The 57,671-nt window shown below is 67.6% G+C and carries 49 protein-coding genes and 3 tRNA genes (2 of these 52 cut by a window edge); 22 read left to right on the top strand and 30 right to left on the bottom strand.

What is annotated here, in order from left to right:
* Positions 1-25 (bottom strand) — tRNA-Leu (locus ACIQM0_RS30200) (it extends 58 nt beyond the left edge of the window).
* Between the two features lie 316 nt (positions 26-341).
* Here ACIQM0_RS30200 and ACIQM0_RS30195 point away from each other — a divergent pair.
* The 6 genes from ACIQM0_RS30195 (at position 342) to pknB (ending at position 8,448) form a co-directional block, all read left to right on the top strand.
* Complete coding sequence (locus ACIQM0_RS30195; protein ID WP_401292594.1) at positions 342-1,235, top strand: FhaA domain-containing protein; 894 nt, start codon at positions 342-344, stop codon at positions 1,233-1,235.
* Positions 1,236-1,245: 10 nt separating this feature from the next.
* Positions 1,246-1,761: an FHA domain-containing protein gene (locus tag ACIQM0_RS30190; RefSeq protein ID WP_362953316.1), complete on the top strand. Its 516-nt coding sequence runs from the start codon at positions 1,246-1,248 to the stop codon at positions 1,759-1,761.
* A gap of 129 nt (positions 1,762-1,890) precedes the next feature.
* Positions 1,891-3,387, top strand: a complete 1,497-nt coding sequence (locus ACIQM0_RS30185; RefSeq protein ID WP_401292591.1) for a Stp1/IreP family PP2C-type Ser/Thr phosphatase — start codon at positions 1,891-1,893, stop codon at positions 3,385-3,387.
* Positions 3,388-3,410: 23 nt separating this feature from the next.
* Positions 3,411-4,823 carry an FtsW/RodA/SpoVE family cell cycle protein gene (locus ACIQM0_RS30180; protein WP_401292589.1) on the top strand — a complete coding sequence of 471 codons (1,413 nt, stop codon included), beginning with the start codon at positions 3,411-3,413 and terminating at the stop codon, positions 4,821-4,823.
* Positions 4,820-6,280, top strand: coding sequence for a peptidoglycan D,D-transpeptidase FtsI family protein (locus ACIQM0_RS30175; protein WP_401292586.1), 1,461 nt, complete (start codon positions 4,820-4,822; stop codon positions 6,278-6,280). Before ACIQM0_RS30180 ends, ACIQM0_RS30175 begins: the two co-directional genes overlap by 4 nt.
* Positions 6,281-6,447: 167 nt before the next feature.
* Positions 6,448-8,448 (top strand): Stk1 family PASTA domain-containing Ser/Thr kinase, encoded by a 2,001-nt coding sequence (gene pknB, locus ACIQM0_RS30170; RefSeq protein ID WP_401292584.1) that lies wholly within the window; start codon positions 6,448-6,450, stop codon positions 8,446-8,448.
* Positions 8,449-8,592: 144 nt separating this feature from the next.
* Here pknB and ACIQM0_RS30165 read toward each other — a convergent pair whose 3' ends face one another.
* The 6 genes from ACIQM0_RS30165 to ACIQM0_RS30140 are packed head-to-tail and all read right to left on the bottom strand — an operon-like array spanning position 8,593 to position 13,196.
* The gene (locus ACIQM0_RS30165; RefSeq protein WP_401292581.1) at positions 8,593-9,321 is read right to left on the bottom strand and encodes a class E sortase; all 729 of its coding nucleotides are present in this window, start codon (positions 9,319-9,321) and stop codon (positions 8,593-8,595) included.
* Positions 9,322-9,355: 34 nt separating this feature from the next.
* The gene (locus ACIQM0_RS30160) at positions 9,356-10,783 is read right to left on the bottom strand and encodes a class E sortase (protein ID WP_401292579.1); all 1,428 of its coding nucleotides are present in this window, start codon (positions 10,781-10,783) and stop codon (positions 9,356-9,358) included.
* Positions 10,780-11,418 (bottom strand): aminodeoxychorismate/anthranilate synthase component II, encoded by a 639-nt coding sequence (locus ACIQM0_RS30155; protein WP_363068199.1) that lies wholly within the window; start codon positions 11,416-11,418, stop codon positions 10,780-10,782. The genes ACIQM0_RS30160 and ACIQM0_RS30155 overlap by 4 nt, the downstream gene beginning before the upstream one ends.
* Positions 11,415-11,597 carry a hypothetical protein gene (locus ACIQM0_RS30150; RefSeq protein WP_363021024.1) on the bottom strand — a complete coding sequence of 61 codons (183 nt, stop codon included), beginning with the start codon at positions 11,595-11,597 and terminating at the stop codon, positions 11,415-11,417. The genes ACIQM0_RS30155 and ACIQM0_RS30150 overlap by 4 nt, the downstream gene beginning before the upstream one ends.
* A gap of 56 nt (positions 11,598-11,653) precedes the next feature.
* Complete coding sequence (locus ACIQM0_RS30145) at positions 11,654-12,403, bottom strand: class E sortase (RefSeq protein WP_401292576.1); 750 nt, start codon at positions 12,401-12,403, stop codon at positions 11,654-11,656.
* A 25-nt stretch (positions 12,404-12,428) separates the two neighbouring features.
* Positions 12,429-13,196, bottom strand: coding sequence for a DUF881 domain-containing protein (locus ACIQM0_RS30140; protein ID WP_401292574.1), 768 nt, complete (start codon positions 13,194-13,196; stop codon positions 12,429-12,431).
* 142 nt (positions 13,197-13,338) lie between these two features.
* Here ACIQM0_RS30140 and crgA point away from each other — a divergent pair, with 142 nt between their 5' ends.
* A complete protein-coding gene (gene crgA / locus ACIQM0_RS30135) occupies positions 13,339-13,593 on the top strand; it encodes a cell division protein CrgA (RefSeq protein ID WP_363021021.1) in 255 nt (84 codons plus the stop codon).
* Positions 13,594-13,896: 303 nt separating this feature from the next.
* Here crgA and ACIQM0_RS30130 read toward each other — a convergent pair whose 3' ends face one another.
* Together ACIQM0_RS30130 and ACIQM0_RS30125 are read right to left on the bottom strand one after the other, a co-directional pair.
* Complete coding sequence (locus ACIQM0_RS30130) at positions 13,897-14,796, bottom strand: rhomboid family intramembrane serine protease (protein ID WP_401292703.1); 900 nt, start codon at positions 14,794-14,796, stop codon at positions 13,897-13,899.
* Positions 14,797-14,948: 152 nt separating this feature from the next.
* Positions 14,949-15,476: a peptidylprolyl isomerase gene (locus ACIQM0_RS30125; RefSeq protein ID WP_401292571.1), complete on the bottom strand. Its 528-nt coding sequence runs from the start codon at positions 15,474-15,476 to the stop codon at positions 14,949-14,951.
* Positions 15,477-15,860: 384 nt separating this feature from the next.
* Here ACIQM0_RS30125 and ACIQM0_RS30120 point away from each other — a divergent pair, with 384 nt between their 5' ends.
* Entirely contained in the window at positions 15,861-16,577 is a 717-nt protein-coding gene (locus tag ACIQM0_RS30120; protein WP_401292568.1) for a DUF5324 family protein, read from the top strand.
* Between the two features lie 249 nt (positions 16,578-16,826).
* Positions 16,827-17,882 (top strand): aldo/keto reductase, encoded by a 1,056-nt coding sequence (locus tag ACIQM0_RS30115; protein ID WP_401292565.1) that lies wholly within the window; start codon positions 16,827-16,829, stop codon positions 17,880-17,882.
* 41 nt (positions 17,883-17,923) lie between these two features.
* Here the strand turns inward: ACIQM0_RS30115 and ACIQM0_RS30110 are convergent, their stop codons facing one another.
* From ACIQM0_RS30110 to ACIQM0_RS30090, 5 genes are all read right to left on the bottom strand, one after another.
* Positions 17,924-19,876, bottom strand: a complete 1,953-nt coding sequence (locus ACIQM0_RS30110; protein ID WP_401292562.1) for a BTAD domain-containing putative transcriptional regulator — start codon at positions 19,874-19,876, stop codon at positions 17,924-17,926.
* A gap of 238 nt (positions 19,877-20,114) precedes the next feature.
* Entirely contained in the window at positions 20,115-20,993 is an 879-nt protein-coding gene (locus ACIQM0_RS30105) for an alpha/beta fold hydrolase (RefSeq protein WP_401292559.1), read from the bottom strand.
* Between the two features lie 942 nt (positions 20,994-21,935).
* On the bottom strand, positions 21,936-23,306 hold the full coding sequence (locus ACIQM0_RS30100; RefSeq protein ID WP_401292558.1) for a protein kinase: 1,371 nt from the start codon (positions 23,304-23,306) through the stop codon (positions 21,936-21,938).
* A gap of 23 nt (positions 23,307-23,329) precedes the next feature.
* Entirely contained in the window at positions 23,330-25,468 is a 2,139-nt protein-coding gene (locus tag ACIQM0_RS30095; protein ID WP_401292556.1) for an AIPR family protein, read from the bottom strand.
* Between the two features lie 388 nt (positions 25,469-25,856).
* A complete protein-coding gene (locus ACIQM0_RS30090; protein WP_401292553.1) occupies positions 25,857-26,921 on the bottom strand; it encodes a DNA cytosine methyltransferase in 1,065 nt (354 codons plus the stop codon).
* A gap of 119 nt (positions 26,922-27,040) precedes the next feature.
* Between ACIQM0_RS30090 and ACIQM0_RS30085 the strand changes: the two genes are divergently transcribed.
* Positions 27,041-29,155 (top strand): ATP-binding protein, encoded by a 2,115-nt coding sequence (locus ACIQM0_RS30085; RefSeq protein WP_401292550.1) that lies wholly within the window; start codon positions 27,041-27,043, stop codon positions 29,153-29,155.
* Positions 29,156-29,570: 415 nt separating this feature from the next.
* Here ACIQM0_RS30085 and ACIQM0_RS30080 read toward each other — a convergent pair whose 3' ends face one another.
* Positions 29,571-29,912, bottom strand: a complete 342-nt coding sequence (locus ACIQM0_RS30080) for a hypothetical protein (RefSeq protein WP_362150744.1) — start codon at positions 29,910-29,912, stop codon at positions 29,571-29,573.
* A gap of 483 nt (positions 29,913-30,395) precedes the next feature.
* A tRNA-Ala gene (locus tag ACIQM0_RS30075) sits at positions 30,396-30,468 on the bottom strand.
* 169 nt (positions 30,469-30,637) lie between these two features.
* Here ACIQM0_RS30075 and ACIQM0_RS30070 point away from each other — a divergent pair.
* Together ACIQM0_RS30070 and ACIQM0_RS30065 are read left to right on the top strand one after the other, a co-directional pair.
* Positions 30,638-31,186: a helix-turn-helix transcriptional regulator gene (locus ACIQM0_RS30070; protein ID WP_363022810.1), complete on the top strand. Its 549-nt coding sequence runs from the start codon at positions 30,638-30,640 to the stop codon at positions 31,184-31,186.
* 91 nt (positions 31,187-31,277) lie between these two features.
* On the top strand, positions 31,278-32,696 hold the full coding sequence (locus ACIQM0_RS30065; protein ID WP_401292546.1) for a serine/threonine protein kinase: 1,419 nt from the start codon (positions 31,278-31,280) through the stop codon (positions 32,694-32,696).
* A gap of 46 nt (positions 32,697-32,742) precedes the next feature.
* Here ACIQM0_RS30065 and ACIQM0_RS30060 read toward each other — a convergent pair whose 3' ends face one another.
* A complete protein-coding gene (locus ACIQM0_RS30060) occupies positions 32,743-34,101 on the bottom strand; it encodes a hypothetical protein (protein WP_401292544.1) in 1,359 nt (452 codons plus the stop codon).
* Positions 34,102-34,588: 487 nt separating this feature from the next.
* Complete coding sequence (locus tag ACIQM0_RS30055) at positions 34,589-34,723, bottom strand: DLW-39 family protein (RefSeq protein WP_003958712.1); 135 nt, start codon at positions 34,721-34,723, stop codon at positions 34,589-34,591.
* Positions 34,724-35,066: 343 nt separating this feature from the next.
* On the opposite strand from ACIQM0_RS30055, the gene ACIQM0_RS30050 reads away from it, so the two are divergent.
* Positions 35,067-35,438 carry a DUF6344 domain-containing protein gene (locus ACIQM0_RS30050; RefSeq protein ID WP_401292541.1) on the top strand — a complete coding sequence of 124 codons (372 nt, stop codon included), beginning with the start codon at positions 35,067-35,069 and terminating at the stop codon, positions 35,436-35,438.
* Positions 35,439-35,828: 390 nt separating this feature from the next.
* Here ACIQM0_RS30050 and ACIQM0_RS30045 read toward each other — a convergent pair.
* From ACIQM0_RS30045 to dnaA, 9 genes are all read right to left on the bottom strand, one after another.
* Positions 35,829-35,902: transfer RNA gene (locus ACIQM0_RS30045), tRNA-Ile, on the bottom strand.
* A 70-nt stretch (positions 35,903-35,972) separates the two neighbouring features.
* Entirely contained in the window at positions 35,973-36,578 is a 606-nt protein-coding gene (locus ACIQM0_RS30040; RefSeq protein WP_401292538.1) for a DUF3566 domain-containing protein, read from the bottom strand.
* Positions 36,579-36,671: 93 nt separating this feature from the next.
* Positions 36,672-39,323 carry a DNA gyrase subunit A gene (gene gyrA / locus ACIQM0_RS30035; RefSeq protein WP_363022819.1) on the bottom strand — a complete coding sequence of 884 codons (2,652 nt, stop codon included), beginning with the start codon at positions 39,321-39,323 and terminating at the stop codon, positions 36,672-36,674.
* 64 nt (positions 39,324-39,387) lie between these two features.
* Complete coding sequence (gene gyrB / locus ACIQM0_RS30030; protein WP_363022821.1) at positions 39,388-41,475, bottom strand: DNA topoisomerase (ATP-hydrolyzing) subunit B; 2,088 nt, start codon at positions 41,473-41,475, stop codon at positions 39,388-39,390.
* A 393-nt stretch (positions 41,476-41,868) separates the two neighbouring features.
* Complete coding sequence (locus ACIQM0_RS30025; RefSeq protein ID WP_363022823.1) at positions 41,869-42,465, bottom strand: DciA family protein; 597 nt, start codon at positions 42,463-42,465, stop codon at positions 41,869-41,871.
* Positions 42,462-43,598 (bottom strand): DNA replication/repair protein RecF, encoded by a 1,137-nt coding sequence (recF, locus tag ACIQM0_RS30020; RefSeq protein ID WP_401292533.1) that lies wholly within the window; start codon positions 43,596-43,598, stop codon positions 42,462-42,464. The genes ACIQM0_RS30025 and recF overlap by 4 nt, the downstream gene beginning before the upstream one ends.
* 82 nt (positions 43,599-43,680) lie before the next feature.
* Positions 43,681-44,559: a phosphogluconate dehydrogenase (NAD(+)-dependent, decarboxylating) gene (gnd, locus tag ACIQM0_RS30015; RefSeq protein ID WP_073733247.1), complete on the bottom strand. Its 879-nt coding sequence runs from the start codon at positions 44,557-44,559 to the stop codon at positions 43,681-43,683.
* Between the two features lie 131 nt (positions 44,560-44,690).
* Entirely contained in the window at positions 44,691-45,821 is a 1,131-nt protein-coding gene (gene dnaN / locus ACIQM0_RS30010) for a DNA polymerase III subunit beta (RefSeq protein ID WP_123460435.1), read from the bottom strand.
* 977 nt (positions 45,822-46,798) lie between these two features.
* Positions 46,799-48,592, bottom strand: coding sequence for a chromosomal replication initiator protein DnaA (gene dnaA / locus ACIQM0_RS30005; protein WP_401292530.1), 1,794 nt, complete (start codon positions 48,590-48,592; stop codon positions 46,799-46,801).
* 381 nt (positions 48,593-48,973) lie between these two features.
* Here dnaA and rpmH point away from each other — a divergent pair, with 381 nt between their 5' ends.
* The 9 genes from rpmH to ACIQM0_RS29960 all read left to right on the top strand — a co-directional run bounded on the left by rpmH (position 48,974) and on the right by ACIQM0_RS29960 (position 55,750).
* Positions 48,974-49,111 carry a 50S ribosomal protein L34 gene (rpmH, locus tag ACIQM0_RS30000; RefSeq protein WP_362953290.1) on the top strand — a complete coding sequence of 46 codons (138 nt, stop codon included), beginning with the start codon at positions 48,974-48,976 and terminating at the stop codon, positions 49,109-49,111.
* A 21-nt stretch (positions 49,112-49,132) separates the two neighbouring features.
* Positions 49,133-49,504, top strand: coding sequence for a ribonuclease P protein component (gene rnpA, locus ACIQM0_RS29995; RefSeq protein ID WP_123460437.1), 372 nt, complete (start codon positions 49,133-49,135; stop codon positions 49,502-49,504).
* Positions 49,501-49,860 (top strand): membrane protein insertion efficiency factor YidD, encoded by a 360-nt coding sequence (gene yidD, locus ACIQM0_RS29990; protein ID WP_078617610.1) that lies wholly within the window; start codon positions 49,501-49,503, stop codon positions 49,858-49,860. The genes rnpA and yidD overlap by 4 nt, the downstream gene beginning before the upstream one ends.
* A gap of 3 nt (positions 49,861-49,863) precedes the next feature.
* The gene (gene yidC, locus ACIQM0_RS29985) at positions 49,864-51,126 is read left to right on the top strand and encodes a membrane protein insertase YidC (protein ID WP_401292527.1); all 1,263 of its coding nucleotides are present in this window, start codon (positions 49,864-49,866) and stop codon (positions 51,124-51,126) included.
* 14 nt (positions 51,127-51,140) lie between these two features.
* The gene (locus ACIQM0_RS29980; RefSeq protein ID WP_145764517.1) at positions 51,141-51,650 is read left to right on the top strand and encodes a R3H domain-containing nucleic acid-binding protein; all 510 of its coding nucleotides are present in this window, start codon (positions 51,141-51,143) and stop codon (positions 51,648-51,650) included.
* 108 nt (positions 51,651-51,758) lie between these two features.
* Positions 51,759-52,475, top strand: coding sequence for a 16S rRNA (guanine(527)-N(7))-methyltransferase RsmG (gene rsmG / locus ACIQM0_RS29975; protein WP_363022832.1), 717 nt, complete (start codon positions 51,759-51,761; stop codon positions 52,473-52,475).
* A 292-nt stretch (positions 52,476-52,767) separates the two neighbouring features.
* Positions 52,768-53,844: a ParA family protein gene (locus tag ACIQM0_RS29970; RefSeq protein WP_363023126.1), complete on the top strand. Its 1,077-nt coding sequence runs from the start codon at positions 52,768-52,770 to the stop codon at positions 53,842-53,844.
* Positions 53,841-54,932 (top strand): ParB/RepB/Spo0J family partition protein, encoded by a 1,092-nt coding sequence (locus ACIQM0_RS29965; protein WP_401292524.1) that lies wholly within the window; start codon positions 53,841-53,843, stop codon positions 54,930-54,932. Before ACIQM0_RS29970 ends, ACIQM0_RS29965 begins: the two co-directional genes overlap by 4 nt.
* Positions 54,933-55,132: 200 nt before the next feature.
* A complete protein-coding gene (locus ACIQM0_RS29960; RefSeq protein ID WP_363022835.1) occupies positions 55,133-55,750 on the top strand; it encodes a GNAT family N-acetyltransferase in 618 nt (205 codons plus the stop codon).
* 91 nt (positions 55,751-55,841) lie between these two features.
* Here ACIQM0_RS29960 and trxA read toward each other — a convergent pair whose 3' ends face one another.
* From trxA to ACIQM0_RS29945, 3 genes are all read right to left on the bottom strand, one after another.
* Entirely contained in the window at positions 55,842-56,174 is a 333-nt protein-coding gene (gene trxA / locus ACIQM0_RS29955; RefSeq protein ID WP_123460444.1) for a thioredoxin, read from the bottom strand.
* Positions 56,175-56,217: 43 nt separating this feature from the next.
* A complete protein-coding gene (gene trxB, locus ACIQM0_RS29950) occupies positions 56,218-57,180 on the bottom strand; it encodes a thioredoxin-disulfide reductase (protein ID WP_401292521.1) in 963 nt (320 codons plus the stop codon).
* 133 nt (positions 57,181-57,313) lie between these two features.
* A protein-coding gene (locus ACIQM0_RS29945; protein WP_401292520.1) for an anti-sigma factor family protein crosses the window boundary here: on the bottom strand, positions 57,314-57,671 show its end. The gene runs 575 nt beyond the window's last position; 358 of the gene's 933 nt are visible here — the last part of the coding sequence; its start codon lies off the right edge, out of view — the gene reads right to left on this strand; the stop codon is at positions 57,314-57,316.

Genomic DNA, 57,671 nt, shown 5'->3' with positions numbered 1-57,671 from the left:
GCGTCTGCCGTTCCGCCACTCGCGCAAGAATGGTGTTCCAGAATCTCCCACTTTTCGGTGCGAGCCCCTGGCGACATCACGAAGATTAGCACGCTGGACAGGGCGGATTCACATCCGTTTGTTTCGCCGAACGCCTGACGGGAACCGGGAACCCGGAGCCGCCGCCCCCCACTCCTCCTGAGTGCACCCAAGGTGCGGGACACTGTCAGGAGGCCACCTCTACGATCCGTGTGAGGGGGGACACTCATCCGCAGTGCAGACAAGGGGAACCAGCCGATTTCCCGACGCGTGGATACGATCAGTAAGCAGTACAGGGACGACGACACCGGAGGAGGTGCCCCATGGGAGTCATGAAGCGTTTCGAGCAACGTCTCGAAGGTCTCGTCAATGGCACTTTCGCCAAGGTCTTCAAGTCCGAGGTGCAGCCGGTCGAGATCGCTGGAGCCCTCCAGCGGGAGTGCGACAACAACGCCACCATCTGGAACCGCGAGCGGACCGTCGTCCCCAACGACTTCATCGTAGAACTCAGCGCCCCCGACTACGAGCGGCTCAGCCCGTACTCGGGCCAGCTGGGCGACGAGCTCTCCGGACTGGTGCGGGACTACGCCAAGCAGCAGCGGTACACCTTCATGGGCCCCATCAAGGTCCATCTGGAGAAGGCCGACGACCTCGACACCGGCCTCTACCGGGTCCGCAGCCGCACTCTGGCATCGAGTTCGTCACAGCAGGGCCAGCCCGACCAGCAGGGGTTCCAGAACGAGCCAGGACAGCCGGCCCAGCCCGCGCGTCCCGGCCAGGGGCGCCCCGCCGCCCCGCAGGCCCCCGGCGGCTACGGCTACCCGCCCACCTCCGCCCCGCCCATGCCCGCGGCCCCGCCGCCGGGCCCCGGGCGTCCCGCGACACCCGCATCCGACCGGCGCCCGCCGGCCAATCCCAGCCCCCTGCCGAACACGCAGGTGCGACGCTGGATCGAGATCAACGGCACCCGCCATCAGATCTCCCGCCCGACGTTGGTGATGGGCCGCAGCACCGACGCCGACGTGCGGATCGACGACCCCGGCGTTTCCCGTCGGCACTGTGAGATCCGGACCGGAACGCCCTCGACGATCCAGGATCTCGGGTCTACCAACGGCATCGTGGTAGACGGGCAGCACACAACCCGCGCTACGCTCCGCGACGGCTCGCGGATCGTCGTGGGCAACACCACCATCGTTTACCGGCAAGCCGAAGGGTGAAGCGGGGGCAATGTCAGAGCTGACCCTTACGGTCATGCGGCTAGGTTTTCTGGCTGTTCTGTGGCTGTTCGTGATCGTGGCCGTCCAGGTCATCCGCAGCGACCTGTTCGGAACGCGCGTAACGCAGCGCGGCTCACGCCGCACTGCGTCCGACGCGCGCCCGCCACAGGCACGCCAAACCGCCGCGGCACCGCCGCAGCAACGCCAGCAGCCCGGCCGCCAGCGCCGGGGCTCACCGACGAAGCTGGTCGTGTCCGAGGGCACCCTCACCGGCACCACGGTGGCGCTCCAGGGCCAGACCATCTCGCTCGGCCGGGCCCATGACTCAACGATCGTGCTGGACGACGACTACGCGTCCAGCAGGCATGCCAGGATCTACCCCGACCGTGACGGCCAGTGGATCGTCGAGGATCTCGGGTCCACCAACGGCACGTATCTGGACCGGACCCGTCTCACCACCCCGACGCCTGTTCCGCTGGGCGCGCCGATCCGGATCGGCAAGACCGTCATCGAGCTGCGGAAGTAGTACGACAATGAGCGAGCGGAGCGAGCCGGCCGCGGCGGTCCGGGCATCGGACCCGGCCAGGCTCCCGACCGGAGGGTGGGCAGTGTGGCTCGAGACCGGCTGTACCCCGAACCGACGGGCGAGGTGCGCATGAGTCTTTCCCTGCGCTTCGCCGCCGGATCGCACAAGGGCATGATCCGGGAAGGCAACGAGGACTCCGGCTATGCCGGACCGCGTCTTCTCGCCATCGCCGACGGGATGGGCGGCCAGGCAGCCGGTGAGGTCGCCAGCTCCGAGGTGATCTCCACGCTCGTCCAGCTGGACGACGACGTACCCGGCTCCGACATCCTCACCTCGCTCGGCACGGCGGTCCAGCGGGCCAACGACCAGCTGCGCATGATGGTCGAGGAGGACCCACAACTGGAGGGCATGGGCACCACGCTCACCGCTCTCCTCTGGACCGGCCAGCGCCTCGGCCTCGTCCACGTCGGCGACTCACGCGCGTACCTGCTGCGTGACGGCGTGCTGACCCAGATCACGCAGGACCACACCTGGGTCCAGCGGCTGGTCGACGAGGGCCGGATCACCGAGGAGGAGGCCACCACCCACCCGCAGCGCTCCCTGCTGATGCGCGCGCTGGGCAGTGGCGACCACGTCGAACCCGATCTCTCCATCCGTGAGGTCCGGGCCGGCGACCGTTACCTGATCTGTTCCGACGGCCTCTCCGGCGTCGTCTCCCACCAGACGATGGAGGAGACCCTCGCCAGCTACCAGGGCCCGCAGGAGACCATCCAGGACCTGATCCAGCTCGCCCTGCGCGGCGGTGGCCCGGACAACATCACCTGCATCGTCGCGGACGTCCTCGACGTCGACAGCAACGACACCCTGGCCGGGCAGCTCAACGACACCCCGGTCATCGTCGGCGCGGTCGCGGAGAACCAGGCCGCCCAGCTGAACGACGGCGGCGCGATGGAGACCCCCGCCGGACGGGCGGCAGGCCTCGGCCGCCCCGTCCCGCCGCCCGCGGGTGGCTTCGGCCCTCCCGGCAGCGGTGACGACTCCGGCTACGACGGAATGCCGGACGGGTCCTTCGGGTCCTACTCCGACGAGGACTTCGTCAAGCCCGGCGGCCGCAGGTGGCTCAAGAGGTCGCTGTACGTCGTGCTCGCACTGGCGGTCATCGGCGGCGGTCTGTACGGCGGTTACCGCTGGACCCAGACCCAGTTCTACGTCGGCGCGAAGAACGACAACGTCGCGCTGTACCGGGGCATCAGCCAGGACCTCGCCTGGGTCTCGCTCTCGAAGGTGGAGAGCGACCACCCCGAGATCGAACTCAAGTACCTCCCGGCGTACCAGCGCAAGCAGGTCGAGGCGACCATCGCCGAGGGCAACCTCGCCGACGCCCGCGAGAAGGTCACCGAACTCTCCACCCAGGCCAGCGCCTGCAAGAAGGACGCGGAGCGCCGAGCCGCCGAGAAGAACGCCCCCAGCGACGAGGGCCAGGCCGGCAGTACGGACACGGATGCCACCAAGACGTCCTCGACGTCCGGCACCGCCAAGACCAAGCACACTTCAGCGACTCCCACTCCTGGTCCCAGCCTCTCGGAGGAAGAGAAGAAGCTGGTCCCGCAGTGCGGTAAGCAGTAAAGCCGTAGGGGGCCTTCAGCACCATGAGCGTTGTCACCAACACAACCACCATCGGCGCGATCGACGCACCGAGCCGGCGCAACACCGAACTGATGATGATGGTCTTCGCCATCGGCATCTCGGTGTTCGCCTACGCCAACGTGGGCCTGGCCATGGACGGCGAGCTGCCCTCCGGCATGTTCGGATACGGGCTCGGCCTGGTCCTGCTCGGCGGCGTGGCCCACCTCGTGGTGCGCAAGTTCGCCCCGTACGCGGACCCGCTGCTGCTGCCGCTGGCCACACTGCTCAACGGGCTGGGGCTGGTGCTGATCTGGCGGCTGGACCAGTCGCCGAAGCTGATCAGGGACGCCAAGAACCTCTACGGAGTCTTCACCCCCTCCGCTCCCCGTCAGCTGATGTACTCCGCGGTCGGCGTGGCTCTGTTCGTCGGTGTGCTGATCCTGCTCAAGGACCACCGCATCCTGCAGCGCTACACGTACATCTCGATGGTGGCGGCGCTGATCCTGCTGATCCTGCCGATGTTCTTCCCCGGCAAGTTCGGCGCCAAGATCTGGATCACGATCGCCGGTTTCTCCATCCAGCCCGGAGAGTTCGCGAAGATCATCATCGCGATCTTCTTCGCGGGCTACCTCATGGTCAAACGCGATGCGCTGGCCCTCGCCAGCCGCCGTTTCATGGGGTTGTACCTGCCACGCGGCCGTGACCTGGGACCTATCCTCGTCATCTGGGTGCTGTCGATCCTGATCCTGGTCTTCGAGACGGACCTCGGAACGTCGCTCCTGTTCTTCGGCCTCTTCGTGATCATGCTGTACGTCGCGACGGAGCGGACCAGCTGGATCGTCTTCGGTCTGCTGATGTCCGCGGTCGGAGCGGTGGGTGTCTCCACGTTCGAGTCCCATGTGCAGCAGCGTGTGGACGCGTGGATGGATCCGTTCGCCTGCTACAAGACGGACGGCGCATGCGAGCAAATCGGCAATGCCATCATGTCCTTCGGATCCGGTGGCACTCTCGGCAGCGGCTGGGGTCAGGGCCACTCCGACCTGATCGGCTTCGCCGCCAACGCCGACTTCATCCTCTCCACCGTCGGTGAGGAACTCGGTCTCGCCGGCATGATGGCCGTCCTGCTGGTCTACGGTCTGATCGTCGAGCGCGGTGTCCGTACCGCCCTCGCCGCCCGCGACCCGTTCGGCAAGCTCCTCGCCATCGGCCTCTCCGGCGCCTTCGCCATCCAGGTCTTCGTCGTCGCCGGTGGTGTCATGGGCCTCATCCCGCTGACCGGTATGACGATGCCGTTCCTCGCCGCCGGCGGTTCGTCCGTGATCGCCAACTGGGCCCTGATCGGGGTCCTGATCCGCATCAGCGACACCGCGCGCCGCCCCGCGCCCTCCCCCGCGCCTACCTCCGACGCCGAGATGACCCAGGTGGTCCGCCCGTGAACAAGCCCCTGCGCCGGATCGCGATCTTCTGCGGAATCCTCATCCTGGCTCTGCTCGTCCGCACCAACTACCTCCAGTACGTCCGGGCCGACGAGCTCGACACCCGTAAAGAGAACCGCCGCGTCCGTATCGAGCGGTACGCCCACGAGCGCGGCGACATCATCGTCGACGGCGGCAAGGCCGTCACCGGGTCCAAGGAGACCAAGGACAGCGACTTCAAGTACAAGCGGGTCTGGCAGGACGGACCGATGTGGGCCCCCGTCACCGGCTACTCCTCGCAGGCCTTCGGCGCCACCCAGCTGGAGAGCATCGAGGACGGCATCCTCACCGGCAACGACGACCAGCTCTTCTTCGACCGCACCAAGTCGATGTTCACCGGCGACAAGAAGCAGGGCGGCAACGTCGTCACCACGCTCAACTCCGCCGCGCAGAAGGCCGCCTTCACGGGCCTCGGCGACAAGAAGGGCGCCGTCGCCGCTCTCGACCCGCAGACCGGCGCCATCCTGGCGCTCGCCAGCACGCCCTCGTACGACCCCTCGGTCTTCGCGGGCAACTCCGACAAGGACTCCAACGCCTGGCAGGCGCTCCAGAAGGACAAGGACAAGCCGACGCTCAACCGAGCCTTGCGCGAGACCTACCCGCCCGGCTCGACCTTCAAGGTCGTCACCGCGGCGGCCGCCCTGGAGAACGGCCTCTACACGGACATCGACGCCAAGACGAGGTCCCCGCTGCCCTACCGCCTCCCCCTGAGCACCAAGAACCTGGACAACGAGAACAACATCCCGTGTGAGAACGTCTCGCTCCGGGAAGCGCTGCGGATGTCCTGCAACAGCGTCTTCGGCAAGATCAGCGATGACCTCGGCAACCAGAAGATGATCGACGAGGCCGACAAGTTCGGCTTCAACAAGGAAGTCTTCGTTCCGGTCCGCACCAACGCGAGCATCTACCCCAAGGACAACCGGCCACAGAACGCCATGGCGGGCATCGGCCAGGCGTCCAACCGCGCCACCCCGCTCCAGATGGCGATGGTCGCCTCCGCGATCGCCAACGACGGCAAGCTGATGCAGCCGTACATGGTCGCCAAGCGGCAGTCGCCCAGCCTGGACGACATCTACACCCACCAGCCGGAACAGCTCAGCCAGCCGCTCTCTGCTGAGAACGCCCAGAAGCTCCAAGAGATGATGAAGACCGTCGTCGAGTCGGGAACCGGCAGCAACGCCAAGATCCCCGGCGTCACCGTCGGCGGCAAGACGGGTACGGCGCAGCACGGTCTCGGCAACAGCGAGAAGCCGTACGCCTGGTTCATCTCGTACGCGAAGACCGACAGCGGCTCTCCCGTCGCCGTCGCCGTGGTCGTCGAGGACAGCAAGGCCAACCGCGACGACGTCTCCGGCGGCGGTCTGGCCGCCCCCATCGCGAAGGCCGTCATGCAGGCGGTCATCGACGGCAAGAAGTGACGCCCGTCACGCCGGGCACCATATCCGCACGTTGGGATACCGGTCGGATATCAGGTACGGGCTGCGGGCTGATCAGGTAGAGCGCGGCCGGTAGCGTATGCGCGAACAGCACACCGCCGGACCACACACCGGTGCGGTCAGGACTGACGGAGAGGGCTGGAACAGTTATGGAAGAGCCGCGTCGCCTCGGCGGCCGGTACGAGCTGGGCTCGGTGCTCGGCCGTGGTGGCATGGCCGAGGTATACCTCGCCCACGACACCCGGCTCGGCCGCACCGTAGCTGTGAAGACGCTGCGGGCGGACCTCGCCCGCGACCCGTCCTTCCAGGCCCGGTTCCGCCGTGAGGCCCAGTCCGCCGCCTCGCTCAACCATCCGGCGATCGTCGCGGTGTACGACACCGGTGAGGACTACGTCGACGGGGTCTCGATCCCGTACATCGTCATGGAGTACGTCGACGGCTCGACGCTCAGAGAGCTGCTGCACTCGGGCCGCAGGCTGCTGCCGGAGCGCACGCTCGAAATGACGGTCGGCATCCTCCAGGCACTGGAGTACTCGCACCGTGCGGGCATCGTCCACCGTGACATCAAGCCGGCCAACGTCATGCTGACGCGCACCGGCCAGGTCAAGGTCATGGACTTCGGCATCGCCCGCGCCATGGGCGACTCCGGTATGACGATGACCCAGACCTCGGCCGTCATCGGCACCGCCCAGTACCTCTCCCCGGAGCAGGCCAAGGGCGAGCAGGTCGACGCGAGATCAGACCTGTATTCGACCGGTTGCCTGCTCTACGAGCTGCTGACGGTCCGGCCGCCGTTCATCGGCGACTCACCTGTCGCGGTCGCCTACCAGCACGTACGGGAAGAGCCGCAGACCCCCAGCAACTTCGACCCCGAGATCACGCCCGAGATGGACGCGATCGTGTTGAAGGCCCTGGTCAAGGACCCGGACTACCGCTACCAGTCGGCCGACGAGATGCGCGCCGACATCGAGGCCTGCCTCGACGGCCAGCCGGTCACCGCGGCGATGGGCGCGGCCGGCTACGGCGGCTACGACGGGTACGGCAACGACCAGCCCACCACCGCCCTGCACTCCGCGGACCCGAACGGCGCCCAGACGTCGATGCTGCCCCCGGTAAACCCGGAAGACGGCGGCTACGGCTACGACGACCGGCCCGGCCGCCGCCGTCAGAAGAAGAGCAACACCTCGACGATCCTGCTGGTCGTCGCGGGCATCCTGGTGCTGATCGGGGCGGTCCTGATCGGCAAGGCGGTCTTCGGTGAAACGAACAGCGGCGCCGACGAGTTCAAGGTGCCCGACATGGTCGGTTCGACCGTCAAGGAAGCACAGGGGCTCGCGGACAACGCCAACATCGTGCTCAAGATCGGCCCGAAGGAAGCGTGCAAGGACCAGCCCAAGAACAAGATCTGCCGCCAGACCCCGACGACTGACGAGAAGATGGCCGAGAAGGAGACCGTCACGGTCTTCGTCTCCACCGGTGCGCCGAAGGTCAGCGTCCCGGACGTCACTGGGGATTCCGAGAACAGCGCGCGCAAGCTCCTTGAGGAGCAGGGCTTCACGGTCACCGTCCATTCGGTCGAGTCCGCAGACGCCCAGCCGGGCACCGTGCTCGAGCAGTCGCCGAAGGGCAACGCCAAGGCCGAGAAGAACTCCGAGGTGAAGCTCTCGGTCGCCAAGCGGGACACGGCATCTCTGCCGGACCTCCAGGGGCGGACTTTCGACCAGGCAGTGGCCCAGCTCTCCCCCCTCGGCTTCACCAACGTCGCTCAGAAATCGGTGGACTCGACCGAACCTGCGGGGACGGTCGTCGACCAGAAACCGGCCGGCCCGAGCCAGCAGCCGAAGGACGTCCAGATCATCCTGAATGTGTCCAAGGGCCCGCCGGAGCCGACGACAAAGCCCGTTCCCGAGGTCAGGACGAAGAAGGTCTCCGAGGCCAAGCAGATCCTGAACGATGCCGGCTTCACGAACATCCAGTTCGCGGAGAACAGCTCGGACAATGACGAAGCCAGGGTGACCGGCATCGACCCGCAGCCGAACACCCAGGCCGACCCGGCGAACACCACCATCACCCTCACCACGATGGGCGGCGACGGTCCCGGCGGCGGAGACGGGAACATCTTCGGCGGCCCGTCCGGCTCCCGGCACTGACCGCGTCCCACCCCGTCCGCGCGTCCGGCACGGACACAGCGCAGGGCCCCGGCACCGCAACGGTGACCGGGGCCCTGCGCTGTGTCTACGGACGGGAAGGGGGGCAGGGATGGGGAACAGGAGCGGGAGCGGGACGGACGCGCGTCAGCGCAGCTCCGCCGGCTTCGTACGGTCGCGGTCGACCTTCTCCGTACGGACCAGCTCGCCCCACACGATGTAGCGGTACTTCGACGTGAAGACGGGCGTGCACGTCGTCAGCGTGATGTAGCGGCCGGGCTTCTTCTTGCCCGAGCCCTTCGGGACCTCCTGGAGCACGTCGACGTTGTACTTCGACGTCTCCGGAAGCTCCTTGAAGACCTTGTAGACGTACCAGGTGTCCTTGGTCTCGAAGACGACCGCGTCCCCGGTCCGCACCTTGTCGATGTTGTGGAACTTCGCCCCGTGGCCGTCCCGGTGGGCGGCCAGGGTGAAGTTGCCCTTCTCCGCGGAGGGGAGCGCCGACTTCACCGGGTCGGTGTAGTAGCCGGCGACGCCGTCGTTGAGGTTCTCGGTATCGGTGCCCTTCTTGACGAGCACCTCGCCGTTCCTCATCGACGGGACGTGCAGGAAGCCGATGCCGTCCTTGGTGTCCAGCGCCCCCGGGCCGTCGGCCCAGCGGTCGCGGACGGTGTGGCCCTGCTTGGTGGCCTCGCGGTCGGCGAGCACGTTCGTCCACCACAGGGAGTAGACGACGAAGAGCCCGAGCACCAGGCCCGCGGTGATCAGGAGTTCACCGAAGACGCTGACCGCGGTCGCGATGGGATGGCGGCCCCTGCGCCGCACCGGGGGCGCGGACTCGCCGGTCTGCTCTTGGTCCTCGGTCCTCGCTGCCACCGCACCGCCCCTGTCGTGATGATGTTCGGCCCGTTCAGCCCACGAGCGCGTCGGGCTTTCCCTTGCTGCGCGGCCGTTCGTCGACCATCTTGCCCCAGACGATCAATCGGTACGTACTCGTGAATTCGGGCGTACAGGTCGTCAATGTGATGTACCGACCGGGCTTGGTGAATCCGGACTGCGGCGGCACCGGGCCGATCACCGACACATTGGACGGCGAGGTCTGGGGCAGCACGCTCGTCATCTCGTACGTGTAGTAGGCGTCCTGCGTCTCGACCACGATCGAGTCACCGGGGCTCAGCCGGTTGATGTAGCGGAACGGCTCGCCGTGGGTGTTGCGGTGGCCGGCCAGCGCGAAGTTGCCCTGCTTGGCCGAGGGCATCGCCGTGCGCAGCGGGTCCTCGCCGTAGTGGCCGACCATGCCGCGGTCGAGGACCTTGTCCTTGCTGGTGCCCTCGGCGATCGGCGTGACCACGTCCAGCTTCGGGATGTGGATGATGGCGAAACCCTGCCCGGCCTCGAACACGCCGGGGGCACGTTTGCCGCTGGCCCAGTCGTCCTGGATCTTGTGCGTCTCGTTGCCGGCGATCTGGTCGGCGCGCACGTTGGTCCACCACAGCTGGTACGTGACGAACAGCAGCATCAGCACGCCCAGCGAGATGAACAGCTCGCCGACCACCCGGCTGGCCACGACCGCCGGGCTGTCCTTGGCCGCCCGCGCCGCCCGTCGCGCCTCGACGCGTGACATCGGCTTCGCGGGGCCGGCCGGTCCGGATCCCGGCCCCGGCTGCGGGTCGGGCCGTCTGCGGCCGCGGCCCCTGGCCGCACGGCGCCGTTCGGCCCGGCCCCCGGTACCGGGCGCTTCCGCGGACTCCGCGGATCCCACATCCGGCCCGGCAGGTACGGCAGGTACGGCAGGTACGGCGGATTCGGCAGGTACGACCGGTCCGGCAGGTACGGCTGCCATGACCTCCGTGGCGTCCTCGGCCGCCGGATCGCGTTCCGGTTCCGGGCGGTGTTCCGGGCGGTGTTCCGTCCGCGCGCGGGGGACGACCGGGGGAACTATTCGCCGGGTGCCCGGCGTCCGCAGTGCGACGGTCTCGTCCTGACGCGGGGGCACTGCGGCCGGGCCCGCCGGGACGGGCGCCTGCCGCCCGTACCAGTCCCGTTCGTACCCCTCGGGGTCGTACCACTCACGCGGAGGGTCCTGAGCCGTCTGCGGCCCGTGTGGCGCCTGCGCAGACCGCGTACCGGCGCCGCCCGGCGCGCTGCCCGGGTCCGCCGTCCCCCCGGCGACGTCCTCCGCCCGGGACCAGGGTGCGGCGTGCTCCCCCGGCAACGGGTCGTTCAACGGGTCCGCCAACTGGCCGACCGCCGCCTCGAACGCGCCTGCGGCCTCGTACGTCCCCTCTTCGTGCGGGCCGTCCTGACCGGCGTCGCGGCCGTGGCGGGGTGGGGTCACGCGACGGCCTTGCCCACCACCGGCGCGAGTCCCGCCGACCTCTCGACGGCTCCGGCGTCACCGCACTGCGCCAGCCAGTTCGCCAGCATCAGATGACCGTGCTCGGTGAGCACCGACTCCGGATGGAACTGCACTCCCTCGACCGCGAACTCCCGGTGCCGCAGCCCCATGATGATGCCGTCGGGCGTGCGCGCCGTGACCTCCAGCTCCTCGGGGACCGTGTCCGGTTCGGCGGCGAGCGAGTGGTAGCGGGTCGCGGTGAAGGGGGAGGGCAGACCGGCGAAGACACCCTTGCCCTCGTGGGTCACCGGGGACGTCTTGCCGTGCAGCAGTTCGGGGGCGCGGTCCACGACACCGCCGTACGCCACCGCCATCGACTGCATCCCGAGGCAGACCCCGAAGACCGGGACGCCGGTCGCCGCGCAGTGCCGCACCATGTCGATACAGACGCCCGCGTGCTCGGGGGTGCCGGGGCCCGGCGAGAGCAGGACGCCGTCGAAGCCGTCCTGGGCGTGGGCCGTGGTCACCTCGTCGTTGCGCAGCACCTCGCACTCGGCGCCCAGCTGGTACAGGTACTGCACGAGGTTGAAGACGAAGCTGTCGTAGTTGTCGACGACCAGGATGCGGGCGCTCATCGGCCGACCCCCGTCGCGCCCGCGCTGTCGACCGTCACGTCGCCGAACGGAAGCAGTGGCTCCGCCCACGGGAAGACGTACTGGAACAGCACATAGACAACCGCCAGGGCGAGGACGAGCGAGATGACCCCGCGCAGCCACACGTTGCCCGGCAGATGACGCCAGATCCAGCCGTACATGCTGACCCCTCCATTCGGTACGGGACCAGACTAAAGGGCCGGGGCAGGGCCGTGGGTCAGCTGTGGAAAGCCGCCGGTCTTCCGTCGGTCACGGGCTGGGTCGCGTCCAGGTGCGCCCAGGCGATCAGCCGGTGGCTGCTGCCCCACTCGGGCTCGCAGGTGGTCAACGTCAGATAGCGGCCGGGCCCGTCGAAACCGGACTTGCGCGGGACGGGGTCGATGACACCGACATCGCTCGGCACGGTGCGGTAGGGCTTCTTGTCGATGCGGTACGTGAACCACGTCGTCCCGTCCGTCACCAGCACCGGGTCCCCGGGGCGCAGCTTCGGGAAGTCCTTGAAGGGATCGCCGTACGTGCGGCGGTGGCCGGCCACCGCGAAGTTGCCGGTGGCTCCCGGGCGGGCGGTGCCGCGGTAGTGCCCGAGGCCCTTCTGCAAGGTCTTGACATCGGTGTTCTCCAGGACCGGCCACTCCCAGCCCTTGCCGAAGCGGGGTATGTAGAGCATCGCGAACGGCTTCCCGTCGCGGTACGCCTTGGGGGCCGGGGACTTCGGAGCCGGCGACGACGGTGAACCCGGTGATGCCGTTGACGACCCGGATGACGGTGATGCCTGTGATGCCGACGGGGCGGGTGTGGACACCGTCCCCTGCGCCCACTGACGCTGCAGGTCGTCGATCTGTCCCTCGGTCGCACCGGCGGCCTTCACTCCGGTCCAGAACAGTATGTACACCACAAAAAGGACGATCAGGGCACCGATCGTGATGCACAGTTCACTGAACGTCCTGACGATCAGTCGCACCGACACCGGTCGGCCTCCCCGCAGCTGCTCGCTACTTCACCGGCTCCGCATAGTGGAGATCCACTGTGCCCGAGTAACCGGGAAGAGTCATCGCCTGGCGCTCGTCGACTTTCCAGCCGAGCCCGTACGCCTTCACGTACAGCAGGTAGTTCTGGATCGCCGGGGAGGCGTCGAGCGCCTGCTTGAGCTTGCCGGGGTCACCGACAGCGGTGATCTTGTACGGCGGGGAGTAGACCCGGCCCTGGAGGATCAGGGTGTTGCCGACGCAGCGCACCGCGCTGGTGGAGATCAGCCGCTGGTCCATGACCTCGATGCCACCGGCTCCGCCCTGCCACAGGGCGTTGACGACCGCTTGCAGGTCCTGCTGGTGAATGACCAGGTCATTGGGTTGCGGATCGGGATAGCCGGGGTTCGCGGTGGCGTTCGGCGGGGCGTCGTCGAGGGTGACGGACACGGCTCGGCCGGAGAGCTTCGCGGTGCCGGCCGCCCGCTCCAGCGCCTTGAGCCGGGCGTCCTCCGCGCGGGTGCTGCCGTCGTCGCGCTGGGCCAGGGCGTCGATGTCCCCGCGCACGGACGCGGCGGATTCCTCCAGGCCCGCGTTCTTCTCGCTGCGCTGCTGGATGAGGTCGGAGAGCTTCAGCAGTGAGGAGTCGGTGCGGATGTTGGTGCCCTTGGCCGTGTTCGCACTGGTGACGAAGATGAGGCCGGCGAGGGCGAAAACGGCAGCGGTGAGCACTCTGACCGGGTACCGGAGGCTGCGCCGGACCGGCCCTGGGGGAGAGTCGGCAGAATTGCTCAACGTACCCTTATCTCCTTCGGCGCCACGGAAGCACTACGCTAACGGACGCCCGGGGGAGGCAGCATTTCCCCCTCGCGCCACGTCCGGCGTCAGCCAACAGTTCCCTGCGCGGTAACGCAGCGCATCGACAGGAGAGTTCCTCGTGCCGAAGTCACGTATCCGCAAGAAGGCCGACTTCACGCCCCCTCCGGCGAAGCAGGCAACCACCATAAAGCTGACCAACCGCAGTTGGGTGGCGCCGGTCATGCTGGCGCTGTTCCTGATCGGTCTGGCCTGGATCGTCGTTTTCTATGTGACCGACGGCGATCTGCCGATCAAGGCACTGGGGAACTGGAACATCGTCGTCGGCTTCGGCTTCATCGCCGGCGGCTTCGGCGTCTCCACCCAGTGGAAGTAGCCCTGCGGAGCGCCTAGGGCCGGTATGGGGTTGTCCCGCGTACCGCAACCCTTGCCCTGAGTTACCCACAGCGTTATCCACAGGCGGGGGAAAAGGTCAGACGATCTGTGGATAACTCCTTGGCCGTTGACACCGATGTGACTGCAGCCGCCCCCGAGCGGGGCGGCACGCCCCTTGTCCCTGCTGGAAAAACCCAGCTCAGCGACAAGGGGCACAGTTGTACCCACTGAATGCACAAGATCAGGTGCACGCTGTGGACAACTTCGGTCACAAACGGTCCGTATCGAGCTGACGGGGTGCTTTCTACGTCAGCGAGGCTGTTCTGAGCACCACGATCAGGACCACCACGACCAGGGCCACGGCGCAGGTGCCGTACTGCACCAGATTCCGCCGCTCGCGCGGGGCGTGCACCATGCCGATCGCGATCAGCGTGCCCGCGACCAGCCCGCCGACATGTGCCTGCCAGGCGATTCCGCCCCAGGGGTTGAAGGTGATGATCAGGTTGAGCGCGAGGAGCGCGAAGACCGGGCGCATGTCGTAGTTCAGCCGGCGCATGAGCACCGCGGTGGCGCCCAGCAGCCCGAAGATGGCGCCCGAGGCACCCAGCGAGGGCTGGTTCGGCTCCGCGAGCCAGTAGGTCAGGGCGCTGCCCGCCAGCCCCGAGAGCATGTAGAGCGCGATGTAGCGGGCCCGGCCGAGCGCCGCCTCCAGCGGACCCCCGAGCCACCACAGCCCCAGCATGTTGAAGGCGATGTGCCACACCTCCTGGTGCAGGAACATCGACGTCACCAGCCGGTACCACTGGCCTTCCGCAATGCCCTCGGGCGGACCGCCGTAGTAGAAATTGGCCCGGCCGAGCAACACCAGGTCGTGGACCAGCGCACTGTTGGCCAGCACCGCGACGAACACCGCGACGTTGATCCCGAGCAGGATCTTGGTGATCAGCCTCGGGTCAGCCGCGACCGAGCCGCCGGCGAGCGTGCGCGGCCGGCTGGCGGCCGGGCTGTGTCCCGTACCGGATCCCTGACGGACGCAGTCCGGGCACTGGAAGCCGACCGAGGCGTTGACCATGCAGTCCGGGCAGATCGGGCGGTCGCAGCGGGTGCAGCGGATCGACGTCTCACGGCCCGGGTGGCGGTAACAGACGACCGGACCGTCCACGGGGGCGGACGCGTTCTGCTCGCCCGGCGGCTGCTGGTCCATCGGTCCCATCGCTTCCCGGTCCCCTCGGTCCTCGTCATCACGGCAGGGCACACCGAGCCACCCTGCACGTCCGTTCTTTCATGAAGTACGGACGGGCGGGGCAGTTGGTTCCCGGGCGGATCAGAGAGTGAGCGGCCGGCGACGTTCGGCGATCAGCGGGTCTCGACGACGACCGACTCGATGACCACGTCCTGCAGCGGGCGGTCGGTGCGCGCGTTGGTCTGCGCGGCCGCGATGGTGTCGATGACCTTCTGGCTCGCCGGGTCCACCACCTCGCCGAAGATGGTGTGCTTGCCGGTCAGCCAGGCGGTCGGGGACACCGTCAGGAAGAACTGCGAGCCGTTGGTCCCCGGGCCGGCGTTGGCCATGGCCAGCAGGTACGGCTTGGTGAAGGCGAGGTCGGGGTGGAACTCGTCACCGAACTCGTATCCCGGGCCGCCCGTGCCGTTGCCCAGCGGGTCGCCGCCCTGGATCATGAAGCCGCTGATGACGCGGTGGAAGACGGTGCCGTCGTACAGCCGGTCCTTGGACTTCTTCCCGGTCGCGGGGTGGGTCCACTCGCGCTCACCGGAGGCGAGCTCGACGAAGTTCTTGACCGTCTTGGGCGCGTGGTTCGGCAGAAGCCGGACCTCGATGTCACCCTGATTGGTCTTCAAGGTGGCGTAAAGCTGCTCGGCCACGATCTGCCTTCCGTAAGTCTGCTCTGACGTCCACCGATCCTCGCACGGACCACGCCCCGCGCCGCCCGGCCCGCCCACGCCGCACGGGCCTCTCACCCCTCACCACCCGCCTCGCCCGCCACCTCCCCGGGGCCCGTGCCGGGCGGGCGCTGCCGCTTCCGGCGGAAAGGAATGCGGCCAAGTGCGTGACGAACCGGCGCGTGCCGGGCCGAACCGTGGCATTGTCGTCGACAGGCTCCCCTTGCACCTCATTGCCCGAGGGTGTCCCTCATGACCTGAATGACCCGGATGCCCGCCCCAGATGCCGCACGAGCCCCGTGTAGGCATGATCTCGAACTGGGTGGATAGGCGGAGTACCAACCCGCCACCAAGGAGGAGGATCCCGTGACCCGCATCGACAGCGTGCGTGCCGCCACCGACTCGGCGAGGGACAGCGTGCAGCACGCCGCGGAAGTGGTGGCCCCCTACGCCGACACGGCCAGGGAACAGGCCGCTCACTATGCGCAGGAAGCCCGTACGCTGCTCGCGCCGAAGGTTTCGAAGGCAGCTCAGCAGGCCCGCGTCCAGTACGGCGCGCACCTCGCACCACGTATTGAACTGGCCCTTACGCATGTGCCCCCCAAGGTCGACGAGGCCGCGCAGCGCGCCGCGCTCCGCACCCGTCAGGCCGCCCGGAGCGCCGCGGACTACACCGTCCCCCGCGTCGAGCACGCGATGGCCGCCGCCCAGCCGGTCGCTGAGCAGGCCACCGCGCGCAGCACCGCCGCACTGGCCGCTCTGCGCGGGCAGGTCACGGCGAAGGAGATCAGGAAACTGACCCGGAAGCACGAGCGGCGGGCCAAGGCCGGCCGGGCGTTCAAGGGGCTGGCCGTGGCCGGCCTCGTGGCGGGCGGCGCCTATGCCGTCTGGCGCTGGTGGGACAGGCAGGCCAACCCCGACTGGCTGGTCGAGCCGCCCGCCCCCACCGAGGTGGACGACCGTGCCCCGCTGACCTCGGTCGACGGGAGCGGCTCGACGGTCCTCGACCCCGACGTCCAGGCCAAGCAGGCCGACGCGGAGGCGGACGGACCGGACGGCACGGACCTGGACGACCGCCCCTGACCGGCGGCTGAGCAGCGGCACGACAGACGGGCGCCGGAAGACCTCGGGTCTTCCGGCGCCCGTCGACGTGTGACGCCGTCGTGCTACATATCGGCTCAGAGCGGCTTCGCCGGTACGACGCCCCGTGGGAAACCCCTCCCGCACGGGGCGACTTCCTTGCCATAGAGCCCACTCCAGCTCCTAGAGTGCGCCGCGCCACGGTCCACCCCGTGGCGCCACGCACAGCCTGACCAGCGAGGGGGCACCACCATGCGATACCGCACGCTCGGCCGCACCGGCATCGACGTGAGCACGTACTGCCTGGGCACGATGATGTTCGGCGCGGTCGGCAACCCCGACCACGAGCAGAGCGCGCAGATCATCCACGCCGCCATGGACGCGGGCGTCAACTTCATCGACACGGCGGACATGTACTCGGCCGGTGAGTCCGAGGTGATCGTCGGAAAGGCGCTGCGTGCGTCGGGCCGACGGGACGAGGCCGTACTCGCGACGAAGGTCCACTTCCAGATGGGCGAGGGCCGAAACCGGAGCGGCAACTCACGCCGCTGGATCACCCAGGCCGTGGAGGCGAGCCTGCGGCGGCTCGACACCGACTGGATCGACCTCTACCAGGTGCACCGGCCGGATCACACCACGGATATCGAGGAGACGCTCGGAGTCCTCGGCGACCTCGTGCGGGCGGGCAAGATCAGGGCGTTCGGCTCGTCGACCTTCCCCGCGGAGGAGATCGCCGACGCCCAGCACGTGGCGGAGCGGCGCGGCCTCCAGCGCTTCCGCACCGAGCAGCCCCCGTACTCGCTCCTCGCACGCGGTGTGGAGACCTCCGTGCTGCCGACGGCCCTGCGCCACGGCATGGGGGTGCTGACATGGAGTCCGCTGGCCTCCGGCTTCCTGAGCGGCCGGTACCGGGCAGGGCGAGCCGTCGATCTCACCTCGGGGCGGGCGCGGTTGAACCCCGCCCGCTTCGATCCGTCGATCCCCGAGAACGTCACCAAGCTGGAGGTCGCCGACAGGCTCGCCGAACTGGCCGCGGACATCGGCTGCACCCTGCCGGAGCTTGCGGTGGCCTTCCCGCTCGCCCATCCGGCCGTCACCTCGGTCATCGTCGGCCCCCGCACGGCGGAACAGTGGGAGGCCCTGCAGAAGGGCGCCTCGGTCGTCCTCGACGACTCGGCCCTCGACCGCATCGACGAGATCGTCCCGCCCGGCACGAACCTGTACCAGCCGGACGGCGCCTGGAAGTCCCCCGCGCTGACCGACACCCGCCTGCGCCGCCGGCCGAGGGAGGAGCGCCCGGCAGCGTGACGCGCGGAAACCCTCCGGACGTCCTCCGGGCGCCGTCGCCCTCAGTGGTGCTCCTGGACGCAGGCCTCGGCCTCGATGAGGTAGCGCCTCACGGGACCGAGGGTGAGCATGCCGCTGGCGGCGCCCGCGTGTTCGTCCCGCGCGTCACGCAGCACCGTTGCCGCGCGTGCGGCGATCCCGGGTTCGTCCAGGCCGGCCGCGGCGTGGGCGGTGAGGCACCAGAGGGCTTCCTGCATATGGTCGCCGGGCGGTTCGCGCACCGCGGTGAGGGCGGTACGGGCTTCCTCGACCCGGTCCTGTGCCAGCAGGACCAATGGCGTCACCCAGGGCAGGTACGGTCCCCAGTCGAGGTGGGGGCCGGTGGGTGCGGGGCGGTCGTGGAGCAGACGCAGGCCGAGCAGGGCGAGCGGGAGCAGACCGCGGTGCAGGCCCGGCATTCCGGCTGCGGCGAGGTCGTTGTCGGCGGCGCGGTAGGCCGCGGCGGCCGTTGCGGCGGTGGGACCGCCGGGTTCGGCGCTGCGGGCCGCGACGGCCCGAGCCCTGAACCATGCGGTGAGGACGGGGACGAGCGGGGATTCGTGTGCGGTGGCGAGCAGTTCCGCGGCCTCGGCGTGCTCGGCCGCCGTCCTGAGATCGCCGAGCGCCGATGCGGACTGCAGGCGTACGAGATGGCCCAGGATCTCGAAGGCCGGCAGCGCATGCCGGCTGGAAAGGGTGACGAGTTCAGCGCCGATGCCGTCGCGCTGTGCGGCAAGCCCCGGGCGCGTGAAGGACTGCATGAACACGCCGTTGAGGGCGAAGGCCAGCAGAGCGGGATCCGCCAGGTCTCGTGCCAGGGCTTCGGCGGCGGATGCGGCGGTGTGCGCGGTTTCGACGGCGGTGCCGGTGATGTCGGCGCCGCGGCTCTCGTTGGCGACGGTGGCCAGGAGGCGGGCGCGCAGGTCGGCGGGGCCGTTGGGGCCGAGCCGGCGGAGTGTGCGCTCGGCCGCCGCGACGACGGCACGTGACTGGGCGGAGTCGTCGGCGCGGCTCCAGATGGAGGGGACGTCGTAGGTGCCGATGACGCGCGCGGTCAGCGTGACGTCTCCCGTGCGTTCGGCGGCTGCGATGGCGGCCAGCCGGTCGCGGCGCGAGCCGACGAGCGCGTCGCCTCCGGCCAGGGCGAGGGTGCGGGCCAGCTCCACGGTCGTGCGCGGTCCGAGCCGGGGCCGCGCGACGGGTGAGTGATCCGGGTCCGGCCGGCCGGGCGGTTCGAGGCCGGAGGACCTGTTGAGGATGTCGGTCTCCAGGCGCTGCATCCGCGGGCTGGGATCCAGCCCGAGCTGTTCCACGAGCATGCCGCGGGCACGGCGGAGGGTGTCCAGCGCCTCGGCCTGCCGTCCGTCGCGGTAGAGCGCGCGGGCCAGCAGTCCCCAGGCCGGCTCGCGCCACGGATGTTCGGCGACATGTCCGCCCAGTTCGGCAACCAGGTCGGCGCCTCCCCCGGACGTGAGAACAGCGTCCGCCCTGAGTTCCACGCCCTGCAGCCGCAGTTCATCGAGCCGGGTGCGTTCCTGCTGGACCCAGGCGGAATCGGGCAGGTCGGCGTAGGCCGGCCCTCGCCACAGGGCGAGCGCCTCGCCCAGTTCCGCCGCCTTCCCGGGAGAACGGCGGGCTGCGGCCAGGGCGTCCTGGAAGCGGTGGACATCCACCGCCGTGTGCGGCAGCCGCAGCAGGTACCCGGTCCCCTGCGTGACCAGCACCCGCGGCGGTGTGCGCGGCGGCCGGTCCGGTTCGACGGCCCGGCGCAGTGCGGCGACAAAGGTGCGCAGGGCACCCACGGCGCCGGCCGGAGGATCGGTCCACAGGTCGTCGATCATGCTCTCGGTGGTGACCATGCGCCCCTGGGCCGCGACGAGGCGGCCCAGAACCTCACGGTGGCGTGGTCCGCCCAGGTTGATCGGCCGACCGTCGTCGTGCCACGCCTGTACCGCGCCGAGCACATCGATCCGCATGCCGCTGCTCTTCCCTTCCGGGGCACGAAACGTCGGTCGCCCGGTGCTCAGTGGCGAAGCCGAGCGCGGACTGCCTCCGCCCAGGTCAACGTAGCCGAGCCGCCGCTCGCTCAGGCTCCCCGCCGGACCGGCGGATGCCCAGGACATCACCGCGTTCGTCCCGATGCCGCCGCGGGCCCGTCGTCCAGGCCGCAGCGGTGCGGGACGGCTCCACCGACGGTCCCGTACGTCGGCCGCGTCAGCGGGCCAGCAGGTCCCGGATCGCTGCCGCGATCTCGCCCGGGGTCTCCTCGGCCATGAAGTGCCCCGCCTGCGTCAGGCGGTGGTCGAGGTCGGGTGCCCACGCCCGCCACACCTCTGCGGCGTCGTAGCCGAGCTGCGAGCCCCAGTCCTGCTGGATCACGGTGACAGGCATCGCGAACTGCGAGCCGGCGTCGAAGTCGGCCTGGTCCTGGGCCACATCGATGCCTGCCGAGGCGCGGTAGTCGGCGACGATCGAGTCCACCGCCCCCGCACTCGCCCGCAGGTACTCGGCGCGCACAGCGCCCGGAATCGCCGCCGGGTCCTTGGCCCAGGCGTCGAGGAACGAGCCGAAGAACGCGTCCGCGCTGTTGGCGATCATCGTCTCCGGCAGGCCCGCGGGCTGCGCCATCAGGAACAGGTGGTAGCCCACCGCCGCGGAGACGCCTCGCAGCACGTTCCACATGTCCAGCGTCGGCACGACGTCGAGGATGCCCAGGTGCGTGATGGTCTCCGGGTGGTCCAGGCCCGCCCGGAAAGCGACCAGGGCACCGCGGTCGTGGCCGACCAGAGCGAACTGCTCGTGGCCCAGCCGGGAAGCGACCGAGACGATGTCGGCGGCCATGGTGCGCTTGGAATAGACGTCTTCGCCAGTGGCCTGCGGCTTGTCGCTCGCCCCGTATCCACGCAGGTCAGGAACGATCACCAGGTGCTCGGTGGCCAGCTCCTGGGCGACGTGCCGCCACATCAGATGGGTCTCGGGAAAGCCGTGCAGCAGGACGACCGGGCTGCCGCTGCCGCCTACCGCGACGTTCAGCTCGACATCGTCCGCGCCCGGCAGCCGGCTGTACTCGAAGCCAGGAATCTCAAGTGCCATGACAGGTCCTTCTCGTTCTTGGTTCGTCGCCGATCCGGTGACCGGCAAGAACCAAGGTGCACGCCATGGATCAGCAGCGAATCAGCACCGCTGAACGGGCTGACAGCGCTGCGTCGGGGGCGAGGACCAGCCGCCCAGCGGCGGACAGGCAACCGGGGCACGAAAAATGCCCCCTGAACCTGCGTTTCCGCAGGTCAGAGGGCATTTAAGGTGTGGAGCCTAGGAGATTCGAACCCGAAACGATCAGGCACCTGACCTGCAATTTTACCTGAGCGTTAACATGGAAACGGACTTTCTCACCCGTTTCCACCCCGCTGCATCCTGCTCGGTCCTGCTGCGCAGAGGCCGATGTGCCCGCTAGTGGGCACACTCCACAGGAGGATTGCAGACGCAACCCTGCATGCAGATCTACCACGAATCCAGGCCACCGCATGACTGCCGGGCGGGTTAGCGAGAAGACGCCCGAGCGATGGCGGGAAAGCCGCGTCCCACCCTCCGGGACTGCTCCGAAGCGCAACACTTGGAGCAGCAACGGAGCGTCGGCTCCTCGGCCGTCGCGAAAAGCCGTGCCGGGTGCACCTCGTGCCCCGATCTGCCGCCGCGCTGGCAAGGGCGGGCAGCTCATCGTCGGCGCCGAGCACTACACCCCCGACATCGCCAAGGTCACCATCAGCTACGGCGACGGCTCGAAGCAGTGCCCGACGCTCACGGGAGGCGGCGCGTTCGTCTGCGCGGCGGAGCTCTCCTCCGACAACCCCGCCCAGGAAGATCCGGGCCTCGCCCCTCCACGTCTCTGCCTTCAACGCATCCGGCGAGGAGATCTACAACCAGCAGAAGGACCCGCAGTTCTCCGACCAGCCGTAGGCGGGTCCTTCAACCGCCTCGGTACTGCCCCAGCGATGTGTCGGGGCAGTACCGACGGCTCGGCGACCGACCGCAGTGTCAGCTGCCCCGCATCTGACGGCGCAGCTGATTCAGTGCCGCGCGTACGCGATCCGTCTCCGGAGATTCCGTCCCCAGATTGCGGAGCAGGTCGTGGTAGAGGGCAACCAGTACGTTGAACGCCTCCGACAGTCGGCCGGCAGAGTGCAGCAGCAGACCGTGCCGACGACGGGTGGTCAGGACGAACGTGTCAGTGGGCGAGAAGGCCTCATCCACCGCCTTCAGTACGGCTTCGAATACTTCCAACGCTTGCGCCATCTCGCCCAACTTCATCAGACAATAGGCGATCTGACCACGGGCCTTCAGCCCCTCCGTGCCGTTCTCCGCTCCTCGGGCGGCGAGCGGGGCCACACACTTGCGGTACAGCAGCAGCGCACGCCCATATTCCTCCTCCCCGAACAGAGCGTCCGCCTTCCGGACACTGTCCGCGTCCACAGCCGGTGCCTCCTTGCCGGCCGACGGCACGGCGAACCACGCGGGCTCCGGATGTACGAGAGGGCTGAGCCCGGACTGCTCCCCTCCTGCCACCCCTATGCCAACCGACCGGTGCCCCCTCGGGAAGAACGGGAGGAGACGCGCGAAGACCTCCTGAGCAGTCGCAGGCCGGTCCTCCGGTCGCTTGGCGAGCAGGTCCAGCACCAGAAGGTCCAGCTCAGGACCGGCCTCCGGACGCAGCTCCCGCAGGGGAACGGGAGGCTCGTGCACATGGTGGTAGAGGAGACTGGCCGCATTGTCCTGCGTGAACGGCGGTCGCCCGGTGAGGAGTTCGTAGAGGATGCAGCCCAGTGCGTAGAGATCGCTCCGTGGGGTGACCTCGACCGCCCGCGCCTGCTCGGGGGACATGTACCGAGGCGTGCCTACGGGATAGCCCTCCGGAGTCAAGGGGGTGTGGTCGCCTTCGAGCAGCGCGGAGACACCGAAATCCAGCACCATCGCGAGACCGCTGTCCGCAACCATGATGTTGGCGGGCTTCAGGTCGCGGTGGACGAGCGGCACACTCCCGGTGTAGGTCAGCACCGAGCACAGATGGGCACCCAGGCAGGCCGCCCACGGGATGGGCAGTCGGCCGAAGTCCCGGCAGATGTCGTTGAGCGGGGATCCGAACAGCCGCTGCATGACGATGTAGAGGCGCCCACCGCCCGTAGGATCGGTGACGATGTCGTAGATCTGCGGGATACCCGGGTGGGCGAGCCGCGCCATGGTCTGGGCCTCGCGGCGGAAACGGGCGACTCCGGCATCGGAGCGGGTGGAGCCCTCGCGGGGGTGAATGAGCTTGATGGCGACGTGCCGGCCCAGTTCAGGGTCGCGTCCCGCCCAGACCTGCCCCATCCCTCCCCTGCCGATGAGTTCTCCGAGTTCGTAGCGACCCACGCGACGGTGTATCCCCGGCGCGCTCATTCGCCCGTGTCCCGGGGAACCTCGGCATCCTGAAGGGCTTCGGACTCCCAGAGCGCTTCGGCGAGGTCGGAAAGGCTGCCTTCGCCGGGGACCACCCAGTAGCGAGGCCCCTGGACAGCACTCCATGCCTCGCGCCAGTCGGCACGCTGCCAGATGTGGCGGATCAGTCCGTTGATCGAGTACAGACTCCCGTCCGCTGCCCAACGCAGCGGCTGACGGGCATCATTGTTCCAGGTCGCGAGGTAGCGAAGAGGGTCCTCGTCGAGCCAGCGGCCGATGGCCGCTTCTTCCACTGCCCCCGGCTGGTACAACACCTGCGTCCCGTCAAGAATCCGCCGGTGGGCGACGAGAAGCCGGGCGGATCCCGGCCTCCTCCGCGGTTTCGGCGGGGACGCGACTACAAGCTGTGGGGTCCGCTCCACGTCAGCGAGGGTGTGCAGGGCCGCCTCTGCGAGTTGGCGGCACCGCCCGGTCTCCCGGAAGGTCGTCGCCACGAAGGAGTTGCGGCCGAAGAGGTCGTCCACCAGCGGGATCAGAGCTGCCAGCACCGAGCGTACGAGCCCGGGCACCTCCTCTAGAAGCTGTTCCCACTCGGCGTCGGGATCGTCGATCCCCTCGGCTCCGCGGAGCCGGAAGACGAGATGGGTGACGAGCAGGGTTCCGCGCTCCGCGATGGCAGCCGAGCGCCCGTTCAGACGGGGTCTCAGTTCGTGGAGGACTTCACGGACGGCGCGGAGCAGGAGTACGGAGCGCCAGATCTGAAGTGCGCTCGGCTGTCGTCCGAACAGGCGGGTGTAGGCCCCCTCCGATGTCGCTTCCCACAGGCGCTCCGTCGACGCATTGCCCAAGGCGCTGAGGGAAGCGTCGGGGTGGCCGCATGCGAGCGCCACGGCTGCCTCCTCCACCGAGCAGCCCGCAGCAGGAGTGGGGACCAACTCGCCCCGCCTGAAGACGTACTCCTTGTCGAGGCTGGTCCGAAAGTCGTCCCGGATATGTCCCTGCACCTCGTCGAGGGCAACGAAGTCCCGCGATCCGGTGTGGTGTTGCGTATTTGTTGCGGCGCCGACGGAGCGGGCGAAGCCCTCGGGCGCGTTCGCCAGGGAGATGAACCGCACCTGGACACTGGCTCGCACGACGTTCTCGGGATGCATATCGTGCGCGTAGTAGATGGAGGCGACTGTCTGGGCGCCGTTGACGACCGTGGCACCTGTGAGCCGCAGTCGTACGGGAGCGCCTTCGACGGGACGGGAGAAGAATTCGGTCTCGATGGAGTCGCACAGCACTGTGATGCCGTTGTTGAAGCACCAGAAGTTCTCGGGGGCGGCCCGCAGCGTCTCCATGATCCCGAGGTTGGGCGGAGTCATGCCGAGGGGGTTCCGGATGTTCCGGTCGAACAGGCGGGCACCGTGTTCCTCGTACCAGAGCGCGACCTCGCCGGCGTCGACCAGCCCGACGACCGCCCGATGGGGGAAGTCCCGCGCGAGCCAGCTGCCGGGCAGGGTGGCGACGAGTTCGACGCTCCGGGGCAGGGAACTTTGGTGAGCGGCGGAGTGGAAGTCAGGGAGCGCCAAGACGTGACACTCGACCTCGGAGCCGAAGTCCGCGGCGGCCTGCTCGATCAGTCGGCGGGCCTGTTCCTTCGTCGCCTGTTCGCCCATGACGGCCACGACCAGGTGCACACGGCACTCCGGTGATTCGAGGATGTCCCGGACACGGGCGGCGTGCCGCTGCACCCGGTTGTTGAATCGGTCGAAGTCGCGGTTGTCCAGCTGCCGAAGACCGTGCAACAGTTTCAAGGCACCGTCCACCCCGAAGCCCGCGGTGCCCTTGTCACTCCACTTGGCCTGGACGAGCCACAGGTCGGGTGCCGACGAGGAGTACCCAATGGCATCGATCCCCTGGTCGTCCCGGCCGTCGGTAATAGACGCCGCAGCCTCGTCCGGCGAGCAACCGGTGAGCAGTTGGAGCGACACGGCAGCCAACGCACGCGAGGCGAAGACCCGTTCGGATTCGAACGTCGACCGCTGGTGCATGTCCCCGAGGTCGATGAGCCCGGCGTACTCGCGGGTGAGGAAGTCCCGGATAACCTCGGCGGCTTGACCGCGTGCCGTCCCCGCGTTTTCGCCCGCACCCATAATTTCCCCCCGGTATGGTCCGACGGCCGCAACCCTACCCGCGCGGGGACGGCCTGGCATGTACATAGTCGACACACAGTGGATGCGACCGCGCCGGGCCTTGTCGACGATGTTCTCTATCTGTGGTGTGCCCACCGGTGAGCACACGCTCAACACCCATCCCCAAAGACAGGGCTGTCTACCTCTACACCCACCCCAATGAAAGCATCTCAACCCGACTGCGCACGGCTGCTCTCCACCGCGCTTTTAACACCCGGCAACACCTATTCAGTGCATCCGGCACAACCCTAGACATAATCTGGCCCGCAGCGCTCATAAACTGCCGCACCCTTAACATCTACCTGAACATTAATGGCGCCCAATCCACCGAGTCACTATGGGTAGAATCTCAGCAGCCGCGAGAAGGGACGCTAACAGATGACTCTCTTCCTAGAATTTCAGCAGCGATCAATCCTAGACCTTTGGCCATACGTACGGGAACAGCATTACCGATCTGCCGTTCAATCGACCCATAAGTTCCGCAGAATTTATAATTCACCGGGAAGGTCTGAAATATGGCCGCCTCCCGCAAAGTCAAACCCCGATTTTCGGTAGGGTGGATAAAAGCCCCGCAAGCTGGTGTCGTACATCTGGTAGTCATGGTGGGAGCAGGCTCGTTCAACTTCACCCGACCATAGGATGATCCAGCATTTCGCGTGGTCAACCGCTTATGACAATCGAGCTGATACTCAATTGGAAGGTCGAAACGGTTGCCACCAACAGGAATAGCGGCGATTCGAGCCTGGACGGTCGGACTCATACTCCGAGGCACATTCAGGGGGTCATCCGGGCGCACATGACGAGCCAGGCGCTTTAGCGCCTGACCTGCGGTCTGAGGAACAACCCGGAACCCAGGCGGCAGCATGTCCGTCAGCATCCCATCATTACCAAACGGCATGTCTTCTCTCACTGCGAAGCAGATGAATCGCTTTCGCCTCTGCGGCACCCCGAAGACACCTGCGTCAAGCGTAGTCATCTGTAGCCGATAGCCAGCCTCTGCCAGAAGGCCCTGAAGCTCCGGCCACCGGCGGTCGCGAGCCAGACCAGGTACGTTCTCCAGCAGCACCACCCGCGGCCGCAAGACGTCAACGAAACGGAAGGTATCAAGCACGAGATCGTTCCGCTGCTCATCGACCATCCCTTTAGCAAGGGTGGAAAAACCCTGGCATGGCGGACATGCCTTGAGTAGATCTAGGTGGCCAGGCAGGATCCCCGATCCAGCCAAGAGTTCCTGCGGCTCCACAGCGCGAATATCCCTGACAAAAAGGGACACTCTGGGGTGATTCCGACTGTAGGTCTCAGCCGCCTCCTCGTCGTTCTCCACAGCAGCGAGCATCGCGAAGCCGGCATCTCTCAGGCCTCGGGTGGCACCCCCCGCCCCAGCGAACAGGTCCACCGCCGTATACGTGGGCATGGCGAGATCTTAGTGGGCAGAGTGACACCGCGACAGATTCGCCCCGGAAGACTGCCTGTCTGGATATGGTCATCTGTGGTTCAACGTCGAAGGGACTTGACCGCTATGGGGGTGGGATCGTGACGCACACAGGAGCAGACAACCACGAGGCCGACGGGCTGTTCGCGGCTCTACCGAAGCAGAAGGGGGTCGACCCCGACACCCAGAGGCACCCCGCGGCCGCATCAGACTCCACCGCCCCTTACCGGATGCGCATCAGCAGGCTCACGGTCGACAAGCTCGGTATCAAGCTGTACGACCGCGTATCCGCCGTTCTCGCCGAGGTCATCGCCAACGCGTATGACGCGGACGCCACGGATGTGCAGGTGCGGCTGCCCTTCAACACTTGGTTGACCCCGCGACACGGCAAGTTGGCTACCGAAAGCTACGAGATTGTCATTTCGGACGATGGCCATGGCATGACGCGAGAGGAGGTCAACGACCACTACCTCCTCGTGGGCTCCGATCGACGTGGACGCTTCGGGCGAGACACCTCATCCACCAGAGGGCGCCGTGTTATGGGTCGTAAGGGTATCGGGAAGCTCGCCCCCTTCGGAATCTGCCGAACCGTTGAAGTGATCACGGCAGGCGGGGTGCCCAATGAGCACGGCTATCGCGTGTCCCATATCAAGATGAACTTGAATGACATGCTATTCGACACCGAAAAGAACTACTTCCCGGAAGTCGGCGAGATGGATGGGACATTCACCCATCAACACGGCACCGAAATCCGGTTGCGGGACTTCAATCGCAAATTGGTACCGAAAGGTGAGGACCTGCATCGCCAATTGTGCGCACGTTTCGGTATCAGGCGAGACGACTGGGATGTCCAGGTAACCAACACACGCGCAGGCGAGGCGTTGCCAGGATTCCCACAGGACACCTTTCGCCTTGGGGAATTGAAGATCGATCTCTTGGAGGACACCAAGGTCGTTTTTGATCGAACACCAATCCTCCCGCATGAATCACCCTCGCTTCCAGTGTCAGGGTGGATGGCTTTCGCGAAAGATCCGTATAAAGACGATGTGATGGCTGGCGTCCGCATCTATACACGCGGAAAAATTGCGGCTCTAACAAGGGACTTCGGGGCCTCCGCCGGCTTCACCGGAGAATGGAGCGTCCGTTCCTACCTGACGGGAGAACTGCACGTTGAATGGCTGGATGAGGAAGAAGATCTAATCCGCTCGGACCGTCAAGACATCATCTGGACGACAGAGCTTGGCCAATCGTTGCAAAGTTGGGGAGTTGCTCAGGTCAAAGCGCTTGCGAAGCGGGGAAGGTCAGCGACCCGGAAGCGCACCCAAGAGGTCTTCGAGAAGGCTGCGGACATCGACACCCGACTCCAGCGAGAGGCGCCTAATGATCCTCAGTACCGGCACACGGTGAAAGAGGCATTTCGGGTACTCGTCGCCGACAGCGATCGCGAATCTGCTTCCGATGCACAGAGGGTAGAAAATAAATTTCAACTCGCAAAAGACATTGCGCCACACAAGGAACTATTGGAAACCCTTCATCAAGTTTCGAAGGAAACAGAATCTCCTCTTGATCTTGTGCTCACGCTATTCCAAAAGGCGAGGGTGGCCGAGTTCTACGCTCTTGGCCAGGTAGCTCAGGAACGCGTCGCCGTAGTGAGTCGACTTCGCCAGCTGGTCAAGGATGGCACCACATTGGAGCGTCCACTCCAGGAGCTCATCGAGAAGGCCCCCTGGCTTTTGGCTCCTGAATGGACGCCGCTCGGAATGGACGCGCAGCTAGACCGAGTCCGCGACGCCTTCGAGTCCTGGTATTTCAGGCGCACGAACCAGATGATCACAACCAGTACCATCCGGAATCCAAGCCGTAGGCCCGACTTCGTCTTCTTGAACGGCCCACGCGAGAGTATCTGGGTAGTCGAAATTAAGCGAATCGGCCACCATCTACTCGACGAGGAGTTCACGAGAGCCCACGAATATCTGGGATGCCTTGAGGACTTTTTGGACGAGACTCCAGAGTTCGGTCGGCTTTTCCCTCTACGGAAGCTCACATTCGTTGTCGACCACACCGATAGACTTAGCCGCACCAACCGAGAACTACTCAAAGTTAGTCCACAGATCGAACAGCGCAACTGGTTTGATCTGCTGGAACAGACCGACAAGGCACATCAGGACTTCCTTAAAAAGGTCGAATCTATGCGACATGAACCCGAATCGCACTGATAATTGAGCCCACTCAGAAATGGGCCGCTGCCCAGGGATCGGCGGATTCAGTAGACCGCCCCCTGGGCCGCCAAGATTTGGCACCAGCTGACAGCCTGCAACTCCGTCCCCTCTACCCAGGGCACGCGGAAGACGCGCTGGCCAGAACCTCGGAGGTGCTAGAAGGCCAGGAGTCGTGAACCGACTGCGTCCGCAGAGAGCGCGCTTCCGGGCTCACGGTCACTGAGTCCGGATCAGTACCCGGAAGCTGATTTCGTGTGCGTTGAGATGGCCTGCAGATGGCGTGGCTGCGCTGCCAAGCGTCCCCATCCACGCCATCGGTGACCCGACGGTTTATAAGCCGCTCCTTGGCGGCCACGCTGAGCGGCATGAGAGTCCGCATGCCCCGCGATCGCTGAGTGCGTCTAAGGGCTGCTCAGGCGCTATAGCGCGGAGCACCACCCGTGTTGGTGGAGGACAACAGCGGATGCAACCGGCTGATCGTCTCCTCGTACGCCCCGTCAGCCCGACGGTGATACTCGCCATCCCTGGGCCGGGGTGTGCAAGGACCAGCAGCCGGTGCGGGATCGAGGATCGATAGGGCAGCAATGCCGGCGCGGACGTGCCAGCCGTTCTTGTCGGTGACGTTCTTCGCCTTCTCCGACTGCGAGATCGCCTCGCCACCCAGAACGTCATCACGTGCATCAGCGAGCCAGGAGTTGTCCTCGTCGCACTTCACCGGCAGCACGGTCAGATGAGGTGGGACGTAGTCGTCCACATTCCTCCGACATCGCCACAGACGACATCTCGTACGGAGTCAGCCCCTCAGGCAGTCCGGGCTCGATCTGCACCCGGCAGGCGGCGAATGGCGCCCTCATGCTTGCCACGCGGGGCGCTGGACACCACGAGACTGCCTCTCCGATGATCTCGACTCACAGAACAGGGAACGCCTCAGGCTGCTCGGCAACCTCGCGCAGATTTCAGGCGCGGGCGCATCACGAGCAGGATCCTCGCTGCCCGTCTCCTCGACGGCGGCCTGTCGGTCACCACTGTACGGCGACGTGCGACTACGGGGGAGGTTAGGGCTGTACTCCCTGCAGAAGCCAAGTCCTAGGAGATCCACCAGGGGATCGCGCGGGCTGGCGAACCGCAGAAATTGCCGGGGCCTCGCATCCCGACGGGCACTGATGGGCACAGGAAAATGGGACAAAAAAAGACCCCTTGCCTGCGTTGTCGCAGGTCAAAGGGGTCTTCTTCGCTGTGGAGCCTAGGAGATTCGAACTCCTGACATCTGCCTTGCAAAGGCAGCGCTCTACCAACTGAGCTAAGGCCCCGTAAAGCGGGCAGCGCCGGACGCACCGGCATCGTGGTCACCGCCGCAGACCAGAGTACCCGGTGATCCCCTCAATCCTCCAAAAGACAGGGGCTCCCGGTCGACGACCACGCTCCGTAAGATGCTCGTCGGGGTTCGCAGCAGCGAAGCCTCGGCGAAGGGGAGACGCTATGGATGCGGCACAGCAAGAGGCAACGGCCAGAGCCAGGGAACTTCAGCGCAGTTGGTACGGAGAACCGCTGGGGGCGCTCTTCCGTCGGCTGATCGATGATCTGGGGCTGAACCAGGCCCGGCTGGCGGCAGCACTCGGGCTGTCCGCTCCCATGCTCTCCCAGCTCATGAGCGGTCAGCGGGCGAAGATCGGCAATCCGGCAGTGGTCCAGCGAGTCCAGGCGCTCCAGGAACTGGCCAGTCAGGTCGCGGACGGCAGTGTCAGCGCGGGAGAGGCCACCGACCGGATGGAAGAGATCAAGAAGTCCCAGGGCGGCTCCGTGCTCACCGGCACCAGCCAGACGTCGTCGACCAGCGGCGCTCCCACCGTGCGCCGCGTGGTCCGCGAGATCCAGTCGCTGCTGCGGTCCGTCGCGGCCGCCGGTGACATCATCGATGCCGCGGACTCCCTCGCCCCGACCCACCCTGAACTGGCAGAGTTCCTCAAGGTGTACGGGGCAGGACGCACCGCGGACGCGGTGGCGCACTACGAGGGACACCAGAGCTGACCGGGCCGGGGGCACGGACCCCGGCCATCGCAGTATCCGGGCACGGGCACACGCACCGGCCGAGGCAGGAACGGGGAGCGAGCGCAGCGCAATGGGTGAGGTCTTCGCTGGTCGGTACGAACTGATCGATCCGATCGGACGTGGTGGGGTCGGAGCTGTCTGGCGTGCCTGGGACCACCGGCGCCGCCGCTATGTGGCGGCCAAGGTCCTCCAGCAGAGCGACGCACACACGCTGCTGCGCTTCGTCCGCGAACAGGCACTGCGGATCGAGCATCCGCATGTGCTCGCTCCGGCCAGTTGGGCCGCGGACGACGACAAGGTCCTGTTCACCATGGACCTCGTCAGCGGCGGTTCACTGGCCCATGTCATCGGTGACTACGGGCCGCTGCCCCCTCGGTTCGTCTGCACGCTGCTCGACCAGTTGCTGTCCGGCCTGTCGACGGTGCATGCCGAGGGGGTCGTGCACCGGGACATCAAACCCGCCAACATCCTTATGGAGGCCACCGGAACCGGCCGGCCGCATCTGCGGCTGTCCGACTTCGGCATCTCCATGCGCAAGGGTGAGCCGCGCCTCACCGAGACGAACTACGTGGTGGGAACGCCGGGTTACTTCGCGCCCGAGCAGATGATGGGTGCGGAGCCGGACTTCCCCGCGGACCTCTTCGCGGTCGGCCTCGTCGCCCTGTACCTGCTCCAGGGGCAGAAGCCCGACTCACAGGCGCTCGTCGAGCACTTCGCCACGCACGGCACGCCCAGCGCTCCGCAGGGCATCCCCGAGCCTCTCTGGCAGGTGCTCGCGGGGCTGCTGCAACCGGACCCGCAGGCCCGCTTCCGTACGGCCACGGGCGCGCGCAAGGCGCTGACGGCCGCGGTCGAGATGCTGCCCGAACCCGGGGCAGAGGACGAGCCGGTGGAGGTCTTCGACCAGATCGGTCCGCTGCCCGCCGGCTTCGGCGCCGAAGGGCCGGTACCCGCCCCGCAGCCCGGCGGCCCGGTCGCCCCGCACGGTCAGGCGCAGGCCGCGCGGGAACCCGGGCAGCAGGCGGGCCGGCACGCCGCACCGCAGCCGTCCGGACAGCCCCCGGCCTCCATGTCGGAGACGGGCAGCTTCCACCTCCAGCCGCCCCCGCGGCAGAACGGCTCCACGCCCCGGGCGGCGCAGCCCGGCGCCCCCGCCACTCACCATCCGGCGCATACGGCGTCCCCCCTCCCCGCCGCCGCGCCGGACCTGTCGCAGGCCCCCACGGCCGCGGTGCAGCACGACCAAGCGCTCACTCGTCCTTACACCGCTCAGCGGGCGCAGGTTCCCGCTCCCGGACCGGCGTATTCCGGGGCCGGTGCTCCGCAGCCCTTCGCCGCGGCACCGCCGTCCCAGGTCATGCCGCCTTCGCCCACCCCGGCACACGCTCCGCGGAAGCGACCGGGACCGTCCACGAAGGTGGCGGTCCCGGTGCTGCTGGTGGCGCTGGTCTGCTTCGCCGTGGGCATCTGGGCCCTGACTCAGGCCTGAGCGACGGCTCCGGGCGGACGCGGTCTCTGTCGGGCTCCCTGTCCGGCTACCAGGCCTGCGGCGGCCCTCCGTACGGATGCTGCTGCCCACCGTCGGCCGTGCCGGCCGGTGCCGCGGACTGCCCGCGCCGTGCGAGCAGCGTCCACCCGCCCAGTCCAAGCACCAGGACGGCGCCCGCGCCGATGCCGGCCGCCCCGAGCAGCTTCATGTTGCTGCTCTTGCTCTCGGCGGCCTGCGCGACGCTCTGGCCGTTCCTCGCCATGTCCTTGTCGCCCTGGGTGACGCCGAAGATCCCGGCGTCGCCCGCGTACGGCTTCTCCCGGGCCGTCCCCTCGACCTTGACCGAGAGGGTCAGCGGGAACGGCTCGGAACCGTAGGGCTTGGCGACCTCCGGGCTCAGCGTCACGGACAGGTAGTACCAGCCGGCGAACCGCATCGCGTTGACGCTGCTGCGGGAGGCGAACCTGTTCTGGTACGCCACCGGAGGCACCGGGTCCAGGGACATGGAGGCCGGCCTGCCCGAGTAGGACATGGGGGACGCGTTGTCGACGCGGCCGTGCGCCGGGTTGTCCAGAGCCATCGCGAGCGCGCCGCTGATGTAGTCGTTCTCGTTCGGAACGGTGCTGTTGCCGAGGACGGCGGTGGCGAAGATCTGCTGACCCCAGTCCACCGGGACCCGGTAGAAGAGGGTCTGTCCGGGCACGACCTCGTCCCTCCACTCACCGGTTTCCAGGCTCGTCGCGTCGTAGTAACCGCTGCCGCCGTGCCTGCGGTTGTCCTTGACCGGGGTGGGCGGCTCCGGCGAAGCGGACGGCCAGTTCTCCGGCGCCTTGCTCGGCGTCGACCCGCCCTTCGCGAGCTGCGGCTCCGACGCGTACCGGATTTCCAGCTCCCAGTCCCCGCGCCCCGAGGTGTCCTCGTTCTCCCGCTCGATCAGGACGTTGTACCTACCGGCGCCCTGGCAGCTGCTGCTGCCCTTGTTCACGTTGCGATAGGCGTACGCGGCGATGGGGCGCGGGTACTCCGCGGACTCGAAGTGGGCGTTCTCCGAGCTGCACTGAAGGTCGGAGTTGTCCCTGATGCTGATCGCGATGCCGTCCCCGTAGGCGACCTTGCCGCCGTCCTTGGGCACGACGACGGCCGAGACGTACGCGTTCGTCGTCGCCTCCAGGTTCAGCCGGTAGTAGAGCTTCTGGCCGAACCTGATCGAACTCCGGTAGACCGAACCGGCCGTGAGCTCCGTCGCGTCGTTGCTGACCACGGCGCCGCTGACCGCCTTCGCCTCCGGATCGAACGCGTACGCGGCGGGCCCACCGGCCCCGTATGCCTGCCCCGGCAGCGCCGCCACCGCGCACATCGCCGCGACCGCGGCCAGCGTCGCCCGGCCTCTGCTGCGCTGCCTCATCACGCGCTTCCCCTCGTCATCCGTGCGGCTGCCCCGCGGCGGCTGCGTACACATACGAACACGGCGACCAGCACAGCCATGACGGCCGCCCCGGCGGCAGCCGTGATGCCGGTCCATCCTGCCCCTCCGGCACCATCGCTGTCTGCGGACGCGATCGAATAGCCCTTCTTGTCGGCGTCCTCGGGCCGGCGCTTCCGCCGGATCCGGTCGCGCCCGACACGGCGGGGGCCTCCCCGGGCGCCGCCACAGCCGGCAGCGCGCCCGCCACCAGGGCGAACAGCGCACCGCCGATCCATCTCCCCACCCGCGCCGTACGGCGGTGGTCGCGTGCCCTCATCCGTGCACCCCGACCGAAATCCCCGATCTTTTGCTCAAGCAACCTATTGATTTGCGTAGGTGAACTCAAGAGCACAGGCGTCACGGTCCCGCAACAGCACGAAGCCCCGGCCGCTCAGGCGACCGGGGCTCGCAAACAGGCTGTTCTGTCTCACACACCCGAACCTGCGGGCACGGAGTCAGTCGCCTCCGTCCACAGATCCTGCTCGGCGCGATCCGCCTGGATCTGGCGGTACACGAGGAGCCCGCCGATGGCGGCCAGTGCGACCAGGAGAAGCTTCTTCACCGCGCGACCTCGTCTTTCCTTGGCGTAGGGGACTTCTGCCGCCCGACTATACACACCGGCCGATATCGACCGGTGACCTCCCCGCAACCCAACTGGGGCCTACGGAAAAGCGATCGTCGGAGGAACGGGCCGCCCCCGTCACCGGCCCGGCACGACCCGCGCCATCAACCCGTCACCGTCCCGGAGAGGGCCCGGAGCCGACCGATCGGGGCCGGTTGCACCACACGAGTGGTGTTCATCTGAACATCGGCACATCGGCGGCGTCGGTCCGTGAAATCGCGGGCCGAATCCACATCATCAGGAAGGTAAGCAAAACGGACCACCCGAAAGTGAGTGAGGGGCCATGAGCACCTACAGGGCCAAGAACATCTGGACCGCCTTCATCACCGCGTTCTTCGCACTTCTCGCCGCACTGGGCCTCGCAGGCTCCACCGCGTCGGCCACGGAAGCCACGGTCACGGAGCCGGCGGCCACGACCCACGAGCACACGGGTGCGACCGCGGCAACCGCGACCACCCCGTCGGTGCGATGGACCCTTCCGCGTGACCGGGCCCTGCCGCCCACGATGAAGCAGCGCATCCACGCCGAGGCGCACGGCTCCTCACCCTCCACCCGCCATCTGTCCGCTGACACGGCGGACACCACGAGCACCACAAGCACCGCCCGCGCCTCGCACGGCGCCCCGGCGGGCGACGCCTCCCTGCTGCCGCCCTGAGAGCGGCGCACCTGACGCCCAGAGCCCCCGGGCCGGTTCACACCGGACGGGGGCTTTCCCGTGCGCCCGCCACGCCCGCTCCCCTGCGCCGCTCCGGGCCGCTCCACATGCCCGTACCTGTGCGCAGTGCCCTCTGCACCGCAACGTGCCGCCGCAACGCGCGTACGGCGGCGCTCCGGTACGCGCAGCCCCTGCACAGGAGTTCCGGAAGCGGAGAGAGCCGGAAGCGAGTCCTGGAAGCGGGTGGGCTCCGGCGCCGGCTCAAGGAAAGAGAAGAAGAGACGGGAGTTCACGGAACTCCCGTCCAGCAGCACACCCGTCCAACACCGCACCCGCACACGCAGAAGGCCCGGTCTCTCCGAAGAGAGACCGGGCCTTCTGTTGTCACTGTGGGGCTAACAGGATTTGAACCTGTGGCCTCATCCTTATCAGGGATGCGCTCTAACCAACTGAGCTATAGCCCCGCCGCGCTGTGCGCTGACTTCTGAAGATTAGCGCACGTCGTGGCCAGTCCCAAAATCGATACCCGCGTCGCTACTCGTCCTCGGCCAGCGTGAGCTCGACACCGCCCACGAAGCCGGCCGACAAGTTGTAGATGAAGGCGCCCAGAGTCGCCAGCGCGGTCGCCAGGACCACGTCGATCACCGCGATGACCGACGTGAAGATGAGGACCCTCGGCAGCGACAGGAACGACTGCAGATCGAAGCCGCTGCCCTCGGTCGAACCGGTTGCCTCGCTGATCGTGCCGCCCACGGTGTTGAAGACGCCCATCGCGTCCATCACCATCCACAGGACCGCCGACGCCACGACCGTGCAGATGCCGAGCGCGATGGACAGCAGGAAGCTGACCTTCATCACCGACCACGGATCCGCCTTGGCCACCCGCAGACGCGCCTTACGGGTACGCGGAGTGGTCCGCGCCCCCGTCCGCGGTTTGCGGGACGCCTGTGCCGCGCTCACGCCCGGCACGCCGCCCTGCTGCCCCTGCGGCCGGCCACCCTGTGTCCCGCCCGGGGGCGAGGGGTAGGCCTGCGGCGGGTGGTACGGCCCCGCCTGGCCCGGTGCGGGCTCGCGCTCGCCGGGCAAAGGCCCGGCCACGTAGCCCTCGTACTGGGGTTGAGGACCCCGGGTATCCGTCACAGTGCCCCCTTGGGAGTCCGTGGCAGGGCCACGGGCACCGTTCGCGCCGGCTCCGGAAGCGGCCGAACCGGCGCCCGTGGCTCCACTCACGCTCTACTCCTCGTGCTCCCCGGTCGAGGACGTCGTGCCCTCGACCGTGCTCTCACCAGCTGCGTCGACCGTGGTGGCCTCCGCTGTCACTGCCTCGGCCGTCTCGTCCTCGGCGTCGACGAGACCGTCGACCTCTTCGGCCTCGCGACCCGCCTCGGCGTTACGCGCGATCCCGACAACGGCATCGCGCTTGCCCAGATTGATCAGTTGGACGCCCATGGTGTCACGGCCCGTCTCCCTGACTTCATTGACTCGCGTACGAATCACACCGCCGCCGAGCGTGATGGCAAGGATCTCATCCGTAGCCTCGACCACCAGCGCACCGACCAGTGAGCCCCGGTCCTCCACGATCTTGGCGGCCTTGATGCCCAGGCCGCCGCGACCCTGAACGCGGTACTCGTCGACAGGGGTCCGCTTCGCGTACCCGCCGTCAGTGGCAGTGAACACGAAAGTACCGGGCCTGACGACATTCATCGAGAGGAGTTCGTCTCCCTCGCGGAAACTCATGCCCTTGACGCCCGAAGTGGCGCGGCCCATCGGACGCAGCGCGTCGTCCGTCGCAGTGAACCTGATCGACTGCGCCTTCTTGCTGATGAGCAGCAGATCGTCCTCGGACGACACCAGCTCCGCACCGATCAGCTCGTCGTCCGAGCCGTCCGCCGTCTCGCGCAGGTTGATGGCGATGACGCCACCGGAGCGCGGTGAGTCGTAGTCCTTCAGCGCGGTCTTCTTCACGAGACCGCCCTTCGTGGCCAGAATCAGGTACGGCGCGGCGTCGTAGTCGCGGATCGCCAGGATCTGCGCGATCTGCTCGTCCGGCTGGAAGGCCAGCAGGTTGGCGACGTGCTGACCGCGGGCGTCACGGCCGGCGTCCGGCAGCTCGTACGCCTTCGCCCGGTAGACGCGGCCCTTGTTGGTGAAGAACAGCAGCCAGTGGTGCGTCGTCGACACGAAGAAGTGGTCGACGATGTCGTCTTCCTTGAGCTTCGTGCCGCGCACGCCCTTGCCGCCGCGCTTCTGCGAGCGGTAGTCGTCCGTCTTCGTGCGCTTCACGTAGCCGCCGCGGGAGATCGTGACGACGATGTCCTCCTCGGCGATCAGGTCCTCGATGGACATGTCACCGTCGAAGGGCACCAGCTTGGAGCGCCGGTCGTCGCCGAACTTGTCGACGATCGCCGCCAGCTCCTCGCTGACGATCTGCCGCTGCCGCTCGGGCGACACCAGGATCGCGTTGTACTCGTTGATCTTCGCCTGGAGCTCGTCGTGCTCGGCGGTGATCTTCTGGTGCTCCAGCGCGGCCAGCCGGCGCAGCTGCATCTCCAGGATCGCGTTCGCCTGGATCTCGTCGATCTCCAGCAGGCCCATCAGGCCCTCACGCGCGATCTCCACGGTGTTGCTGCGCCGGATGAGGGCGATGACCTCGTCGATGGCGTCCAGGGCCTTGAGCAGGCCGCGCAGGATGTGCGCCCGCTCCTCGGCCTTGCGCAGCCGGAACTTCGTACGCCGGACGATGACCTCGATCTGGTGCGTCACCCAGTGGCGGATGAACGCGTCGATCGACAGGGTGCGCGGCACCCCGTCCACCAGCGCCAGCATGTTGGCGCCGAAGTTGGTCTGCAGATCGGTGTGCTTGTACAGGTTGTTCAGTACGACCTTGGCGACCGCGTCCCGCTTGAGGACGACGACCAGGCGCTGGCCCGTACGCGACGAGGTCTCGTCACGGACGTCCGCGATCCCGCCGACCTTGCCGTCCTTCACCAGGTCGGCGATCTTCTGCGCGAGGTTGTCGGGGTTGGTCTGGTACGGGAGTTCCGTGACCACCAGGCACTGGCGGTTCTGGATCTCCTCGACCGCCACGACCGCGCGCATCGTGATCGAGCCACGGCCGGTGCGGTACGCCTCCTCGATGCCCTTGCGGCCCACGACGAGCGCGCCGGTCGGGAAGTCCGGGCCCTTGATGCGCTCGAGCAGGGCGTCCAGGAGGTCCTCCTGCGAGGCCTCCGGGTGCTCCAGGTACCACTGCGCACCGGAGGCGACCTCGCGCAGGTTGTGCGGCGGGATGTTGGTCGCCATGCCGACCGCGATCCCCGCGGAACCGTTGACCAGCAGGTTCGGGAAGCGCGCCGGCAGAACCGTCGGCTCCTGGTTGCGGCCGTCGTAGTTGTCCTGGAAGTCGACGGTCTCCTCGTCGATGTCCCGGACCATCTCCATGGACAGCGGCATCATCTTGCACTCGGTGTACCGCATGGCGGCGGCCGGGTCGTTGCCCGGGGAACCGAAGTTGCCGTTGGAGTCCACCAGCGGCATGCGCATCGACCAGTGCTGCGCCAGGCGCACCAGGGCGTCGTAGATCGAGGAGTCGCCGTGCGGGTGGTACGTACCCATGACGTCACCGACGACACGGGCGCACTTGTAGAAGCCCTTCTCGGGCCGGTAGCCGCCGTCGTACATCGCGTACAGCACCCGGCGGTGGACGGGCTTCAGACCGTCCCGCACGTCGGGCAGCGCACGCGAGACGATGACGGACATCGCGTAGTCGAGGTAGGAGCGCTGCATCTCCGTCTCGAGCCCGACGGGCTCGACACGCATGCCCACGCCCTCGACGGGCGGAACCTCTTCGGGCGTCACGGGGGCAGGGGTGTTCTCGTCGGCCATTGCTGGTCAAAGTCCTTTCGCGCTGCGGCTTCGAGGGCCGGACCCTCGTCCTTGTACGGCCGACTCAGATGTCGAGGAAGCGGACGTCCTTGGCGTTGCGCTGGATGAACGAGCGCCGTGCCTCGACGTCCTCACCCATCAGCACCGAGAACAGGTCGTCGGCCTGAGCCGCGTCGTCGAGCGTGACCTGGCCGAGTACGCGGTGGTCGACGTCCATCGTGGTGATGCGCAGTTCCTCGGCGTTCATCTCGCCGAGGCCCTTGAAGCGCTGGATCGAGTCGTCCTTGATCCGCTTGCCGTTCTGCTTGCCGAGTGCCACCAGGGCGTCGCGCTCGCGGTCCGAGTACGCGTACTCGAAGTCGTCCCGGCCCCACTTGATCTTGAAGAGCGGCGGACGCGACAGGTAGATGTGCCCGTGCTCGACCAGCGGTCGCATGAAGCGGAAGAGGAAGGTGAGCAGCAGGGTGTTGATGTGCTGGCCGTCGACGTCGGCGTCCGCCATCAGAATGATCTTGTGATAGCGGAGCTTCTCGATGTCGAAGTCCTCGTGGACCCCGGTACCGAAGGCCGAGATCAGCGCCTGGACCTCGGTGTTCTGCAGGATCTTGTCGATCCGGGCCTTCTCGACGTTCAGGATCTTGCCGCGGATCGGCAGGATGGCCTGGTACATCGGGTTACGGCCGGACTTCGCCGAACCACCGGCGGAGTCACCCTCGACGATGAAGATCTCGCACTTCGTCGGGTCGTTGGACTGGCAGTCGCTCAGCTTGCCCGGCAGCGAGGCGCTCTCCAGGAGCCCCTTGCGACGGGTCAGGTCACGCGCCTTGCGGGCCGCCACACGGGCGGTCGAGGCGGCGATGCCCTTGCGGATGATGTCGGCGGCCTCGTTGGGGTTCCGGTCGAACCAGTCCGTCAGCTGCTCGTGGACGACCTTCTGCACGAAGGTCTTGGCCTCCGTGTTGCCCAGCTTGGTCTTCGTCTGGCCCTCGAACTGCGGCTCGCCCAGCTTCACCGAGATGATCGCCGTCAGACCCTCGCGGACGTCCTCACCGGTGAGGTTGTCGTCCTTCTCGCGCAGCAGCTTCTTCTCGCGCGCGTACCGGTTGACCAGCGAGGTCAGCGCCGCACGGAAGCCCTCCTCGTGCGTACCGCCCTCATGCGTGTGGATCGCGTTGGCGAAGGAGTAGACCCCCTCGCTGTACTGCGTGTTCCACTGCATGGCGATCTCGGCCGAGAGGAGACGGTCCTTGTCCTCGGCCTCGATGTCGATCACCGACTGGTGGATGACATCGCCCTTGCGGGAGTTCAGGTACTTCACGAAATCGACGATGCCGTTTTCGTAGTGGTACGTGACCGTCCGGGCCGGCTCCTCCTCGGGAACCTCGACCGCCTCCGCGCTGTCCGCGCCGGCCGTCGCCTTCGCCGACTCCCGCTCGTCGGTGAGCTTGAGGGTGAGGCCCTTGTTGAGGAAGGCCATCTCCTGGAAGCGCCGCGAGAGGGTCTCGAAGGAGTACTCGGTCGTCTCGAAGATGTCCCCGTCGGCCCAGAAGGTGACCGACGTGCCCGTCTCGTCGGTGGCCTCGTTACGGGCCAGCGGAGCGGTCGGGACGCCGAACTTGTAGTCCTGGGTCCAGTGGTAGCCGTCCGTCTTGACCTCGACGGCCACCCGGGTGGACAGGGCGTTGACGACGGACACACCGACGCCGTGCAGACCGCCGGAGACCGCGTAGCCGCCGCCCCCGAACTTGCCGCCGGCGTGCAGCACGGTGAGGACGACCTCGACGGCCGGCTTGCCCTCGGACGGCACGATGCCGACCGGGATGCCGCGGCCGTTGTCGATCACACGTACCCCGCCGTCGGCGAGGATCGTGACGTCGATGGTGTCCGCGTGCCCGGCCATGGCCTCGTCGACCGAGTTGTCGACAACCTCTTGCACGAGGTGGTGGAGACCGCGCTCACCGGTCGAGCCGATGTACATGCCGGGCCGCTTGCGGACCGCGTCCAGACCCTCGAGCACGGTGATCGCGCTGGCGTCGTACGAGGCGGTCACCTCGCCCGGGGCGGGAGCAGCGCTGCTCTCACCGGGGGTGGACGGAATGTTCTCGTTGGGGTTGCCGGAATCGGCCACGAAGCGCCCTTTCTGGCACAGCACAGGCCGTTCTCCGGGCAGGCGGGAGCGGCTGCGTCGTTCGGCTTGTATCGACGAATCCCGCAAGGACGCGGGATTGTCCACCAGTCTACCGGTAGCGCCGACCCGAATGGGGGTTTGCCGGTACCTGAGTCCGCATGTGCCGCCCTGAATGAGCGCCTGACGACTCCCCATATTCGGGAAGGGGCCTCAAGAGGCTCACACGGGCGTTGAGCGCTTCGGCCTGTCAACCTTCCACTACCGTGAGGGACGCCCGCCCGGCGCCCGGCGGTTTCAACCGCCGCACACCCGCACAACAGGGAGTCCACAGGCATCGGGGACAACCGGGGCACACCCCGCCCCGGCCCTCTCGGGCAGAGCCGGGTCGCTCCCCGCGGAACAGGGTAAAAGGCCAGGTCAGCCGTAGGTGTCGCCCGGTCCCTTACTGCCCGGCGCACGCAGCGGACCGAACCTGCGCTGCGGCCCTCCCGGCCCCAGCACCTTGATCATCCGCACGGTTCCGTGCCCCAGATCCGCGTTCAGCCGGGCCACCAGCTGAGGCGCCAGCAGCCGCAGCTGCGTCGCCCACGCCGTCGAGTCGCACTGGACCGTCAGAACGCGCTCCGCGGGATCCTCGTCGTAACGCAGTGGGACACAATGATTGGCCAGATCATCACCTACGATCTGCGGCCAGCGGCCCATCACACCGCCCACCGCGGCCGGCGCCTCCCAGCCGCGTTCGGTGATCAGACGGTTGATCGCCGCACCCAGCGGCAGCGGATCACGGCCGTCCGCCCGCGCCCCGGACCGCAGCCCGCCGCCCCGCCGGGCCTGCTTCTTCTGCTGCGCCGCCGCACCGCGCGCCCGCGCCTGTTCCTTCGCCGCGCGCAGGGCGACCCGCGCCAGGTCCACCCCCGAGGGCTCCGCCGGCTTCGCCTCCCCGGCGGACGGCTCGCGCGGTGTACCGGCCGGCCCCTCCGGGAGCGGCTCCGGACTGCCCGTACCGCCGCTCACAGCCGTTCCACCTCGCCCGCCGACACCGCGTACCGCGTCCCCGCGAGCACCCCCGGGACGTCGTCGTCCACCGCGGCCGTCACCAGCACCTGCTCACCCGGAGCCACCAGCTCGGCCAGCCGCTCACGGCGGCGCGCGTCCAGCTCGGCGAAGACGTCGTCCAGCACCAGCACGGGCTCGTTGCCCTCGGAGCGCAGGAGTTCGTACGAGGCCAGCCGCAGGGCCAGCGCGTACGACCACGACTCCCCGTGGCTCGCGTACCCCTTGGCCGGCATTCCGCGCAGCCCCAGCACCAGGTCGTCCCGGTGCGGGCCGACCAGTGTCACGCCGCGCTCGATCTCCTGCTTGCGCACCTCGGCGAGGGCCGCGATCAGCTGCGCGTACAGCTCCTCACGCGTACGGACGGAGTCCGCCCCCACCTCCGGGCCCACCGAGCTCCGGTACTCCAGCGTCACCGGACCGCCGCCGGGCGCCACGTCCGCGTACGCCTTGTCCGTCAGCGGCTGCATCGTCGCGATCAGGTCCAGCCGCTGGGCCAGCAGCTCGGCGCCCACCCGGCCCAGGTGCTGGTCCCATACGTCGAGCGTCGACAGGTCCATCGAACGGCCACCGTGCCTGCGCGCCATCGCCGCCGACTTCAGCAGCGTGTTCCGCTGCTTCAGCACCCGCTCGTAGTCCGACCGCACTCCGGCCATCCGCGGCGAACGCGCCGTGACCAGCTCGTCCAGGAACCGGCGGCGCTCGCCCGGATCGCCCTTGACCAGCGCCAGATCCTCCGGCGCGAACAGCACGGTCCGTACGATGCCGAGCACGTCACGGGGTCTGACCTGCGACGATCTATTGATACGGGCGCGATTGGCCTTGCCCGGGTTCAGCTCCAGCTCGATCAGCTGCGAGCGCTCGCCCTGGGTGACGGCAGCCCTGATGACAGCCCGTTCCGCGCCCATGCGCACGAGCGGCGCATCGGAGGAGACCCGGTGGCTGCCGAGCGTCGAGAGATAGCCGACGGCCTCGACCAGATTCGTCTTGCCCTGGCCGTTGGCCCCCACGAACGCGGTGACGCCCGGGTCGAGGGGCACCTCGACCCGGGCGTACGAGCGGAAGTCGGCCAGCGACAGATGCGTGACATGCATGGTGTACGCCGACCTTCCCGGCTTCCTGCTCCGTGCTCAGTGGTGCGGGCGGACGACCGGTCCGGCCCGCTCCTCGTCGCTGCTACTTCTTGTTCTCGACCGCGTGGCCACCGAACTGGTTGCGCAGCGCGGCGATCATCTTCATCTGCGGGGAGTCGTCCTGGCGCGAGGCGAACCGGGCGAAGAGCGACGCGGTGATCGCGGGCAGCGGCACCGCGTTGTCGATCGCGGCCTCCACCGTCCACCGGCCCTCGCCGGAGTCGGCGGCGAAACCGCGGAGCTGGTCCAGGTGCTCGTCGTCGTCCAGCGCGTTGACCGCCAGGTCGAGCAGCCAGGAACGGATGACCGTACCCTCCTGCCAGGAACGGAAGACCTCGCGCACGTCGGTGACGGAGTCGACCTTCTCCAGGAGCTCCCAGCCCTCGGCGTAGGCCTGCATCATGGCGTACTCGATGCCGTTGTGAACCATCTTCGCGAAGTGGCCGGCGCCGACCTTGCCCGCGTGGACGGAACCGAAGTCACCCTCGGGCTTCAGCGCGTCGAAGACCGGCTGGACCTTCGCGACGTTCTCGGCGTCGCCGCCGTACATCAGCGCGTAGCCGTTCTCGAGGCCCCAGACACCGCCGGAGACGCCGCAGTCGACGAAGCCGATGCCCTTGATGCCGAGCTCGACCGCGTGCTTCTCGTCGTCGGTCCAGCGGGAGTTCCCGCCGTCCACGACGACGTCACCGGCCGACAGCAGCTCGGCCAGCTCGTCGATCGTGGACTGGGTCGCGGCACCGGCCGGGACCATCACCCACACGACCCGGGGGCCCTTCAGCTTGCCCACAAGCTCTTCGAGGCTGTGGACATCGGCGACGTCCGGGTTGCGGTCGTAACCGATGACGGTGTGGCCTGCGCGGCGGATGCGCTCGCGCATGTTGCCGCCCATCTTGCCGAGGCCGACGAGACCGATCTCCATCAGAGATTCCTTAAGCGTTGTGCCGATTCGTACCCAGGACCGAGCCTACGCCCGGCCGGGCACAGGGCGACGGGCATGCTCGGCGCTGAGCGTGCCCGTCGTCGCCTGCCGTGACGGGACCGGTGACCGGATCAGCCGGAGAGGCGGACCGGCATGATCAGGTACTTGTACGCGTCGTCCGCCTCCGCGTCCACGGCGGCACGGCCGCTGAGCAGCGCGGGCTTGGTGGACGTCGTGAAGGAGAGCTGCGCGACCGGGGAGTCGATCGCGCTCAGGCCGTCCAGCAGGAAGGTCGGGTTGAAGGCGATCGAGATGTCGTCGCCCTCCAGGACGGCGTCGACGCGCTCCACAGCCTGTGCGTCGTCGCTGGAACCCGCTTCCAGGATCAGCACGCCCTGCTCGAAGCTGAGCCGGACCGGGGTGTTCCGCTCGGCCACCAGCGCGACGCGCTTGACGGCCTCGACGAACGGGGCGGTCTCGATGACCGCGACCGTGTTGAACTCGGTCGGGAAGAGCGTGCGGTACTTCGGCAGGTCGCCCTCGAGCAGCCGCGTGGTCGTCCGCCGGCCGGCGCCCTCGAAGCCGATGAGCCCCTCACCGGCACCGGAGCCCGACAGAGCCAGCGTCACCGTGTCGCCGCTGGTGAGCGCCTTCGCGGTGTCGAGCAGCGTCTTGGCGGGCACCAGGGCGACGGCGGAGGCGTCGGCGTTCTCCGGCTTCCAGAGGAACTCGCGGACCGCGAAGCGGTAGCGGTCGGTGGAGGCCAGGGTGACGGTGTCGCCCTCGATCTCGATGCGCACACCGGTGAGGACGGGCAGCGTGTCGTCACGGCCCGCCGCGATGGCCACCTGGGCGGCCGCGGAGGCGAAGACCTCGCCGGGGACCGTGCCGGTCGCCGTCGGCATCTGGGGCAGCGCGGGGTACTCCTCCACAGGAAGGGTGTGGAGGGTGAAGCGCGAGGAGCCGCACGCCACGGTCGCCCGTACACCGTCTGTGGAGATCTCCACCGGACGGTTGGGCAGGGCTCGGCAGATGTCGGCGAGCAGCCGGCCGGAGACCAGCACCGTGCCGTCCTCCTCGATCTCGGCATCCACCGAGACCCGGGCCGAGACCTCGTAGTCGAAGCTGGAGAAGCTGAGGGCTCCGTCCTCGGCCTTCAGCAGAAGGCCCGCAAGAACGGGCGCCGGCGGCCGGGCCGGGAGGCTACGGGCCACCCAGGCCACAGCCTCCGCGAGTACATCGCGCTCCACCCGGATCTTCACCGGAACCGCCTCCTGCTGTTGCTCGCTCGCCCTGCTGGCCTTCGTCGTCTGGTCGGGTCGTTCCACCGAGGGGACGGGGAGGACGCCGGGGACCAGTCTGACGTACGGCACCGACACTCGGTGCTGCTCGGGGTCAAGTCGCGACAACAGCTTCGGGGAGCTCCGGCGCCGAGTTGTGCACAGGCCCCACTTCGAAGCGGATTCCGGGCTAACTAGAGGTAGTAGTAGTAGTAGGGCCTGTGGAAACCGTGGATAACGTCGTTTTCGCAGGTCAGGCCCTGTTTTTTGTCCACCGACCCTGTGGGCGGAACCGGTGGACAACCCAGGGTTTCTGTGGACACCCGAAAGTTCTGCACAACCGGTGCACAGGACAGGGGGGTTTCTCCCCAGGTCTGTCCCCAGCTTTACCCACCTTCCCCACAGCCCAACCGACCCTCTTGGTGTGACGCCTTTCACTCGGTGCGGTGAAAGCGGGTGTCACGTTGCCGAACAGTGGACAGAGGTGTGGAGAAGCCCGCAGAAGCTGGGGACAAGAAGCCCCTGCCTGTGGGCCGCCGGTGGACAACGATGACGGTCCCCTGTGGACGAAAATCTTGTCCACAGGCTGTGGATCATTGTTGACCACAAATCCCCAGGCCTCTGAGCAGGCCTGATGGAGTATCGGCTGCCCTGCCTGTGGAAGCAGTATGGACAACTTTTCCATCCCCAGGCTGTGGAGGGGAGATTGTGCCCAGATCTGTGGAGAACGGCCTTCCCACGGCAGGTATTCGAACAGCCGCGACGGCCGACAGCACCCCGAGAACCACGTGCACAGCCCTCTGGGACGCTCGCGGACCGCTTCCGGAGGCTTTGGGCGCGGCCCGTCGGGTGGCTCCGGTCGTACTCCGCACAACGGAGAAGGGCGCTCCGGGACCCGATGGGGCCCGGAGCGCCCTTTCGGTGCCCGGATGCGCTGCGTGTGACGGAGTGGTGGGCCGTCAGCCGTTCTTGATGCGGTTGGTGAGCTCGGTGACCTGGTTGTAGATGGAGCGCCGCTCCGCCATCAGCGCGCGGATCTTCCGGTCGGCGTGCATCACGGTCGTATGGTCGCGGCCGCCGAACTGGGCGCCGATCTTGGGCAGCGAGAGGTCCGTCAGCTCACGGCACAGGTACATCGCGATCTGGCGCGCCGTCACGAGCACGCGGCTGCGCGAGGATCCGCAGAGGTCCTCCACCGTCAGCCCGAAGTAGTCCGCGGTCGCCGCCATGATGGCCGGCGCCGTGATCTCCGGGGCGGAGTCCTCGCCCCCCGGGATCAGGTCCTTCAGGACGATCTCGGTCAGTCCGAGGTCCACCGGCTGGCGGTTGAGACTGGCGAAGGCCGTGACCCGGATGAGCGCGCCCTCCAGCTCCCGGATGTTGCGCGAGATACGGGAGGCGATGAACTCCAGCACCTCCGGCGGAGCGTTGAGCTGCTCCTGCACCGCCTTCTTACGGAGGATCGCGATGCGCGTCTCCAGCTCCGGCGGCTGCACATCGGTGGTCAGACCCCACTCGAAACGATTCCGCAGCCGGTCCTCCAGCGTCACCAGCTGCTTGGGCGGCCGGTCCGAGGACAGCACGATCTGCTTGTTCGCGTTGTGGAGCGTATTGAAGGTGTGGAAGAACTCCTCCTGCGTCGACTCCTTGCTCGCCAGGAACTGGATGTCGTCGACCAGCAGGATGTCGACATCGCGGTACCGCTTGCGGAAGGTGTCGCCCTTGCCGTCGCGGATCGAGTTGATGAACTCGTTGGTGAACTCCTCCGAGCTCACGTACCGCACCCGGGTCCCTGGATAGAGGCTGCGGGCGTAGTGCCCGATGGCGTGCAGCAGGTGGGTCTTGCCGAGCCCCGACTCCCCGTAGATGAAGAGCGGGTTGTACGCCTTGGCGGGCGCTTCGGCGACGGCGACGGCCGCGGCGTGCGCGAAGCGGTTCGACGCCCCGATGACGAAGGTGTCGAAGAGGTACTTCGGATTGAGCCGGGCGTGCGGCTCCCCGGGGCCCGGTGCGGGCGCGGGCTGCGCGCCCATCGGACCCGGGACCCCGCCGGGCCGGCCGGTGCCGCCGCCCTGCCGGTGCTGGGGCTCCTGCATGTCGTGGCGCTCGGCCCGCTGGGACTCGTAGCCCTGGCGCTCAGGAGGCTGCTGGCGATAGTCGTGCTGCTGCTGGGAGCGGCCGCCCCCGTACGGCTCGCGCCAGTGCTCTCCGGAGGTGTCGCGGTCCTGGAATCCGCCGAGCCGGGGCTGCTGCCAGGAGAGGTCCTCCTGGGTGCGGGGCCAGGCGCCGGGCTCGGGGCGCTGCTGCTGTTGGTAGTCCGGGTAGGCGGGCCGGGCGGTCGGCATGCCGTCGTCCGAGGGCCGGTGGCCGTAGCCGTCGTAGGAGTCGTTGTGCTGCCGCTCGTCGTGCTGCGGTCCCTGGTAGCGGTGCTGCTGCTGGGACTGGTGCATCGGGGGCGCCGGCGGGTTCGGCGGCTCGCCCGCGGAGTCGTCGACCGTGATCGCGATCCGGATCGGGCGGCCGCACTCGCGGCTCAGCGTCTCGCTGATGAGCGGGGCGAGCCTGCCCTCCAGGACCCGCTTGCCCCATTCATTGGGGACGGCGAGCAGTGCGGTGTCGGCGACCAGGGCGAGCGGCTGGCAGCGCTCGATCCACTGTTTGTCCTTCGGCTCGATGCCCTGCTGGCCCTCCCCGAGGAGTTGCTCCAGCACTCGTGGCCACACTGCGGCAAGATCGGCAGGTACGTCAGCCACAAGGCACGCTTTCTCGCTGGTCCCACGAATGTGTGTTTCTCGGGACGGGATGGGTCGGGATGGGTGAGGACCGGCAGGCGGGAAGAAAAAGAACCGGGGTCCGGCCACGGTAGTCAGGCCGACCCGCGCGGTTCAAGTCGTTGTCCACAGGCTGTGCACAATGGGGTCCACCGTAAGGCCGGTTTGACCGGATGGCGCAGCCGCGCGTACCGTGACCAGGTCGAGTTGTCGATGGCTGCTGCCGCCTGCCTCCGATGGGCAAAGATCACGATCTGTGATTGTGAAGCGGTGCACTAGGGCGTTTACGCGAGTCTCTCGTGGGCGCACGGTGACAGCCAGGCGATGTCCCGCCAACACACGAATCATTTCTGGAGCCCCCGAGTGAGCAAGCGCACCTTCCAGCCGAACAACCGTCGTCGCGCGAAGACCCACGGCTTCCGGCTGCGTATGCGGACCCGTGCCGGCCGCGCGATCCTGGCGACCCGCCGTGGCAAGGGTCGCGCCAACCTGTCCGCCTGATCGCGTACAGGTCGTCATGACGTGCTGCCTACCGAGAATCGGCTGAGGCGGCGCGAGGACTTCGCGACCGCAGTACGACGAGGACGCCGGGCCGGCCGCCCGCTACTCGTCGTCCATCTACGCAGCGGTGAAACGGACCCGCACGTGACTGGGGAGACTGCTCCCCCGCCGCGTGCGGGTTTCGTTGTCAGCAAAGCCGTGGGTGGAGCGGTCGTCCGCACAGCGGTGAAGCGAAGGCTTCGCCATCTGGTCCGAGAACGACTGGCCCTGCTGCCCCCCGGTAGCCTGGTTGTCGTACGCGCGTTGCCCGGTGCGGGTGACGCCGACCATGAACAGCTGGCCCGAGACCTGGACGCCGCCCTTCAGCGGCTACTGGGAGGGGGCGCGCGATGAAGTACCCGCTGCTGGCTCTCATCAAGCTGTACCAGTGGACTATCAGCCCACTTCTCGGGCCTGTCTGCCGTTACTACCCGTCGTGTTCCCACTATGGATATACGGCGATCGACCGGCACGGAGCGATCAAGGGAACGGCGCTGACAGCCTGGCGCATCCTGCGATGCAATCCGTGGTCACCCGGCGGCGTGGATTACGTACCTCCACGCAAACGTCCGCGTTGGCACGAACTGCTGCGAGATCTCTTCCGCGGCGGTAAGGGCGGGGACTCCGCCGCTGATGTGCCTCCCGGGGGATCGGCCACCGATCTCCCGAGCTCGGCCGCAGAGACTTCGCCCAATGCTCAAGGAGCCTGATTAGTGGACACGATTGCCAGTCTGTTCAGCTTCATCACATGGCCTGTTTCCTGGGTCATCGTCCAGTTCCACAAGTTGTACGGGGCGATCTTCGGCCCCGACACGGGATGGGCCTGGGGTCTGTCCATCGTGTCCCTCGTGGTGCTGATCCGTATCTGTCTCGTTCCGCTGTTCGTCAAGCAGATCAAGTCGACGCGGAACATGCAGGTGCTCCAGCCGAAGATGAAGGCGATCCAGGAGCGCTACAAGAGCGACAAGCAGCGTCAGTCCGAAGAGATGATGAAGCTGTACAAGGAGACGGGTACCAACCCGTTGTCCTCGTGCCTTCCCATCCTGGCGCAGTCGCCGTTCTTCTTCGCTCTGTACCACGTGCTCTCGGCCATCGCGTCGAACAAGAAGATCGGTGTCATCGACCAGTCGCTGCTGGACAGCGCGCGTCAGGCACACATCTTCGGTGCTCCGCTGGCCGCCAAGTTCATGGACAGCGCGGACAAGGTCGAGGCGCTCGGCGCCTCGCTGGTGGATGTCCGGGTCGTCACCGCGGTCATGATCGTGATGATGTCGGCCTCGCAGTTCTTCACCCAGCGCCAGCTGATGACGAAGAACGTGGACCTGACGGTCAAGACGCCGTACATGCAGCAGCAGAAGATGCTGATGTACATCTTCCCGCTGATCTTCGCCGTCATGGGTATCAACTTCCCCGTCGGTGTCCTCGTCTACTGGCTGACCACCAACGTCTGGACCATGGGTCAGCAGATGTACGTGATCAACCAGAACCCGACACCGGGCAGCAAGGCGCAGGACCAGTACCTGGGACGTCTGCTGAAGAGCGTCACCACCCACGGTGAGGTGCGCGGCAGGACCAAGCGCAATACGGTCAAGCGGATCGTGGCCAAGGGCCCGGACCGCAATGACATCGAGCGGAAGTTCATCACGGGACTGGCCAAGCTCGGCCTCGCCGCCCAAGAGGACGGCACGGTCGAGAAGAGCGACACCGCGGTGGCCGACGCCGAGGGCGGAGCCGCGCAGCGACGTCAGCAGCCCAAGCGCCAGACCAAGGCGAAGCGTCACACCGGTGCAGCTCAGCAGGGCGGGGCCAAGGACGGCGACTCCGGCGAGCCGGAGCCCACGACCTCCCTGCAGAAGAAAGCACCGCAGGACGACAAGCCCAAGCCGGCGGGCAAGCCCGCGTCCGGCGCCTCACGCCAAGCCAAGTCCGGACAGCGCAAGGGCCCGCAGCGGCCCAAGCACCCGTCCAAGAAGTAAGAAGGAGTCCATCCGTGACGGAAGGCACCATCTCCACGGCCGCTGAGGGAAGCGACACCCTGACCCGCCTTGAGCAGGAAGGGGAGATCGCAGCGGACTACCTTGAGGGCCTGCTCGACATCGCCGATCTCGACGGCGACATCGACATGGACGTCGAGGCCGATCGGGCCGCGGTCTCGATCATCAGCGAGTCGGCACGTGAACTGCAGAAGCTTGTGGGCCGCGACGGTGAGGTGCTGGAGGCGCTCCAGGAGCTGACGCGGCTGGCCGTGCACCGGGAGACCGGTGACCGCAGCCGTCTGATGCTCGACATCGCGGGGTTCCGGGCGCAGAAGCGCACGGAGCTCGCCGAGCTGGGTGCCAAGGCCGCGGACGAGGTCAAGAACTCCGGTGAGCCGGTGAAGCTGGATCCGATGACGCCGTTCGAGCGCAAGGTTGTGCACGATGCGGTCGCGGCCGCGGGTCTGCGCAGCGAATCGGAGGGCGAGGAGCCGCAGCGCTTCGTCGTCGTCCTTCCGGCCTGACGGCCTCTCTCCTGTCGGCCCCGTCTGTTCGCAGGCGGGGCCGATCTTTGTCAGCCTGATAGTCAGCCACCCATGGTGCGGTTAGTGCGGTATGGAAGGACGGTTCCCGTGACGGAGGAAGTAGAGCTTCCCCAGGCGCCCGAAGAGGCCCGGGAGGTATTCGGTGAGTGCTTTCCTGAGGCCGTCCGATACGCGGAACTGCTGGCCGATGCGGGGGTCAAGCGAGGGCTGATCGGTCCGCGCGAGGTGCCGCGGCTGTGGGAGAGGCACCTGCTGAACTGTGCGGTGCTCTCCGAGGTCGTGCCCGACGGCGTCACGGTCTGCGATGTGGGCTCGGGTGCCGGGCTTCCGGGGATTCCGCTGGCGCTCGTACGGCCGGATCTGAAGATCACCCTGCTTGAGCCGTTGCTGCGGCGGACGAATTTCCTCCAGGAGGTCGTCGAGCTCCTGGGGCTGGATCATGTGACGGTCGTCCGTGGCAGGGCCGAGGAGGTCCTGGGGACGCTTCAGCCGGTCCATGTGGTGACGGCTCGCGCGGTGGCTCCGCTGGACCGCCTGGCGGGCTGGGGAGTGCCACTGCTTCGTCCGTACGGCGAGATGCTGGCGCTCAAGGGCGATACCGCGGAGGAAGAGATCAACGGCGCGCGGGCGGCGCTGAGCAAGCTCGGGGTGCTGGAGACCGAGGTGCTGCATGTGGGCGAGGGCATCGTCGATCCGATGTCCACCGTGGTGCGTGTGGTGGTCGGCGAGAGCCCGGGTGGTGTGAGGTTCGCCGCAAAGAGAGCCAAGGCCGCGAGGGTCAGCCGGACGCGCCGCCGCCGCTGATCTAGCCGATCACACTGCGCGCATGACCGTTACGCACCGTTTGGTGCATGTATCGGTGATGCTTCGCTTGGGGAGCCGTACGTACCCCGCGCGGAGTGTCGTGCCCCTGTAGCTACGCTGCGGGGGCATCGTGTTTCACGTGAAACGTCGCTCTCTGCTGCATGGAATTATCAGCCGCGGTCGTGCGGCTGCCGCGCCTCGCCATCGCAGGCCCGTTAGGGCTACGGAGTTGTCCACAGAAGTGGGTTCATCCACAGAAGAGCGGGCCTCGCTGGTTCGCGACCCCGAAAGCATGGCAGGCTCTGCTCATTGCGAGCCTGAAGTCGAGGAGAGTGAATCCTTGCGGTCCGACGCCAACATCGCGGGACCGATGACCGATCCGGTCCCCGGTCCCCGATCCGAATCGGCGGTGGACGGTGTTTCACGTGAAACACCGCCACCGATGGACGACACACCCATCGGTCGCGCGGCCCAGCTGGCGGTAGAGGCCCTCGGCCGCGCCGGCGAGGGGCTGCCGCGGCCTGACCAGACACGCGTCATGGTGGTGGCCAATCAGAAGGGCGGGGTGGGTAAGACCACCTCGACGGTCAACCTTGCCGCGTCGCTTGCCCTGCACGGTGCTCGTGTTCTGGTGGTCGACCTGGACCCGCAGGGGAACGCCTCTACAGCACTGGGGATCGATCACCATGCCGAGGTCCCCTCGATCTACGACGTCCTGGTGGAGAGCAAGCCGCTCTCCGACGTGGTTCAGCCCGTCCCGGACGTCGAAGGTCTCTTCTGCGCCCCAGCGACCATCGATCTCGCCGGTGCGGAGATCGAGCTGGTGTCGCTGGTGGCGCGGGAGAGTCGACTCCAGCGGGCGATCCAGGCCTACGAGCAGCCGCTGGACTACATCCTCATCGACTGCCCGCCCTCACTCGGCCTCCTCACGGTCAACGCCCTGGTGGCCGGCGCCGAGGTGCTGATCCCGATCCAGTGCGAGTACTACGCGCTGGAAGGGCTCGGGCAGCTGCTGCGCAACGTCGACCTGGTGCGGGGACACCTCAACCCAGACCTCCATGTGTCGACGATCCTGCTGACCATGTACGACGGCCGGACCAGGCTCGCGTCTCAGGTCGCCGAGGAGGTGCGCACGCACTTCGGCAAGGAGGTGTTGCGCACCAGCATTCCGCGCTCGGTGCGGATCTCCGAGGCGCCCAGCTACGGGCAGACCGTACTCACCTACGACCCAGGGTCCAGTGGTTCCCTGTCGTATCTTGAGGCGGCACGTGAGATCGCTCTGCGCGGGGTGGGATTGCAGTACGAGGCGCAGCAAGCCCACACGGGCAGTCGGAACAGCCAGCAGAACACTTCGGAGGGGATCCAGTGAGCGAGCGTCGTAGAGGGTTGGGGCGAGGGCTCGGTGCCCTGATCCCCGCCGCTCCGCAGGAGAGGCAGGTGCCGTCCGCCGGTGCTGGTGCGTCCTCTTCCGGAACGGTTCCGGTTATGACAGCCGAGCGTGGAGTGGCGGCCGCGAAGGTGACCACGCTCGGCGTGGTGCCGGAGCCGAGCGCGCCTGTTTTGGAGCCGGTCGGAGCCGGTGAGCCGAGCGAGGTGGCGGGTGCTTACTTCGCCGAGATCCTCCTCGACTCCATCACGCCGAACCCTCGTCAGCCCCGAGAGGTATTCGACGAGGACGCGCTTGCCGAGTTGGTCACCTCCATCAAGGAGGTGGGTCTTCTCCAGCCTGTCGTCGTACGGCAGATCGGGCCCGAGCGCTTTGAGCTCATCATGGGCGAGCGGCGCTGGAGGGCCTGCCGTGAAGCGGGTCTGGAGCGGATCCCGTCGATCGTCCGGGCGACGGACGACGAGAAGCTGCTTCTGGACGCGCTCCTGGAGAACCTTCACCGGGCTCAGCTCAACCCGTTGGAAGAGGCGGCAGCGTATGACCAGCTGCTCAAGGAATTCAAGTGCACGCATGACCAGCTGGCCGACCGCATCGGGCGGTCCCGGCCGCAGGTGTCCAACACCTTGCGTCTGCTGAGGCTGTCGGCGCCGGTGCAGCGAAGGGTCGCGGCCGGGGTGCTCTCGGCAGGACATGCGCGGGCGCTGCTGTCGGTGGACGATTCCGAGGAGCAGGACAAGCTGGCGCACCGCATCGTGGCTGAGGGGCTCTCGGTGCGTGCGGTCGAGGAGATCGTGACGCTCATGGGTTCCAGGCCCACGAGCGCCTCCAAGGCAAAGGGGCCCCGGGCGGGCGGGCGGCTGTCGCCGGCACTGTCCGATCTGGCTTCCAGGCTCTCGGACCGCTTCGAGACCCGAGTGAAGGTCGATCTCGGGCAGAAGAAGGGAAAGATCGTCGTCGAGTTCGCCTCGATGGAGGATCTGGACCGCATCCTCGGCAGTCTCGCGCCCGGCGAGGGCCGTGTGCTGGACCGCAGCCCGTCGGACGAGCCCGCAGAGGACGACGAGAGCTGACGTTCTGAGTGACGCTGGGCGGGCTGTGTTCCGGAAGGACGGAACACAGCCCGCCCTTTGCTTTCTCTCGGTGTCAGCTTGATCCCGTGGTGGATACGATGCGTTCTGGTAGGCCACATTCAGTTGATCCACCTCCGCGAACGGAGTGCACCGACCGTCGCACGCGATGCGGCGGGCTAGGGAAGTGAGGAACAGCCTTCATGGGGCGTCGGCTCGCACCGCTCACGCTGGACAACCTTGCCGATCTCCCCGAACGCTGCCGTTCTTGTGTGTTCTGGGAACTCGATCCGGTACGCGGGGCAGCTGCGGTCAAGGCAGGCAGGCCTGCGGCGGAGAAGGAGGCCTGGATCTCCGGTGTCCTGCTGGAGTGGGGATCCTGCGGCCGCGTTGTCTATGTCGACGATGTTCCGGTCGGCTTCGTTCTCTACGCACCGCCGGCCTATGTGCCCCGGGCCGCGTCCTTTCCGACGAGCCCCGTCTCCCCCGATGCCGTCCAGCTGATGACTGCCTTGATCCTGCCGGGCTACCAGGGGCAGGGTCTCGGCAGGGTCATGGTGCAGACCGTCGCCAAGGATCTGCTCAGTCGCGGATTCAAGGCCATCGAAGCGTTCGGGGACGCCCGCTGGAAGGAGCCTGCCTGTGTGCTTCCCGCAGATCATCTGCTGGCAGTCGGCTTCAAGACCGTACGAACGCATCCGTCTCACCCTCGATTGAGGCTGGAGCTGCGTACGACGCTTTCGTGGAAGGAAGATGTCGAGCTGGCCCTGGACCGGCTGCTGGGTGCGGTCCAGAAGGAGCCGGTTCTACGACCGCTGTGACCCCGGATCCAGCGCTGCCGTAAAACGTGAAACGGGCCCGCCCCCGAGGGGTGGGCCCGTTTCACGTGAAACATCGTACGGCGGTACTGCCTTACTCGGTGATGAAGGCATCCAGGTCGCGGAGGATCGCGGCCTTCGGCTTGGCGCCAACGATGGTCTTGGCGACCTCGCCGCCCTGGTAGACGTTCAGCGTCGGGATGGACATGACGCCGTACTTGGCAGCGGTGGCCGGGTTCTCGTCGATGTTGAGCTTGACGATCTCGATCCGGTCGCCGTGCTCAGCCGCGATGGCCTCCAGGGAGGGGGCGATCTGGCGGCACGGACCGCACCAGGCGGCCCAGAAGTCCACCAATACGGGCTTGTCACTCTTCAGGACGACCTCGTCGAACGAGTCGTCAGTCACGTTCTTCAGCGCGCCGGCCACGGCGGCCTCCTTAAAATTGCGGGGGTGTGGGGTGAGGCTTGGATCAGACGGTCGCTGCGGCGGCCTTCTCGTCGTCGGCGAGCGCGGCAAGGAAGCGTTCGGCGTCGAGTGCGGCGGAGCAGCCGGTGCCGGCAGCAGTGATGGCCTGTCGGTAGGTGTGGTCGACGACGTCGCCGGCGCCGAAGACACCGGTGAGGTTGGTGCGCGTCGAGGGCGCCTCGACCTTGAGGTAGCCCTCGTCGTCCAGGTCGAGCTGTCCCTTGAAGAGCTCGGTGCGCGGGTCATGGCCGACTGCGATGAACAGGCCGGTCACGGGGAGCTCGGAGGTCTCACCGGTCTTGGTGTTGCGCAGGGTCAGACCGGAGAGCTTCTGCTCGCCGTGGACCCCGGCGACCTCGCTGTCCCAGGCGAACTTGATCTTCGGGTCCGCGAAGGCGCGGTCCTGCATGGCCTTGGAGGCGCGCAGGGAGTCGCGACGGTGGACGATGGTGACCGACTTGGCGAAGCGGGAGAGGAACGTCGCCTCCTCCATCGCGGTGTCACCGCCGCCGACCACGGCGATGTCCTGGTCCTTGAAGAAGAACCCGTCGCAGGTCGCGCACCAGGAGACGCCGCGTCCGGAGAGGGCGTCCTCGTTGGGCAGACCGAGCTTGCGGTGCTGGGAGCCGGTGGTGACGATGACGGCCTTGGCGCGGTGGACCGTGCCCGCCGTGTCGGTGACGGTCTTGATGTCGCCGGTGAGGTCGACGGAGACCACATCGTCCGGGACGAGCTCGGCACCGAAGCGCTCGGCCTGGGCGCGCATATTGTCCATGAGCTCCGGGCCCATGATCCCGTCCTGGAAACCGGGGAAGTTCTCCACGTCGGTCGTGTTCATCAGTGCGCCACCGGCGGTGACGGCACCCTCGAAGACCAGCGGCTTCAGCGAAGCGCGCGCGGTGTAGAGGGCGGCTGTGTAGCCCGCGGGGCCGGAGCCGATGATGATCACATTACGCACGTCGCTCACGGGTTTCTTCCTCGTCTCTGCAGACTGCCTACTGTCCACGCCTACTGGGGTCGGTTCAACGACTCTCACCCCACCCAACGGATCCTACGGGGGATGCATTCCCGACGTGCCGGAGCGCCCTCCGGCGTGATGCTCAGGGGCGGACGTAGGCGTGGGTCAGCAGGAGCTTCCCCTTGGCAGGGGGATTCGCACCGACACACGCCGCGTCGATGACATAGGCCTCGACGCGGCGTGTGTCGGTGGGGTGAGGAAGGACGACGAGGAAGGCGTCCGCGCCCTCGTAGGTGCCCTTCTCGATGGCGAGGGCAGCAGCGTCCCGCCCGATGCCCTGCTCAACGCAGGAAGGGACGGGCACGACGGGGGCGCGGAGCGGCGTCTGCGGCGACGCGGAGCCGGGCGGCGCGGTCTCCGGGGAGGACTTCGTATCGACGGACGGGGCCTGGTCCCCGCCGGCGGACTCTTTGGGGCTCGATGGATTCGTGCGGGAGCTC

The organism is Streptomyces sp. NPDC091387 (genome assembly GCF_044756945.1).
Lineage (GTDB): Bacteria > Actinomycetota > Actinomycetes > Streptomycetales > Streptomycetaceae > Streptomyces.
The sequence above is the reverse complement of the archived record's forward strand: the minus strand, read 5'-3'. Positions and strand labels throughout refer to the sequence as shown.

Excerpts from the sequence above, each read along its gene's own strand:
- recF (WP_401292533.1), bottom strand. The coding sequence starts at position 43,598 with ATGCATGTCACGCATCTGTCGCTGGCCGACTTCCGCTCGTACGCCCGG.
- ACIQM0_RS30195 (WP_401292594.1), top strand. The coding sequence starts at position 342 with ATGGGAGTCATGAAGCGTTTCGAGCAACGTCTCGAAGGTCTCGTCAAT.
- ACIQM0_RS30130 (WP_401292703.1), bottom strand. The coding sequence starts at position 14,796 with ATGGACCAGCAGCCGCCGGGCGAGCAGAACGCGTCCGCCCCCGTGGAC.
- ACIQM0_RS30150 (WP_363021024.1), bottom strand. The coding sequence starts at position 11,597 with ATGTACGGCTGGATCTGGCGTCATCTGCCGGGCAACGTGTGGCTGCGC.
- ACIQM0_RS30070 (WP_363022810.1), top strand. The coding sequence starts at position 30,638 with ATGGATGCGGCACAGCAAGAGGCAACGGCCAGAGCCAGGGAACTTCAG.
- ACIQM0_RS30095 (WP_401292556.1), bottom strand. The coding sequence starts at position 25,468 with ATGGGTGCGGGCGAAAACGCGGGGACGGCACGCGGTCAAGCCGCCGAG.
- gyrA (WP_363022819.1), bottom strand. The coding sequence starts at position 39,323 with ATGGCCGACGAGAACACCCCTGCCCCCGTGACGCCCGAAGAGGTTCCG.
- ACIQM0_RS30180 (WP_401292589.1), top strand. The coding sequence starts at position 3,411 with ATGAGCGTTGTCACCAACACAACCACCATCGGCGCGATCGACGCACCG.
- ACIQM0_RS30190 (WP_362953316.1), top strand. The coding sequence starts at position 1,246 with ATGTCAGAGCTGACCCTTACGGTCATGCGGCTAGGTTTTCTGGCTGTT.
- ACIQM0_RS30065 (WP_401292546.1), top strand. The coding sequence starts at position 31,278 with ATGGGTGAGGTCTTCGCTGGTCGGTACGAACTGATCGATCCGATCGGA.
- ACIQM0_RS30050 (WP_401292541.1), top strand. The coding sequence starts at position 35,067 with ATGAGCACCTACAGGGCCAAGAACATCTGGACCGCCTTCATCACCGCG.
- ACIQM0_RS30115 (WP_401292565.1), top strand. The coding sequence starts at position 16,827 with ATGCGATACCGCACGCTCGGCCGCACCGGCATCGACGTGAGCACGTAC.
- ACIQM0_RS30110 (WP_401292562.1), bottom strand. The coding sequence starts at position 19,876 with ATGCGGATCGATGTGCTCGGCGCGGTACAGGCGTGGCACGACGACGGT.
- yidD (WP_078617610.1), top strand. The coding sequence starts at position 49,501 with ATGAAGTACCCGCTGCTGGCTCTCATCAAGCTGTACCAGTGGACTATC.
- ACIQM0_RS30105 (WP_401292559.1), bottom strand. The coding sequence starts at position 20,993 with ATGGCACTTGAGATTCCTGGCTTCGAGTACAGCCGGCTGCCGGGCGCG.
- ACIQM0_RS29970 (WP_363023126.1), top strand. The coding sequence starts at position 52,768 with ATGGCAGGCTCTGCTCATTGCGAGCCTGAAGTCGAGGAGAGTGAATCC.
- ACIQM0_RS30155 (WP_363068199.1), bottom strand. The coding sequence starts at position 11,418 with ATGAGCGCCCGCATCCTGGTCGTCGACAACTACGACAGCTTCGTCTTC.
- gnd (WP_073733247.1), bottom strand. The coding sequence starts at position 44,559 with ATGGAGATCGGTCTCGTCGGCCTCGGCAAGATGGGCGGCAACATGCGC.
- ACIQM0_RS30090 (WP_401292553.1), bottom strand. The coding sequence starts at position 26,921 with ATGCCCACGTATACGGCGGTGGACCTGTTCGCTGGGGCGGGGGGTGCC.
- ACIQM0_RS30185 (WP_401292591.1), top strand. The coding sequence starts at position 1,891 with ATGAGTCTTTCCCTGCGCTTCGCCGCCGGATCGCACAAGGGCATGATC.
- ACIQM0_RS29960 (WP_363022835.1), top strand. The coding sequence starts at position 55,133 with ATGGGGCGTCGGCTCGCACCGCTCACGCTGGACAACCTTGCCGATCTC.
- ACIQM0_RS30060 (WP_401292544.1), bottom strand. The coding sequence starts at position 34,101 with ATGAGGCAGCGCAGCAGAGGCCGGGCGACGCTGGCCGCGGTCGCGGCG.
- pknB (WP_401292584.1), top strand. The coding sequence starts at position 6,448 with ATGGAAGAGCCGCGTCGCCTCGGCGGCCGGTACGAGCTGGGCTCGGTG.